At 64.6% G+C, this 53062-nt stretch carries 62 protein-coding genes, 2 tRNA genes and 1 pseudogene (1 of these 65 cut by a window edge); 44 read left to right on the plus strand and 21 right to left on the minus strand.

The genetic code is table 11. The annotated features are described in order from the left end of the window. The 6 genes from ACCC94_RS03710 to ACCC94_RS03735 all read left to right on the plus strand — a co-directional run. Nucleotides 1-804 (plus strand): threonine-phosphate decarboxylase (locus tag ACCC94_RS03710; protein ID WP_413348080.1); only part of this gene is annotated, 804 nt, incomplete at its 5' end. A gap of 29 nt (nt 805-833) precedes the next feature. Beyond that, nucleotides 834-2273: a cobyric acid synthase gene (locus tag ACCC94_RS03715; RefSeq protein ID WP_413348132.1), complete on the plus strand. Its 1440-nt coding sequence runs from the start codon at nt 834-836 to the stop codon at nt 2271-2273. 195 nt (nt 2274-2468) lie between these two features. After that, entirely contained in the window at nt 2469-2990 is a 522-nt protein-coding gene (gene cobU, locus ACCC94_RS03720) for a bifunctional adenosylcobinamide kinase/adenosylcobinamide-phosphate guanylyltransferase (protein WP_413348081.1), read from the plus strand. Continuing rightward, complete coding sequence (gene cobT / locus ACCC94_RS03725; protein ID WP_413348082.1) at nt 2987-4042, plus strand: nicotinate-nucleotide--dimethylbenzimidazole phosphoribosyltransferase; 1056 nt, start codon at nt 2987-2989, stop codon at nt 4040-4042. Before cobU ends, cobT begins: the two co-directional genes overlap by 4 nt. Next, nucleotides 4039-4626, plus strand: coding sequence for an alpha-ribazole phosphatase family protein (gene cobC, locus ACCC94_RS03730; protein WP_413348083.1), 588 nt, complete (start codon nt 4039-4041; stop codon nt 4624-4626). Before cobT ends, cobC begins: the two co-directional genes overlap by 4 nt. Nucleotides 4627-4712: 86 nt before the next feature. Next, a complete protein-coding gene (locus ACCC94_RS03735; RefSeq protein WP_413348133.1) occupies nt 4713-5435 on the plus strand; it encodes an adenosylcobinamide-GDP ribazoletransferase in 723 nt (240 codons plus the stop codon). 230 nt (nt 5436-5665) lie between these two features. Here the strand turns inward: ACCC94_RS03735 and ACCC94_RS03740 are convergent, their stop codons facing one another. Next, nucleotides 5666-7486, minus strand: a complete 1821-nt coding sequence (locus tag ACCC94_RS03740; RefSeq protein ID WP_413348084.1) for an acyl-CoA dehydrogenase C-terminal domain-containing protein — start codon at nt 7484-7486, stop codon at nt 5666-5668. Between the two features lie 174 nt (nt 7487-7660). Between ACCC94_RS03740 and ACCC94_RS03745 the strand changes: the two genes are divergently transcribed. The 5 genes from ACCC94_RS03745 (at nt 7661) to ACCC94_RS03765 (ending at nt 11242) form a co-directional block, all read left to right on the plus strand. Beyond that, nucleotides 7661-8077, plus strand: a complete 417-nt coding sequence (locus ACCC94_RS03745) for a MarR family winged helix-turn-helix transcriptional regulator (RefSeq protein WP_413348085.1) — start codon at nt 7661-7663, stop codon at nt 8075-8077. Nucleotides 8078-8151: 74 nt separating this feature from the next. Beyond that, on the plus strand, nt 8152-9345 hold the full coding sequence (locus ACCC94_RS03750; protein WP_413348134.1) for an MFS transporter: 1194 nt from the start codon (nt 8152-8154) through the stop codon (nt 9343-9345). After that, complete coding sequence (locus tag ACCC94_RS03755; RefSeq protein ID WP_413348138.1) at nt 9342-9464, plus strand: hypothetical protein; 123 nt, start codon at nt 9342-9344, stop codon at nt 9462-9464. Before ACCC94_RS03750 ends, ACCC94_RS03755 begins: the two co-directional genes overlap by 4 nt. A gap of 48 nt (nt 9465-9512) precedes the next feature. Beyond that, nucleotides 9513-10070 (plus strand): glutathione peroxidase, encoded by a 558-nt coding sequence (locus ACCC94_RS03760; RefSeq protein ID WP_413348086.1) that lies wholly within the window; start codon nt 9513-9515, stop codon nt 10068-10070. Nucleotides 10071-10315: 245 nt separating this feature from the next. After that, entirely contained in the window at nt 10316-11242 is a 927-nt protein-coding gene (locus ACCC94_RS03765; protein ID WP_413348087.1) for a DUF2167 domain-containing protein, read from the plus strand. A gap of 231 nt (nt 11243-11473) precedes the next feature. On the opposite strand, the gene ACCC94_RS03770 is transcribed toward ACCC94_RS03765, so the two are convergent. Genes ACCC94_RS03770 through purM form a run of 3 tightly spaced genes read right to left on the minus strand, consistent with a single transcriptional unit; the run spans nt 11474 to nt 13912 of the window. Further along, nucleotides 11474-12190 (minus strand): DUF3108 domain-containing protein, encoded by a 717-nt coding sequence (locus ACCC94_RS03770; RefSeq protein WP_413348088.1) that lies wholly within the window; start codon nt 12188-12190, stop codon nt 11474-11476. A gap of 10 nt (nt 12191-12200) precedes the next feature. Beyond that, nucleotides 12201-12851 (minus strand): phosphoribosylglycinamide formyltransferase, encoded by a 651-nt coding sequence (gene purN, locus ACCC94_RS03775; RefSeq protein ID WP_413348089.1) that lies wholly within the window; start codon nt 12849-12851, stop codon nt 12201-12203. After that, complete coding sequence (gene purM / locus ACCC94_RS03780) at nt 12851-13912, minus strand: phosphoribosylformylglycinamidine cyclo-ligase (RefSeq protein ID WP_413348090.1); 1062 nt, start codon at nt 13910-13912, stop codon at nt 12851-12853. Before purM ends, purN begins: the two co-directional genes overlap by 1 nt. Nucleotides 13913-14126: 214 nt before the next feature. Between purM and ACCC94_RS03785 the strand changes: the two genes are divergently transcribed. Next, nucleotides 14127-15167, plus strand: a complete 1041-nt coding sequence (locus ACCC94_RS03785; protein ID WP_413348091.1) for a DUF2066 domain-containing protein — start codon at nt 14127-14129, stop codon at nt 15165-15167. A 145-nt stretch (nt 15168-15312) separates the two neighbouring features. After that, nucleotides 15313-16017 (plus strand): DnaA regulatory inactivator Hda, encoded by a 705-nt coding sequence (hda, locus tag ACCC94_RS03790; RefSeq protein WP_026079383.1) that lies wholly within the window; start codon nt 15313-15315, stop codon nt 16015-16017. 31 nt (nt 16018-16048) lie between these two features. Here hda and ACCC94_RS03795 read toward each other — a convergent pair whose 3' ends face one another. Genes ACCC94_RS03795 through arsC form a run of 3 tightly spaced genes read right to left on the minus strand, consistent with a single transcriptional unit; the run spans nt 16049 to nt 17445 of the window. Further along, nucleotides 16049-16498 (minus strand): DUF2069 domain-containing protein, encoded by a 450-nt coding sequence (locus ACCC94_RS03795; RefSeq protein ID WP_413348092.1) that lies wholly within the window; start codon nt 16496-16498, stop codon nt 16049-16051. Then, entirely contained in the window at nt 16499-17095 is a 597-nt protein-coding gene (gene wrbA, locus ACCC94_RS03800; protein ID WP_081520141.1) for an NAD(P)H:quinone oxidoreductase, read from the minus strand. After that, entirely contained in the window at nt 17092-17445 is a 354-nt protein-coding gene (gene arsC, locus ACCC94_RS03805) for an arsenate reductase (glutaredoxin) (protein WP_413348093.1), read from the minus strand. The genes wrbA and arsC overlap by 4 nt, the downstream gene beginning before the upstream one ends. Before the next feature lie 125 nt (nt 17446-17570). Between arsC and ACCC94_RS03810 the strand changes: the two genes are divergently transcribed. Together ACCC94_RS03810 and ACCC94_RS03815 are read left to right on the plus strand one after the other, a co-directional pair. Then, entirely contained in the window at nt 17571-18800 is a 1230-nt protein-coding gene (locus tag ACCC94_RS03810; protein ID WP_413348094.1) for a YihY family inner membrane protein, read from the plus strand. Nucleotides 18801-18968: 168 nt separating this feature from the next. Then, a complete protein-coding gene (locus tag ACCC94_RS03815) occupies nt 18969-19163 on the plus strand; it encodes a hypothetical protein (RefSeq protein ID WP_413348095.1) in 195 nt (64 codons plus the stop codon). Between the two features lie 4 nt (nt 19164-19167). On the opposite strand, the gene ACCC94_RS03820 is transcribed toward ACCC94_RS03815, so the two are convergent. Then, nucleotides 19168-19563, minus strand: a complete 396-nt coding sequence (locus tag ACCC94_RS03820; RefSeq protein WP_413348096.1) for a hypothetical protein — start codon at nt 19561-19563, stop codon at nt 19168-19170. Nucleotides 19564-19748: 185 nt separating this feature from the next. After that, nucleotides 19749-21158 carry a PilZ domain-containing protein gene (locus ACCC94_RS03825; protein WP_413348097.1) on the minus strand — a complete coding sequence of 470 codons (1410 nt, stop codon included), beginning with the start codon at nt 21156-21158 and terminating at the stop codon, nt 19749-19751. 30 nt (nt 21159-21188) lie between these two features. On the opposite strand from ACCC94_RS03825, the gene ACCC94_RS03830 reads away from it, so the two are divergent. Then, a complete protein-coding gene (locus ACCC94_RS03830) occupies nt 21189-21659 on the plus strand; it encodes a TlpA disulfide reductase family protein (RefSeq protein WP_413348098.1) in 471 nt (156 codons plus the stop codon). Continuing rightward, nucleotides 21659-21934, plus strand: a complete 276-nt coding sequence (locus tag ACCC94_RS03835; protein ID WP_413348099.1) for an acylphosphatase — start codon at nt 21659-21661, stop codon at nt 21932-21934. The genes ACCC94_RS03830 and ACCC94_RS03835 overlap by 1 nt, the downstream gene beginning before the upstream one ends. A 3-nt stretch (nt 21935-21937) precedes the next feature. Here the strand turns inward: ACCC94_RS03835 and ACCC94_RS03840 are convergent, their stop codons facing one another. Then, nucleotides 21938-22894: a hypothetical protein gene (locus ACCC94_RS03840; protein WP_413348100.1), complete on the minus strand. Its 957-nt coding sequence runs from the start codon at nt 22892-22894 to the stop codon at nt 21938-21940. Nucleotides 22895-22902: 8 nt separating this feature from the next. Next, nucleotides 22903-24618, minus strand: a complete 1716-nt coding sequence (locus ACCC94_RS03845; protein WP_413348101.1) for a proline--tRNA ligase — start codon at nt 24616-24618, stop codon at nt 22903-22905. Nucleotides 24619-24729: 111 nt separating this feature from the next. Between ACCC94_RS03845 and ACCC94_RS03850 the strand changes: the two genes are divergently transcribed. Further along, entirely contained in the window at nt 24730-25137 is a 408-nt protein-coding gene (locus ACCC94_RS03850) for a PaaI family thioesterase (protein WP_413348135.1), read from the plus strand. 85 nt (nt 25138-25222) lie between these two features. Here ACCC94_RS03850 and ACCC94_RS03855 read toward each other — a convergent pair whose 3' ends face one another. Next, complete coding sequence (locus tag ACCC94_RS03855) at nt 25223-26545, minus strand: OprD family porin (protein ID WP_413348102.1); 1323 nt, start codon at nt 26543-26545, stop codon at nt 25223-25225. A gap of 367 nt (nt 26546-26912) precedes the next feature. Then, nucleotides 26913-27107, minus strand: a complete 195-nt coding sequence (locus tag ACCC94_RS03860) for a hypothetical protein (RefSeq protein WP_413348103.1) — start codon at nt 27105-27107, stop codon at nt 26913-26915. 152 nt (nt 27108-27259) lie between these two features. Between ACCC94_RS03860 and ACCC94_RS03865 the strand changes: the two genes are divergently transcribed. Together ACCC94_RS03865 and ACCC94_RS03870 are read left to right on the plus strand one after the other, a co-directional pair. Further along, a complete protein-coding gene (locus ACCC94_RS03865) occupies nt 27260-27685 on the plus strand; it encodes an HIT family protein (protein ID WP_413348104.1) in 426 nt (141 codons plus the stop codon). Nucleotides 27686-27688: 3 nt separating this feature from the next. Then, nucleotides 27689-27895 carry a SlyX family protein gene (locus ACCC94_RS03870; protein WP_413348105.1) on the plus strand — a complete coding sequence of 69 codons (207 nt, stop codon included), beginning with the start codon at nt 27689-27691 and terminating at the stop codon, nt 27893-27895. A gap of 70 nt (nt 27896-27965) precedes the next feature. On the opposite strand, the gene ACCC94_RS03875 is transcribed toward ACCC94_RS03870, so the two are convergent. Continuing rightward, nucleotides 27966-28568, minus strand: coding sequence for a cold shock domain-containing protein membrane protein (locus ACCC94_RS03875; RefSeq protein ID WP_413348106.1), 603 nt, complete (start codon nt 28566-28568; stop codon nt 27966-27968). Nucleotides 28569-28785: 217 nt separating this feature from the next. Next, nucleotides 28786-29256: a Dps family protein gene (locus tag ACCC94_RS03880; protein ID WP_413348107.1), complete on the minus strand. Its 471-nt coding sequence runs from the start codon at nt 29254-29256 to the stop codon at nt 28786-28788. A gap of 243 nt (nt 29257-29499) precedes the next feature. Between ACCC94_RS03880 and ACCC94_RS03885 the strand changes: the two genes are divergently transcribed. From ACCC94_RS03885 to ybgF, 13 genes are all read left to right on the plus strand, one after another. Then, entirely contained in the window at nt 29500-29769 is a 270-nt protein-coding gene (locus ACCC94_RS03885) for an FmdB family zinc ribbon protein (protein WP_015478285.1), read from the plus strand. Nucleotides 29770-29812: 43 nt separating this feature from the next. Then, nucleotides 29813-31591: an aspartate--tRNA ligase gene (gene aspS / locus ACCC94_RS03890; protein ID WP_413348108.1), complete on the plus strand. Its 1779-nt coding sequence runs from the start codon at nt 29813-29815 to the stop codon at nt 31589-31591. A 72-nt stretch (nt 31592-31663) separates the two neighbouring features. Continuing rightward, nucleotides 31664-32410: a YebC/PmpR family DNA-binding transcriptional regulator gene (locus ACCC94_RS03895; RefSeq protein WP_413348109.1), complete on the plus strand. Its 747-nt coding sequence runs from the start codon at nt 31664-31666 to the stop codon at nt 32408-32410. 112 nt (nt 32411-32522) lie between these two features. After that, the gene (ruvC, locus tag ACCC94_RS03900; RefSeq protein ID WP_371234036.1) at nt 32523-33047 is read left to right on the plus strand and encodes a crossover junction endodeoxyribonuclease RuvC; all 525 of its coding nucleotides are present in this window, start codon (nt 32523-32525) and stop codon (nt 33045-33047) included. Nucleotides 33048-33081: 34 nt separating this feature from the next. Further along, nucleotides 33082-33687, plus strand: coding sequence for a Holliday junction branch migration protein RuvA (ruvA, locus tag ACCC94_RS03905; protein ID WP_413348110.1), 606 nt, complete (start codon nt 33082-33084; stop codon nt 33685-33687). A 10-nt stretch (nt 33688-33697) separates the two neighbouring features. Then, nucleotides 33698-34756 carry a Holliday junction branch migration DNA helicase RuvB gene (gene ruvB, locus ACCC94_RS03910; protein ID WP_413348111.1) on the plus strand — a complete coding sequence of 353 codons (1059 nt, stop codon included), beginning with the start codon at nt 33698-33700 and terminating at the stop codon, nt 34754-34756. Nucleotides 34757-34808: 52 nt separating this feature from the next. Then, complete coding sequence (ybgC, locus tag ACCC94_RS03915; protein WP_015478279.1) at nt 34809-35255, plus strand: tol-pal system-associated acyl-CoA thioesterase; 447 nt, start codon at nt 34809-34811, stop codon at nt 35253-35255. 1 nt (nt 35256) lies between these two features. Then, on the plus strand, nt 35257-35952 hold the full coding sequence (gene tolQ, locus ACCC94_RS03920) for a protein TolQ (protein WP_045210353.1): 696 nt from the start codon (nt 35257-35259) through the stop codon (nt 35950-35952). A gap of 24 nt (nt 35953-35976) precedes the next feature. Further along, on the plus strand, nt 35977-36441 hold the full coding sequence (gene tolR / locus ACCC94_RS03925) for a protein TolR (RefSeq protein WP_413348112.1): 465 nt from the start codon (nt 35977-35979) through the stop codon (nt 36439-36441). Beyond that, entirely contained in the window at nt 36438-37493 is a 1056-nt protein-coding gene (gene tolA, locus ACCC94_RS03930; RefSeq protein WP_413348113.1) for a cell envelope integrity protein TolA, read from the plus strand. Before tolR ends, tolA begins: the two co-directional genes overlap by 4 nt. Continuing rightward, nucleotides 37490-38788: a Tol-Pal system beta propeller repeat protein TolB gene (gene tolB, locus ACCC94_RS03935; protein ID WP_413348114.1), complete on the plus strand. Its 1299-nt coding sequence runs from the start codon at nt 37490-37492 to the stop codon at nt 38786-38788. The genes tolA and tolB overlap by 4 nt, the downstream gene beginning before the upstream one ends. A 52-nt stretch (nt 38789-38840) precedes the next feature. Beyond that, on the plus strand, nt 38841-39347 hold the full coding sequence (pal, locus tag ACCC94_RS03940) for a peptidoglycan-associated lipoprotein Pal (protein WP_017522099.1): 507 nt from the start codon (nt 38841-38843) through the stop codon (nt 39345-39347). 3 nt (nt 39348-39350) lie between these two features. Then, nucleotides 39351-40193: a tol-pal system protein YbgF gene (gene ybgF / locus ACCC94_RS03945; RefSeq protein WP_413348115.1), complete on the plus strand. Its 843-nt coding sequence runs from the start codon at nt 39351-39353 to the stop codon at nt 40191-40193. A gap of 67 nt (nt 40194-40260) precedes the next feature. Here the strand turns inward: ybgF and ACCC94_RS03950 are convergent, their stop codons facing one another. Beyond that, nucleotides 40261-40464 (minus strand): YegP family protein, encoded by a 204-nt coding sequence (locus ACCC94_RS03950; protein WP_413348116.1) that lies wholly within the window; start codon nt 40462-40464, stop codon nt 40261-40263. Nucleotides 40465-40785: 321 nt separating this feature from the next. Here ACCC94_RS03950 and queE point away from each other — a divergent pair, with 321 nt between their 5' ends. From queE to nadA, 4 genes are all read left to right on the plus strand, one after another. Further along, entirely contained in the window at nt 40786-41433 is a 648-nt protein-coding gene (queE, locus tag ACCC94_RS03955) for a 7-carboxy-7-deazaguanine synthase QueE (RefSeq protein ID WP_413348117.1), read from the plus strand. 38 nt (nt 41434-41471) lie between these two features. Beyond that, nucleotides 41472-42146, plus strand: a complete 675-nt coding sequence (gene queC / locus ACCC94_RS03960) for a 7-cyano-7-deazaguanine synthase QueC (protein ID WP_413348136.1) — start codon at nt 41472-41474, stop codon at nt 42144-42146. Between the two features lie 59 nt (nt 42147-42205). Continuing rightward, nucleotides 42206-42281, plus strand: a tRNA-Lys gene (locus ACCC94_RS03965). A 157-nt stretch (nt 42282-42438) separates the two neighbouring features. Further along, a complete protein-coding gene (nadA, locus tag ACCC94_RS03970; RefSeq protein WP_413348118.1) occupies nt 42439-43497 on the plus strand; it encodes a quinolinate synthase NadA in 1059 nt (352 codons plus the stop codon). Nucleotides 43498-43637: 140 nt separating this feature from the next. On the opposite strand, the gene ACCC94_RS03975 is transcribed toward nadA, so the two are convergent. Beyond that, nucleotides 43638-45074 carry a M48 family metalloprotease gene (locus ACCC94_RS03975; RefSeq protein ID WP_413348119.1) on the minus strand — a complete coding sequence of 479 codons (1437 nt, stop codon included), beginning with the start codon at nt 45072-45074 and terminating at the stop codon, nt 43638-43640. Between the two features lie 227 nt (nt 45075-45301). Between ACCC94_RS03975 and ACCC94_RS03980 the strand changes: the two genes are divergently transcribed. Together ACCC94_RS03980 and ACCC94_RS03985 are read left to right on the plus strand one after the other, a co-directional pair. Next, nucleotides 45302-45553, plus strand: a complete 252-nt coding sequence (locus tag ACCC94_RS03980; RefSeq protein ID WP_017522093.1) for a sulfurtransferase TusA family protein — start codon at nt 45302-45304, stop codon at nt 45551-45553. A gap of 53 nt (nt 45554-45606) precedes the next feature. Continuing rightward, nucleotides 45607-46686, plus strand: a complete 1080-nt coding sequence (locus ACCC94_RS03985) for an AI-2E family transporter (protein ID WP_413348120.1) — start codon at nt 45607-45609, stop codon at nt 46684-46686. Between the two features lie 47 nt (nt 46687-46733). Here ACCC94_RS03985 and ACCC94_RS03990 read toward each other — a convergent pair whose 3' ends face one another. Next, nucleotides 46734-47207, minus strand: a complete 474-nt coding sequence (locus ACCC94_RS03990; protein WP_413348121.1) for a peroxiredoxin — start codon at nt 47205-47207, stop codon at nt 46734-46736. A gap of 25 nt (nt 47208-47232) precedes the next feature. Then, the gene (locus tag ACCC94_RS03995; protein WP_192291358.1) at nt 47233-47790 is read right to left on the minus strand and encodes a glycine cleavage system protein R; all 558 of its coding nucleotides are present in this window, start codon (nt 47788-47790) and stop codon (nt 47233-47235) included. A 171-nt stretch (nt 47791-47961) separates the two neighbouring features. Here ACCC94_RS03995 and dapA point away from each other — a divergent pair, with 171 nt between their 5' ends. The 5 genes from dapA to ACCC94_RS04020 all read left to right on the plus strand — a co-directional run bounded on the left by dapA (nt 47962) and on the right by ACCC94_RS04020 (nt 51666). Further along, nucleotides 47962-48840, plus strand: a complete 879-nt coding sequence (gene dapA / locus ACCC94_RS04000) for a 4-hydroxy-tetrahydrodipicolinate synthase (RefSeq protein WP_413348122.1) — start codon at nt 47962-47964, stop codon at nt 48838-48840. 13 nt (nt 48841-48853) lie between these two features. Continuing rightward, nucleotides 48854-50044 carry an outer membrane protein assembly factor BamC gene (gene bamC / locus ACCC94_RS04005; protein WP_413348123.1) on the plus strand — a complete coding sequence of 397 codons (1191 nt, stop codon included), beginning with the start codon at nt 48854-48856 and terminating at the stop codon, nt 50042-50044. Next, nucleotides 49983-50741 carry an MBL fold metallo-hydrolase gene (locus tag ACCC94_RS04010; protein ID WP_413348124.1) on the plus strand — a complete coding sequence of 253 codons (759 nt, stop codon included), beginning with the start codon at nt 49983-49985 and terminating at the stop codon, nt 50739-50741. The genes bamC and ACCC94_RS04010 overlap by 62 nt, the downstream gene beginning before the upstream one ends. A gap of 29 nt (nt 50742-50770) precedes the next feature. Continuing rightward, nucleotides 50771-51481 carry a phosphoribosylaminoimidazolesuccinocarboxamide synthase gene (purC, locus tag ACCC94_RS04015; RefSeq protein WP_413348125.1) on the plus strand — a complete coding sequence of 237 codons (711 nt, stop codon included), beginning with the start codon at nt 50771-50773 and terminating at the stop codon, nt 51479-51481. A gap of 95 nt (nt 51482-51576) precedes the next feature. After that, nucleotides 51577-51666: transfer RNA gene (locus tag ACCC94_RS04020), tRNA-Ser, on the plus strand. A 578-nt stretch (nt 51667-52244) separates the two neighbouring features. On the opposite strand, the pseudogene ACCC94_RS04025 reads toward ACCC94_RS04020, so the two are convergent. Together ACCC94_RS04025 and ACCC94_RS04030 are read right to left on the minus strand one after the other, a co-directional pair. After that, nucleotides 52245-52571 (minus strand): annotated as a pseudogene (locus tag ACCC94_RS04025) (carboxymuconolactone decarboxylase family protein); the annotation flags it as partial. 142 nt (nt 52572-52713) lie between these two features. Further along, on the minus strand, nt 52714-53062 hold the 3' portion of the coding sequence (locus ACCC94_RS04030; protein ID WP_413348126.1) for a transcription elongation factor GreAB. The gene runs 134 nt beyond the window's last position; only the last 349 of its 483 coding nucleotides appear in the window; its start codon lies beyond the right edge, outside the window; its stop codon occupies nt 52714-52716.

A 53062-nucleotide genomic window follows, 5' to 3' on the forward strand; every position in this document is an offset into this window, starting at 1 on the left:
CTGCTGCCGCTGCCCGGCAGCCAGGCGGCGATCCAGCTGCTGCCGCGTTTGCGCCGGCCCGGCAAGGTCGGCGTGGTCTCGCCCTGTTACGCCGAGCACGCCGAGTCCTGGCGCGCCGCCGGACATATCCTGCGCGAGGTCAGCGACCAGGAAGTCCCTCATCACCTGGAGCGCTTCGACGTGCTGGTGGTGGTCAACCCGAACAACCCCACCGGCCGGCGCATCGAGGCCGGCGTGCTGCTTGAATGGCATGCGCGCCTGCAGGAGCGCGGCGGCTGGCTGGTAGTGGACGAAGCCTTCATGGACTGCACGCCCGAGCACAGCCTGGCGCCGAGCTGCGCAAGCCGTCCGGGGCTGATCGTGTTGCGTTCCTTCGGCAAGTTCTTTGGCCTGGCCGGAGCCCGCCTGGGCTTTGCTTTTGCCGAACCGCGCCTGCTGGAAAGCCTGGCGAAACTGCTTGGGCCCTGGGCGGTGAACGGCCCCACGCGCTGGGTCGCGCAGGCGGTGCTGGGCGAGTTCCAGGAACAGATCCAGCGCCGCCGCGACCTGCATGAGGCCAGCCGGCGCCTGGCCGGGCTGCTCGGCGAGCAGGGTTTCGCCCCGCAGGGCGGCACGGCGCTGTTCCAGTGGGTGGTATCCATGCGCGCCCACGCCCTGCGCGATCACCTGGCGCGCCAGGGTATTCTCGTGCGTCTGTTCGAGACGCCCGGCAGCCTGCGCTTCGGCCTGCCGCCGGACGAGAAGGGCTGGGAGCGCCTGGAGCATGGCTTGCGCACCTTCAACCAGATGGAGAGCCTGCGGTGACATCGCCAAGCGCGCGCAGCGCGACTCTGATGGTGCAGGGCACCACCTCGGATGCCGGCAAGAGCACGCTGGTGACCGCGTTGTGTCGCTGGCTGCGCCGGCAGGGCGTGGCCGTGGCGCCGTTCAAGCCGCAGAACATGGCGCTCAACAGTGCGGTGACCGCGGACGGCGGCGAGATTGGCCGCGCCCAGGCGGTTCAGGCGCAGGCCTGCCACCTGGCGCCGCACACCGACATGAACCCGGTGCTGCTCAAGCCCAACAGCGACACCGGCGCCCAGGTGATCATCCATGGCCGCGCGGTGACCAGCATGAACGCCGTGGCCTACCACGACTACAAGCGCGTGGCGATGCAGGCGGTGCTCGAGTCGCACCAGCGCCTGAGTACGCAGTTCCCGGTGGTGATGGTGGAAGGCGCGGGGTCGCCGGCGGAGATCAACCTGCGCGCCAACGACATCGCCAACATGGGCTTCGCCGAGGCGGTGGACTGCCCGGTGATCCTCATCGCCGACATCGACCGCGGCGGCGTGTTCGCCCATCTGGTCGGGACCCTGGAATTGCTCAGCGAGAGCGAGCGGGCGCGGGTGAAGGGCTTCGTCATCAATCGCTTCCGCGGTGATATCGCGCTGCTGCAGAACGGCCTCGACTGGCTGGAAGAACGCACCGGCGTGCCGGTGATCGGCGTGCTGCCGTACCTGATGGACTTCCACCTGGAAGCCGAGGACGCCATCGACACCCGCCAGGCGACCAAGGCCGGCGAGCGCCTGCGGGTGGTGGTGCCGGTGCTGCCACGCATCAGCAATCACACCGACTTCGACCCGCTGCGCCTGCACCCACAGGTGGAGCTGACCTTCGTCGGCCCCGGCCAGCCGATCCCGCCGGCGGACCTGATCATTCTGCCCGGCTCCAAGAGCGTACGGCCGGACCTGGCCTTCCTCCGCGCCCAGGGCTGGGAAGAGGCGATCCGTCGTCACCTGCGCTATGGCGGCAAACTGCTGGGTATCTGCGGCGGCTTGCAGATGCTCGGCCGCACCCTCGCCGATCCGCACGGGCTGGAAGGTACGGCGGGGGAGAGCGACGGCCTCGGCCTGCTGGATCTGCGCACCGTGCTGGAGCCGCAGAAGCAACTGCGCAATGTCAGCGGCCAGTTGGCGCTGGAAGACGCCCCAGTGAGTGGCTACGAGATTCATGCCGGCGTCACCGAGGGCACGGCGCTGGCGACGCCTGCCGTGCGCCTGAGCGATGGCCGCAGCGACGGCGCTCTGAGCGCCGACGGCCAGGTGATGGGGACCTATCTGCACGGGCTGTTCGAGTCCAACGCCTCCAGCTCGGCGCTGCTGCGCTGGGCCGGGCTGCGCGAGGTGCAGAGCATCGATTACCAGGCCCTGCGCGAGCGCGACATCGAGCGCCTGGCCGAGCAGGTCGAGGCGCACCTGGACACGGCAAAACTGAGGCGGTTGTGCGGGCTGTAGGGCGGATAACGGCTTGCCGTTATCCGCCGTTTCGGCGCGATGTGATTTCGGCGGATAACGCTTGGGGCGTTATGCGCCCTACGCCTGCTTTTCGTAGGAGCGAGCTTGCTCGCGAACCGCACGACACCGACGTGGCCGGCAAAAATGTTCGCGAGCAAGCTCGCTCCTACAGGTCATGGTTTGCGCGGAGAACCCATGCTTGAACTGATCCTCGGCGGCGCCCGTTCGGGCAAGAGTCGCCTGGCCGAGCGCCTGGCGCTGGAAAGCGGCCTGCCGGTCACCTACGTCGCCACGGCCCAGGCCGGCGATGGCGAGATGTCCACGCGCATCCTCCAGCACCGCGAGCGCCGCCCCGGACACTGGGGCCTGGTGGAAGAGCCGCTGGCCCTGGCCGAGGCGCTGGAACGCCTGGCGGCGCCGCAGCAGTGCGTGCTGGTGGACTGCCTGACCCTGTGGGTCACCAACCTGTTGATCCATGAAGACGGCTGGCGCCTGCGCGGCGAGATCGATGCGCTGCTGGAAACGCTGCCGCAACTGCCCGGACGAATCATTCTGGTCAGCAACGAAACCGGACTGGGCGTGGTGCCGATGGGCGAGCTCAGCCGCCGCTATGTCGACGAGGCCGGCTGGCTGCACCAGTCCCTGGCCGAGGCCAGCGAGCGCGTGGTGTTCACCGTCGCCGGCCTGCCCATGGTGTTGAAGGGGGAAGCGTTATGAGTCTGCAATGGTGGTTGCAAGGTACCCAGCCGATCGACCGCGTGGCGCAGGACAAGGCCGCCGCGCGCCAGGACCAGTTGACCAAGCCGCGTGGCGCGCTGGGCCGGCTGGAAGAGGAAACCATCCGTCTCGCCGGTCTGCAGGGGCGCGAGCGGCCGGGCCTGGAGCACATCTGGATCGCCCTGTTCGCCGGTGACCACGGGGTGGTCGCCGAAGGCGTGTCGGCCTACCCGCAGTCGGTCACGGTCGAGATGCTGCGCAACTTCGTGCGCGGCGGTGCGGCGATCAGTGTGCTGGCCCGCGATCTCGACGCGCGCCTGGAAGTGATCGACCTCGGTACTGCCACGCCGCTGGAGCCCTTGCCGGGTGTGCTGCATGTGATGGTCGGCGCCGGCACCGCGAACTTTGCCAGGGAACCCGCGATGACCGCGGCCCAGTGCCTGATCGCACTGGAAGCCGGCCGTGAATCCGTGCGACGCGCCCAGCAGGCCGGCGCGGAGCTGTTCATCGGCGGCGAGATGGGCATCGGCAATACCAGCTCGGCGGCGGCGCTGGCCTGTGCGCTGCTGGATGAGCCGGCGCAGGCTCTGGTCGGCCCCGGCACAGGTCTGGACGCACAAGGCGTGGCGCGCAAGGTCGAGGTGATCGGCCGCGCGCTGGCGCTGCACCGCGCCCATTGCGACGAGCCTTTCGAGGCGCTGTGCCGTGTCGGCGGCTTCGAGATCGCCGCGCTGGTGGGCGCCTATCTCGCCTGCGCGCAGAAGGGTATCGCGGTTTTGGTGGACGGTTTCATCTGCACCACCGCCGCGCTGTGCGCGACGCACCTGAATCCCGGCTGCCGCGAGTGGCTGCTGTTCGCCCACGCTGGTGCCGAGCCGGGGCACAACCGCGTGCTCGCCGCGCTCGACGCGCAGCCGCTGCTTGATCTCGGCCTGCGCCTGGGTGAGGGCAGCGGCGCGGCGCTGGCCGTGCCGCTGCTGCGTCAGGCGTGCCGGTTGCATAGCGGCATGGCGACCTTCGCCGAGGCCGCGGTGTCGGATCGCCCGGCATGACGCTGCGCCTGGAGCTGCTGCGCCACGGCGAGACCGAACTGGGCGGTGGCTTTCGCGGGCGCCTGGACGATGCGCTGACCGAAACCGGCTGGACGCAGATGCGCGGCGCGCTGGGGGATGGGTGTCGCTGGTCGGCGCTGGTCAGCTCGCCATTGCAGCGTTGCGCGGCTTTCGCCAAGGAGTTGGCGGCGCGCCACGACTTGCCGCTGGGCTTCGAACCGGGCCTGCAGGAGCTGGACTTCGGCCAGTGGGAAGGCCTTTCGCCAGCTAAGCTGATGGAGACGGACGCCCTGGCGCTGGAGCGCTTCTGGAACGACCCTTATGCCTTCCCGCCACCCGGTGGCGAGGCCATGGGCGACTTCGAATTCCGTGTCTTCGCAGCGCTGGAGCGCCTCTACCAGACCCATGCCGGATCGTCCGTGCTGGTCGTTACCCACGGCGGAGTGATGCGCCTGCTCGGCGCGCTGGCCAGCGGCCTGCCGGCAAGGCGTCTGCTGGAAGTGGTGGTGGCCCATGGCGAATGCATGGCACTGGACGTGACCCGCGACGGCGACGGCTGGCGCATCCACAAGGCAGGCAACTGATGACGCACCCGGACCGCGAGCAAGAGGCAGCCGAGCCCGCCGAGCAGAGCGGGGCGGACGCGCACGCCGGCCATCTCAGCGACTGGCTGCTGCCGCTGGTGGCGCTGCAGTTCCTCACTCGACTGCCGGTGCGCCTGGGGCATATGCCGACGCCGGAACAGTTCGGTCGCGCCACGCTGTACTACCCGCTGGTGGGCCTGCTGATCGGTGCGGTGCTGTTCGCCATGGGCGAATTGCTCAGCGGCGTGCACCTGTTGCTGCAGGCGGCGCTGATCCTGCTGGTGTGGGTGGCCTTCAGCGGAGGCCTGCACCTCGACGGTCTCGCCGATACCGCGGACGCCTGGATCGGCGGGCTGGGAGATCGCGAGCGCACCCTGGCGATCATGAAGGACCCGCGCTGCGGCCCGGCGGCAGTGGTCGCGCTGGTGCTTTTGTTGCTGCTGAAGTTCGCGGCGATCACCGCCATCCTCGGCAATCACCAGCACTGGGGTTTGCTGTTGGCGCCGTGGCTGGGGCGCTGCGCGCTGCCGCTGCTGTTCTTCACCACCGACTATGCGCGCAAGGGCGGGCTGGGGCAGGCGCTGGCCGACCATCTGCCACGCAGCGCGCTGCCGTGGATGCTGGCGGCCAACGCGGCGCTGATGGTGCTGGCGGGCCTGACCGGCCTGCTGGCGCTGGTGGTTGCGCTGGTGGTGTTCGTCTGGCTGCGCAGCCGCTTCATCGCCCGCCTGGGCGGCACCACCGGGGACACCGCCGGGGCAATGCTCGAAGTGATCGAGTGCGTGGTGCTGGTGGCACTGGCGCTCTGATCCGACGCGGTTGCCACTGGCCCGGCCTGGACATCTTTGTAGGATGGTGTGGAGCGCAGCGATACCCATCAATGTTCATGTACCGGCAGCATGGGTATCGCAAGCTCCACCCATCCTACGTTCCCGGCATCCCACATCTGTAGGAGCGAGCTTGCTCGCGAACATTTTCCCCGGCGGCACTGGTGTCGTGCGGTTCGCGAGCAAGCTCGCTCCTACAAATAGCGCATGCATCAATCGAAGGCGAAATGCTCCGTCTTCAGCCCCATGATCGACCGCACCGGCTTCGCCATCGCTGCCGCGTGCCCCTTGGCGCGCGGCAGCATTCGGGCGAAGTAGAAGTCGCTGGTGGCGATCTTGGCCTTGTAGAAATCGCTGGATTCGCTGCCGCCCTGGCGCAGGCGCTTGCACGCGGCGGCTTCCTGCAGGGCCCAGGAATACGCCAGCGCGGCATAGCCGGAGAACATCAGATAGTCGTGGCTGGCGGTGCTCACCAGGTCGCGCTGCTTGCGGGCGGTCAGGGCAATGCGCATCGTCAGCAGGTTCCACTGCGCGCAGAGTTTCAGCAGCGTCAGCGCCCGGCCGCGCATGGCCGGCTCCTGCTTGAGCAGCTCCACGGCGAACTTCGCTACCTGCCGGGTGAAGTCGCGCACGGCCTTGCCCTGGGTCATCAGCAGCACCTTGCGGCCGAGCAGGTCCAGCGCTTGGATGCCGGTGGTGCCTTCATAGAGCGTGGCGATCCGCGCGTCGCGGACGATCTGCTCCATGCCGTGTTCCTTGATGTAGCCGTGGCCGCCGAACACCTGCATGCCCAGGTTGGCACTCTCCAGCCCCAACTCGGTCAGGCAGCCCTTGAGGATCGGGGTCAGGAAGCCGAGCTTGTCGTCCCAGCGGTCGTACTCGGCGTTGTCGTTGGTCAGCAGGCCCTGGATCATCTTGTCGGCGTACTGGGTGGCCAGGTAGATCAGCGCGCGGCCGCCCTCGGCCACGGCCTTCTGGGTCAGCAGCATGCGGCGCACGTCGCCGTGGTGCATCAGGCTGTCGGCGATCTCGCCCGGCTCCTTGGCGCCGGACAGGGCGCGCATCGAGCGGCGCTCGCGGGCATAGGCGAGCGCACCCTGATAGGCCAGTTCGGCGGTGGCGACGCCCTGGATGGCGGTACCGATGCGCGCGCTGTTCATGAAGGTGAACATGCATTCCAGGCCCTTGTTTGGCTCGCCGATCAGGTAGCCGGTGGCGCCGTCGAAGTTCATCACGCAGGTGGCCGACGCCTTGATGCCCATCTTCTTTTCCAGCGCGCCGCAGGTCACGCCGTTGCGCGGGCCGAGCGAGCCAGCCTCCCCGGGGAGGAATTTGGGGACGATGAACAGCGAGATGCCGCGCGTGCCCTTGGGCGCATTGGGCAGGCGCGCGAGGACGATATGCACGATGTTCTCGGTGAGATCGTGCTCGCCGGAGGAGATGAATATCTTGGTGCCGGTGATCGCATAGCTGCCGTCGGCGTTGCTTTCGGCGCGGGTCTTCACCTGGCCCAGGTCGGTGCCGCATTGCGGCTCGGTCAGGCACATGGTGCCGCCCCAGCGCCCTTCGGTGAGCGGGGTGAGGTAGGTGCGTTTCTGCTCCTCGGTGCCGTGCTGCATCACAGTGTTCATCGCACCCAGCGACAGGCCTGGGTACATCGAGAACGGCCAGTTGGCGGTGCCGAGCATTTCCTGCTTGAGCGCGCCCAGGCTCATCGGCAGGCCCTGGCCGCCATATTCCACCGGGTGCGACAGGCCCTGCCAGCCGCCAGCGACATAGGCGTCGTAGGCTTCCTTGAAGCCAGCAGGCGTGCGTACTTCGCCGTTCTCCAGGTGGCAGCCTTCCTCGTCGCCGCTGTGGTAGAGCGGGGCGATCACTTCCTCGCAGAGCTTCGCGCATTCGCCGAGGATGGCGTCGACCATGTCCGGCGTGGCTTCGCCGCCATTGACCAGGTTCTGGTAGTGGCCGGGGAAGTCGAAGACTTCGTTGAGCAGGAAGCGGGTGTCGCGCAGCGGAGCTTTGTAGACGGGCATCGGGGACCTCGGAGCGTGATGCGCCCCGTCGAAAGCGCGGGGCTGGATGGCCGCAGTTATACGGCTGGCTCCGCGCGATGCCCTTGGCTGCGCCAACGCCAGGCACTGGCAGATGGGACAATCGGTCGCGCCGGCCATTGACCGATCCCGATATGCGGGTATATACACGTATCCATGCTGACCACCCAATGCCTCTGCACCAAGCTGCGCCGCTCGGCCCGCGCCGTGACCCGCGTCTACGACGACGCCCTGAAGGGCGTCGGGCTCACCACTGCGCAGTTTTCCCTGCTGCGGCACCTGTCGCGGCTGGAGCAGCCGAGCATTTCCGACCTGGCTGAGGCCATGGGCCTGGACCGCAGCACGCTGGGGCGCAACCTCAAGCCGCTGGAGGCCGATGGCCTGGTGAAGCTGGAGGAGGGTGAGGACCTGCGCAACCGTATCGTGGTGCTGACGCCGACCGGGCTCGAGCGCATCGTGCGCGGACGCGATGCCTGGGACGCCGCGCAGCAGGATGTGGCGGCGCACCTGGGCGATGAAAAGCGCCGTCAGCTGGAAGCCTTGCTGGATGAACTGGCCGCGCTGGAGAGCTAGCGGCGGCCTGCGTGCTGGTTAGAAGAACGAACAAAAGCGGGTATATACCCGTGTAGGAGCAATCAATGTCGAAGCTGTCGCGTACGGGGTTCTGGATACTGGTATCCGGCGCCCTGATCCTCGCCCTGTCCCTGGGCATCCGCCATGGCTTCGGCCTGTTCCTCGCGCCGATGAGTGCCGAGTTCGGCTGGGGGCGCGAGACCTTCGCCTTCGCCATCGCTCTGCAGAACCTGATCTGGGGCATCGCCCAGCCGTTCACCGGCGCCATCGCCGACCGCTTCGGCGCCATGCGCACCGTGCTGGTGGGCGGCATCCTCTACGCCGTCGGCCTGGTACTGATGGGCTATTCCGACTCGGCCTTCAGCCTGTCGATGAGCGCCGGCCTGCTGATCGGCGTCGGCCTCTCGGGCACCTCATTCTCGGTGATCCTCGGTGCCGTGGGCCGCGCGGTGCCGCTGGAGCGCCGCAGCATGGCCATGGGCATCTCGGCGGCCGCCGGCTCCTTCGGCCAGTTCGCCATGCTGCCGGGCACCCTCGGGTTGATCGGCTGGCTGGGCTGGTCCGCCGCGCTGCTGGCGCTGGGATTGCTGGTGGCCTTCATCGTGCCGCTGGCGGCGCTGATGCGCGACAAGCCGCTCCCCATGCAAGGCCATGAACAGACCCTCGGCGAGGCGCTGCGCGAGGCCGCTGGGCATTCCGGCTTCTGGCTGCTGTCGCTGGGCTTCTTCGTCTGTGGCTTCCAGGTGGTGTTCATCGGCGTGCACCTGCCGGCCTACCTGGTGGACCGCCACCTGCCCGCCACCGTCGGCACCACGGTGTTGGCGCTGGTCGGCCTGTTCAACGTGTTCGGCACCTACATCGCCGGCTGGCTCGGCGGGCGGATGAGCAAGCCCAAGCTGCTCACCGGCCTGTACCTGCTGCGCGGCGTGGTCATCATCACCTTCCTCTGGGCGCCGCTGACCGTGTGGACTGCCTACCTGTTCGGCATCGCCATGGGGCTGCTCTGGCTGTCCACCGTGCCGCTCACCAACGGCACGGTCGCGACCCTGTTCGGTGTGCGCAACCTGTCGATGCTCGGCGGCATCACCTTCCTGTTCCACCAGATCGGCGCCTTCCTCGGTGGCTGGCTGGGAGGCTACGTGTACGACCACACCGGCAACTACGACCTGGTCTGGCAGATTTCCATCCTCCTCAGCCTGCTCGCCGGCCTGCTCAACTGGCCGGTGCGCGAGCGCCCGGTCGCGCGCCCGGCACTGGGGGCGGCGTGAAGCGCCCACTGATGACCGCGCTGGTGCTGGGCCTCGGCCTGGCGCTGGCCGGTCTCGCCTGGTGGGGCTGGCAGCGCGGCGGGCTGGCGCTGATGCAACTGGGCATGGGCAGTTGCTGATGCCCGGCGCGCGGGGTAGCGTGGCCTGATCACCGGAGGATTCCCACGATGCGCCCACGTCTTTCCCTGCTCGCCCTGACCTTGCTGCTGCCCCTTGCTGCGCAGGCCGCCGACTGCCCGGCGCTGCTCAAGACCCAGGGCGAGCTGCCCAAGCTGCGCTCCAAGGATGTGCTCGACCTGTGCGAGCTGTACGCCGGTAAACCGTTGGTGGTGGTGAACACCGCCAGCCACTGCGGCTTCACTCCGCAGTTCAAGGGCCTCGAGGCCGTCTACCAGAAGTACAAGGGGCAGGGCCTGGAAGTACTCGGCGTGCCCTCTGATGATTTCAAGCAGGAAGACGCCGACGCCGCCGAGACCGCGAAGGTCTGCTACGGCAACTACGGCGTCACCTTCAACATGACCTCGGTACAGCACGTCAGCGGCGACGAGGCGATCCCGCTGTTCAAGGACCTCGCGCAGCAGGCCGACCAGGTGCCGCGCTGGAACTTCTTCAAGTACGTGGTCGACCGCCAGGGCAAGGTGGTGGCGCAGTTTTCCAGCCTGACCAAACCGGACGATCCGCAACTGCAGGCCGCCATCGAGAAGGCCATCGCCAGCCAGCCCTGACGCGCCGTTTTTCTTTTTTTCGTAGGAGCGAGCTTGCCCGCGAACAGCTCCCCGTAAACATCTGCATCAAGCGGTTCGCGAGCAAGCTCGCTCCTACACCCGGTGCACGCCGGTTTTTTTGTGCGCGCGCGCCGGAGGTGTAGAAATTTCCTGTTACAGGTCCGGCTCGGAGTGCGACAATTCGGGCCCCACGGCATAGTAAGTGGCCGCGGATATCATGGATTCGATTCAGGAGATTCACTTCTATGGATGGCAAAGCCCTCTTCCTTGTCGCCCTGCTTGCCCAGGCCGTTGCTGGCCCGGCGTTCGCCGCACCTGCCACCTCCAGCCAGAGCGAAGCCCCCGCGGCTGCCGCTGCCGCCACCGAGTCGGACGAGGAGATGTCGCCCGAGACCTTCGTCGCCAGCCTGCACTTCCAGAAGGGCAAGGTGGTGGTCGGCGACAACCTCGCGACCTTCGACCTGCCAGACGACTTCGTCTTCCTCGATGGCAAGGATGCCGAGCGCGTCCTCGAGGCGTGGGGCAACCCGCCCTCCGATCCTCCGCTGGGCATGCTGATGCCGGCCGGTGTGTCGCCTTTCGATGCCGAGTCCTGGGCGGTGACCGTGCAGTACGAGGAGAGTGGCTACGTTTCCGACGAGGACGCGGCGAAGATCGACTACGCCGAGATGCTCAAGGACATGCAGGACGACCTCAAGGAAGCCAACCCGCAGCGCGAGCAGCAGGGCTTCGAGTCGATCCAGCTGATCGGCTGGGCGGCGCCGCCGCACTATGATGCCGCCGAGAAGAAGCTCTACTGGGCCAAGGAGCTGCAGTTCGGCGACGCCAAGGAACACACGCTGAACTACAACATCCGCGCGCTGGGCCGCAAAGGCGTGCTGGTGCTGAACTTCGTCGCCGGCATGGAGCAGTTGCCGGAAATCGAGAAGAACGTCGGCAAGGTGCTGGCGATGACCGAGTTCAACCCGGGCAGCCGCTATGTGGACTTCAACCCCAGCGTCGACAAGGTCGCCGCCTACGGGCTGGGTGCGCTGATCGCCGGCAAGGTCGCCGCCAAGGTCGGGCTGTTCGCGACCCTGCTGGTCCTGCTGAAGAAACTGTGGATCGTTCCGGCTCTGGCCATCGGCTGGATCGCCCGCCGCTTCAAGCGCAAGCCGTCGAGCGAAGGCTGATTCGCTGGCCTGATTCAGATGCACAAAAAAGGCCGGGCGATTGCCCGGCTTTTTAATGTCTGCTTCGCCCGATGCGCCGAACCTGTAGGAGCGAGCTTGCTCGCGAATCGCTTGACGCTGACGTGGCCGGGAGCGGTGTTCGCGAGCAAGCTCGCTCCTACAAAAAGCGCACCCTGGTGAGCAGCCAATAAAAAGCCGGGCAGATGCCCGGCTTTTTCGTTCGCTGAAGGATCAGCCTTTCTCGCCCTGGACGGTCCTGCCGCCCACGGTGCCTTCCTTGAGCATGATCTGGTATTCCTTGCCGTCGGACTCCTGCTGGTACAGGCGCACGAGGAGGAAGTCCCAATCCTTGGCGAACCAGAGGATGGTCTTGCGGTTGCTCTTGGTGGGGTCGCGCACGCGCTCCACCTTGATCGCGGTGATCAGGCCGGCCTGGGTGCGGACCTTTTCCTCGCCGAGCACGCGGAAGTCGTAGGTATCGGTATCGGTACCCTCGATCACCTGGTAGCTCATGGCCTTCTTGCCGACGGCCACGTCATGCTGCAGTGCGAGCTGGTAGGTGGACTTGTCCAGCTGGCCCTTGTTCAGCGGCTGGCGAACCTGATCGCCGCGGTCGCTGCCCAGCACCTGCTTCTCGGCCCAGTCGAAATCGAGCTCGGTCTGCTTGTTCTTGCCCAGGCCTTCGCGGGCCCAGCGATAGGTCAGCGGCAGGTAGGTGTCGTTCTCGACCTTGAACGTGCTGTTCTCGGTGAGGCTGGCCAGCAGCATGGACGCCTTGAAATCCAGTTCCCAGCGGCCGCCGTCGCCTTGCTTGAGGCTGCGGGAGGCGGTCCCGCTGATCGGCATCTGTTTCCAGTCGGCGGTGTAGCTGGCCTCGAACGGCTTCAGCTCGAAAGCCTGCGCCGGCAAGGTCAGTACAGCCATCAGGAACAGCAGGGCTCTACGCATCACGAATCTCCTAGGTTCGGTACGAATGGCCGGATGCGGGCAGAAGCTCCCCATCCAGCGTGGCGCCATGTTCACCCAGCCTTACTCGGCCGTCGGCGAACCAGCGCATGGCCAGCGGATAGATCACATGTTCCTGCACGTGAACGCGCTGCGCCAGCGTTTCCGGCGTGTCGTCAGACTCTACCGGGATTGCCGCCTGTACGACCAGAGGACCGCCGTCAAGTTCCTCGGTGACGAAGTGCACGCTGCAGCCGTGCTCGGCATCGCCAGCCTCCAGCGCGCGCTGGTGGGTGTGCAGGCCCTTGTACTTGGGCAGCAGGGACGGATGGATGTTCAGCAGGCGACCCTGGTAGTGACGCACGAAGTCCGCGCTCAGGATGCGCATGAAGCCGGCGAGCAGCACCAGGTCTGCGTCGAAGCCGTCGATGGCCTGGATCAGCGCGGCGTCGAAGCTTTCGCGGTCGGCGTAGGACTTGTGGTCGAGGAAGCGAGTCTCGATGCCGGCCTTGCGCGCGCGCTCCAGGCCGTAAGCGTCCGCGCGGTTGGAGATCACCGCGCGGATCACTGCCGGCGTGTCACCGCCGGCGAGACTGTCGATCAGGGCTTGCAGGTTGCTGCCGGAGCCGGAAATCAGCACCACGACATTGCAAGGTGCGGACATCAGTGGCCTTTCAGGTTGTTCAGGACCACGCGCTCGGCGTCGGCGGCGCAAGCGTCGATGCGGCCGATGACCCAGGGCTGTTCGCCGGCATCACGCAGGGCCTTCAGGGAAGCCTCGACCTGATCCTGCGCAACGCAGATGACCATGCCCACGCCGCAGTTCAGCACGCGGTGCATCTCGGTCTCGTCGACGTTGCCTTGTTCCTGCAGCCAGTCGAAGACAGCCGGACGCTGCCAGCTGGCCACGTCGACCACGGCCTGGGCGTTGTCCGGCAGGACGCGCGGGATGTTGTCCAGCAGGCCGCCGCCGGTGATGTGGGCCATGGCCTTGACCGCGCCGGTCTGTTTGATCAGTTGCAGCAGCGGCTTGACGTAGATGCGCGTCGGCGCCATCAGCAGGTCGGCCAGGGGCTTGCCGTCCAGCTGGGTGGACTCGATGTCGGCGCCGGAGACTTCGATGATCTTGCGGATCAGCGAGTAGCCGTTGGAGTGCGGGCCGGAGGAGGGCAGGGCGATCAGGGAGTCGCCGGCGACCACTTTCGAGCCGTCGATGATCTCGGACTTCTCCACCACGCCGACGCAGAAGCCGGCCAGGTCGTAGTCTTCGCCTTCGTACATGCCCGGCATCTCGGCGGTCTCGCCACCGACCAGGGAGCAACCGGCCAGCTCGCAGCCGGCGCCGATGCCGGTGACCACGGTGGCGGCGACGTCGACGTTGAGCTTGCCGGTGGCGTAGTAGTCGAGGAAGAACAGCGGCTCGGCGCCGCACACGACCAGGTCGTTCACGCACATGGCGACCAGGTCCTGGCCAATGCTGTCGTGCTTGTTCAGGTTCAGCGCCAGGCGCAGCTTGGTGCCGACGCCGTCGGTGCCGGAGACCAGCACGGGTTGCTTGTAGCCGGCCGGGATTTCGCACAGAGCGCCAAAGCCACCCAGGCCGCCCATGACTTCCGGACGCGCGGTGCGCTTGGCGACGCCTTTAATGCGTTCGACCAGGGCTTCGCCGGCGTCGATGTCCACACCGGCGTCCTTGTAGCTCAACGAGGGTTGCTTGTTGCTCATAAATCCAGGCCTATAGAAGGGATGATTCGTCTTGCCGCCGGGTGCGCGGTTCGCGCTCGCCGGCCTGCGCGGGAGGCGCGGGATTTTATCAGGCTTGCCCGGCAGCGGCCATCTTGTGCTGTTGCCGCTGGCCGGACGGCTGTTTAAGGTATAGGCCTTCCTTGCCGGCCAAGCAGCACGCCGGCAACTTCGATTTCCTCCGCGAGAGCCCGCCATGCGCCTGACCGCCCGCCTGTTGATCCTCTGCCTGTCGCTGTTCAGCCTGCCATCCTTCGCTGAAACGCTGGGCAACCTGTACCAGGTGCACGAACCGGTCGCTTCGCAGCAGCCGGACGAGCGCAACGCCGGCCTGACCCGCGCCCTGCAGACCCTGGTGCTGCGCCTGACCGGCAACGCCAGCGCCGCGCAGAACCCGGCCCTGGCCGGTTACTTCAAGGACCCGCAACAACTGATCAGCCAGTACGGCTTCGAGAACGGCCCGCCCATGGCTCTGGTCGTGGACTTCGATCCCACCGCCACCGACAACGCCCTGCGCCAGGCCGGCCTGCCGGTCTGGGGCGCCAGCCGCCCGAGCGTGCTGGCCTGGTGGCTGAACGAAAGCGCTAACGGCAGCAGCCTGGTGGGCGACAGCCAGGAAGCTTCCGCCCCGCTGAATCGCGCCGCCCAGCGCCGCGGCCTGCCGCTGCGCCTGCCGATGGCCGATCTCAGCGAACAGCAGGTCGGCACCGCCGAGAACCTCAACGCCGCCCAGCCCGATGCTCTGAAAGCTGCCTCCGAGCGCTACGGCGCCGACGCTCTGCTGGCAGTGGACGCCAAGGAGGCCGACGGCAAGTGGACCGCCACCTGGCGCGTCTGGATGGGCGACAGCCGTGAACAGGGCCAGGCCCAGGGCGACACCCCGGATGCGCTGGCCGATGCCGTGATGCTGGGCGTCTCCCAGCGCCTGTCGCAGCGTTTCGTCGGTTCGGCCGGCTCGGCTTCGGCCCAGGTCCTGCAGATCGAGGGCGCTGACCTGGCCCGCTACGCCGAGGTTTCGCGGCTGCTCGAACCCATGGGCGCCAAGCTGGTTGAAGTGCAGGGCAAGAGTCTCGTTTACCGCGTGACCGCCAGCCCCGAGCAACTGCGCGCGCAACTGGCCCTGGCGCGCCTGCAGGAAGCCCCGGCGGAACCCGCGCAACCGGCGGTCGACGCCAATGGCCAACCGGTGCCGAACGCCGCCGTGCCGAAGCAGAGCACCCTGCGCTTCCATTGGTGATAAGTGGCCTGGGTGCGGGCAAAGTCCCGCTTCCAGGCGCCGGCAGCTCTGAGTCGCACGTGGTAGCTGCGTTATCCTTCTGATTTGGATAAACTTTCAGTCATCAAGGCCCACCCCAAGCGATTGACGAAACGCCCGGCCCCGCATGACTCCTATGCAGCTTCCCCTAAGCGTACGCCTGCGTGATGACGCAACGTTCGCCAACTACTACCCCGGCGCCAACGCCGCGGCGCTCGGCTACGTCGAGCGTCTGTGCGAGCCCGAGGCCGGGTGGACGGAAAGCCTGATCTATCTCTGGGGCGCCGAGGGCGTGGGTCGCAGCCATCTGCTGCAAGCGGCGTGCATTCGTTCCGAGCAACTGGGCGAGCCGTCCGTATACCTGCCCATGGCGGACCTGGTGGCCTACGGTCCGGAAATCTTCGACAACCTCGAGCAGCGCGAACTGGTCTGCCTGGACGAGATCGATGCCCTGGCCGGCAAGCGCGAGTGGGAAGAGGCATTGTTCCACCTGTTCAACCGCCTGCGCGATTCCGGCCGCAAGCTGCTGCTGTCGGCCTCGGTGTCGCCGCGAGAACTTCCGGTGAAACTGCCGGACCTGAAATCCCGCCTGACCCTCTCGCTGATCTTCCAGCTGCACCCGCTGACCGACGACGAGAAGCTGCGCGCCCTGCAGCTGCGCGCTTCGCGCCGTGGCCTGCACCTGACCGACGAAGTGGGTCGCTTCATCCTCACCCGCGGCGCGCGCAGCATGCAGTTCCTCTTCGACCTGCTGGACGAACTCGACAAGGCTTCGCTGCAGGCCCAGCGCAAGCTGACCATTCCCTTCCTCAAGGAAACCATGGGCTGGTAAGCCCCGGTTTCCCTGATTCCCGGTTCTTCGATCAGACGCTTGCGGCTTCCTGCTGCGCGTCCTGGCCTTCGCCCGCCAGCTTGCGGTCGTACTGGAAGCGCCAGCGCGTATACATCAGCGCAGAGCAGAACAGCGACACGCTGAGGATGATCTCCGCCCAGCCGAAGATGGCGTGGTTGGGATCGAAGGCGTTGAGCACGCCGAGGATGAAGTACAGGTTGATCACGTAGCACGCCCAGGCATGGCCGCGGGCGCTGCCGATCAGGATACCCGGCGCCACCACCAGCAGCGGCAGCAGCTTGAAGCCCAGGAACGCCCAAGGCACCCAGCGCGCGCCGCCGTGGGCATCGGCGAAGAGCACGTCCCAGATGACGATGAGCAGGATCAGCCCGATGAAGCTGCCGAGGGCGACCGCGCGGCTGGCGGCCAGCCGGGGTTTGAGCCATTCCATGGACGGCAGCGGTTTGTTCTTGCGGGCCATTCAGCTCTCCAGTTTGCGGGCGACTTCGGCCAGGCGCTTGCCCAGCGCGCGGCACAGGGTGATTTCGTGTTCGTCCAGGCTGCGCTTGCCGTCGGCCGTGGCGAAGTGGCTGGCGCCATAGGGCGTGCCGCCGCCGCGGGTCTCCAGCAGCGCGGGCTCGCTGTAGGGGATGCCGGTGATGATCATGCCGTGGTGCAACAGCGGCAGCATCATCGACAGCTGGGTGGTCTCCTGGCCGCCGTGCAGGCTGGCGGTGGAGGTGAAGACCGCGGCTGGCTTGCCGACCAGTCCGCCGGTCAGCCACAGGCTGCTGGTGCCGTCGAGGAAATACTTGAGCGGCGCGGCCATGTTGCCGAAGCGGGTCGGGCTGCCGAGGACGAGGCCGGAGCAATCCTTCAGGTCATCCAGGGTGGCGTAGAGCGCGCCTTCGGCCGGGATATCCGGGGCAACGGCTTCGCACTCGGTGGAAACCGCCGGCACCGTGCGCACGCGCGCTTCCAGCCCGCCCTGCTCGACGCCGCGGGCGATCTGCCGCGCCATCTCGGCGGTAGCGCCATGGCGGCTGTAGTACAGGACCAGGATATAGGGCGCGCTCAAGGCAGGATCTCCAGCACCTTCTCCGGCGGACGACCGATCACCGCCTTGTCGCCGACGATGACGATGGGACGCTCGATCAGCTTGGGATGGCTGGCCATCGCCTCGATCAACTGGTCATCGCTCAGCGCCGGGTTTGCCAGGTCGAGCTCCTTGTATTCGTCTTCGCCGGTGCGCAGCAGTTGCCGCGCGCCGATCCCCAGCTTGCCGAGCAGCGCCTTGAGGTCGGCAGCGCTGGGCGGGGTTTCCAGGTAGCGGATGATCTCCGGCTGGATGCCGCGCTCTTCGAGCAGTTCGAGGGCGCCGCGGGATTTGGAACAGCGCGGATTGTGGAAAATTGAAATCTGGCTCATGTGCCGGGACTCGCAAGGCCGATGAAGTGGCGGCTATTCTAACCGCCTCCTCGGACTGGACTGAACCGCTGTCGTTCGCCGCGATCCATGGGGACGGTTTTTTCAGTGCAGCCAAAGGACATTTCATGCACGAACGCTTGCAGGGCCTGGCCGAATTCGGCCGCTATCTGGTCCAGCGCTTCCTTGCCGACAAGGCGCCCAACAGCGCCGCGGCCCTGACCTACACCACGCTGTTCGCGGTTGTCCCGATGATGACCGTGACCTTTGCCATGCTCTCGGCGGTACCGGCCTTCGAGGGCATGGGCGAGCGCATCCAGCTGTTCGTGTTCCGCAACTTCGTGCCTTCCACTGGCGAGGCGGTCGAGGCCTACCTGCGCAACTTCACCGTCCAGGCGCGGCATCTGACCTGGCTGGGCGTGGCTTTCCTGGCGGTCACCGCCTTCACCATGCTGGTCACCATCGAAAAGGCCTTCAACGCCATCTGGCGTGTTCGCCAGCCGCGCCGGGGCGTGACCCGCTTCCTGCTGTACTGGGCGATCCTCAGCCTCGGGCCGCTGCTGCTGGGCACCGGTTTCGCCGTGTCCACCTACATCACTTCGCTGTCCCTGCTTTCCGGCCCCCATGCGTTGCCAGGCGCCGCGACGTTGCTGAAGTTCATGCCGCTGCTGTTCAGTGTCGCCGCCTTCACGCTGATCTATGCGGCTGTCCCCAACGCGCGGGTGCCGTTCCTGCACGCGCTGGCGGGTGGTGTCTTCACTTCGATCCTGTTCGAAGCGGCCAAGTCGCTGTTCGGTTTCTACGTGAGCTTCTTCCCCGGCTACAAGCTGATCTACGGCGCCTTCGCCACGGTGCCGCTGTTCCTGCTGTGGATCTATCTGTCATGGTTGATCGTCCTGTTCGGCGCGGAACTGGTCTGCAACCTGTCCTCGACGCGCCTCTGGCGGCATCGCGCCATGCCGCGCCTGCTGGTGGTCCTGGGTGTGCTGCGGGTGTTCTTCGACCGCCAGCGCCACGGCCTGCCGACGCGCCTGGCGCACCTGCACCGCGCCGGCTGGCTGCTGCCGGAGGACGAATGGGAAGAGGTGCTGGATTTCCTCGAGGGCGAGCAACTGGTCTGCCGGGCCGGCTCGACGACTGCGGCCTGGGTGCTCTGCCGCGACCTCGGCAGCTACAGCCTGCACCACCTGCTCAATCGCAGCCCCTGGCCGCTGCCGTGCCTGGAGGCCTTGCCGGCGAAGCTGGACGAGCCCTGGTATCCGGAGCTGCGGGAAACGCTGGCGCGTTACCAGGCGGATCGCCAGGAGCTTTTCGGTGACAGCCTGGCGAAATGGTTGAGGCCGTCACATTCCGAGTGACGCAAAACGTCAGTTTGCGGCGATTCTGATTCTCCGGGCCCGGCAAACCGTTTCAGAAATGCGCCATTTCTCGCTGTATCTGAATTGGCACAGTTCTGGCTATGTTCTGGCTATGAAGCGGACGGGACACAGATGTCCTGCAGAAGTTCCTCCAAGGCCAGCGAATCCATGAAAAAAGACCAGAACAACGTAGTGCACCTGCATCAGCGCGATCTGACGAGCGCCCTGGAGCGGTTGAATAGAATTACTGGTCTGCATTTCAGCAGCTGGCCCGAGTCGCTTCTGCCGTCCGTTCCGCAGGCAACTGCCGAACCCGCCGCGGCAGAGTCCTCGGACGAAAACCGGGTGCGTCAGCTGGGCTGATGCCTCAGAGGCTGGTGGCCACCGGGCGCGCTGCGCCGGCCTGCTGCTCCACCGCCTGCATGAAGATCTCCTCGGCTATCACCCGCGACAGGGGAATGGCTGCGCGCAGCTTGATCTGCGCATCCTCGATCCGCTGGGAAAACGGCAGCCTGGCCACGGCCGACAGCAGGATGCGGCTCTGCTTGTTGACGATGCCATGGTCGATGATCACTTCCCGGCTGCGCTCGCCATCGCGGTAGCTGAGCAGCAGCGTCACCGGCAGATCCGCCACGCCGGGCAGGTGCAGCCAGACCGCGACATTGAAGTCCGCCAGCCGACCTCCGTTAGCCGCATTGGCCGGCCGAGCGCTGGCGACAATGTGGCTGGGAACCTTGCTGACGAGCTGGTCTGTTGGCTGCATGGGGCTGTCCTGTCGATGGTCGCCGGCGTACTTGGCGCCAGGCGCATTCTGAAGGCCGCTGAGTTATCGGCGTGCGGGAATCGTCCCGAAAATCAGAACGAACGTTCGAATTATAAAGAGGCGAGCGCCGGGCATTCCGGGCCTACTGCCGATCTTGCCTGTGACTTCTCTCCCAAAATCGACGATCAAGCCAGGCGTAGCGGATGGCGCGCTACCAGTGGTGTGCTGAGGTTGGCGGCGGGCAGCGGCAGGATGGTCTGGTTGTCGAAGCTGGCCAGTTGAAGCCAGAGGTTCTCGCCTTCGACGAAGTTGCCCTGGGGCACCCAAAGGCCGTGGTACCAGCCATTGCCCGGCTCCGGCGTGCTCTGCAGGACGCCGGGATGACGCTGCGCGTCAGGCGCGCGGCGTAGCCAGACGGGGCGGGGAAGTCCTTTGAGGTAGCGCAGGCCCAGGTGCAGCCCTTCGCTGTTGAGATGGCGCCAGCGCACCACGGCCAGCGTAGGCGTGCCGCCGTTGCCGGGGATCAGCAGCAGCTGGCCGACCGGAAGCTGCCCAGCGTGCTGGCCGGTGCAGAGGATCCGCGCGCCGCCGGCGCTGGCGTCCATCAGCGCGGCTTCCCGGCAGGGGCTGGCGGAGCTGTCCAGCAGGTGCTGCTGGATCGCCGCAAGCCCTACCACTACCCGGCAGGTACCGTTCTGTTCTGCGCGTTCGTGGCGACGCGCCTGGTGCCCAAGCCAGTGGTGGCGCACGCGCTCCAGCAGCGCGCCTAGCTCCAGGCGGCGTAGCGGTGCGGGATCATGCAGGGCTATCAGCAGGGCGCCCAGCTCCAACCGACGCAGTTGCTCGGCGGGCGCATCGGTAGCCTGCTCGGCCGCGAGGCAAGGCTGGTCGGAGCCCAGGTCGACCACGAAGCCTTCCTGCTCTTCATCGTCCCACGGCAGCAGCCGCCCCAGCGCGGCCAGTGGCGCCAGGGCGCTGAACAGCTGCGGAGCCTCACCTTCGGTGAGGTGGAACGGGTTGCTCAGGGCCAGCAGCAGGATCTGCTGGTACAGCCCGCGCAGGGTGCCGGCGGGAACCGGGTCGAACGCGGCGGCTACCGGTTCGTCCAGGCACTCCTGGTGCTCGCCGATCCAGTACAGCAGGTGGCTGTCGCGCCAGAGGCTGCCGGGCGGCTGCTGGTACTGCTGGTAATGGCGCAGCAGCGCCTGGGCGAGGAAATGCTGGGCCATGTACAGGCACCAGGCCATGTGCGGCCGTGACGGCTTGCGCCCATGCAGGATCTGCAGCAACAGGCGCTTGAAGCCGGCGGCCATTTCGCTGCAGTAGTGCACGAAAAGTGCAGGCGGCGCCTTTTCCTGGCGGATCAGTCGTTCGTAATGCCGATATTCTTCGCTGAGGCTTTGCAGCGCGCGTTGTCTTTCCAGTAAGGTCAGCGCGCATCGGTTGAGGCGGAACAGCGCGCCCAGCGCCTTCTGCAAACCTTCCTGCAGGGGCTGCTGCCGCGATTCCTGGAGCCTGACCGCCAGATTGCTCATGGCCTCGGCATCTTCTTCGAGGATGTCCGGCACCTCCAGGCGCAGGGCATCGAGCATCATGACCACCCCGCATACACGAGGATTGAAGGCATGAGAGTGCGGCTCCGTATTGTGATGGGCTTGCTGGCCGGCCTGATCCTGGCCGGCTGCTCGGCGGACTATGGCACCGATCAGCAAGGACAGAAAGTACCCGCTGCGACGGTGGATGGCCAGTGGCTAGTCATTAATTACTGGGCGGAGTGGTGCGCGCCGTGTCGCAAGGAAATTCCCGAGCTGAACCATCTGGCGCAGGAGGGCAAGGCGAACGGCTTCCGGGTGCTGGGCGTCAACTTCGACGGACTGCGTGACGCGGACCTGGCGAAGGCCTCGCAGGCTCTGGGCGTGCAGTACACCGTGCTGGCCGACGACCCGGCGGCGCGTTTCAATCTGCCGCGCAGCGAGGCGTTGCCTGTCACCTACATCGTCGACCCTGAGGGCAAGATGCGCGAACAGTTGCTCGGCGAGCAGACCGCCGCCGGCCTGCAGGCGCGCCTGAGCGCATTGCGCGAGGAGAAGCAGTGATGGCCAGGATCTGTCTGCATGGCTATATCAGCGGCAAGGTACAGGGCGTCTATTTCCGCCAGAGCACGCAGGAACAGGCCGAGCGCCTGGATATCGACGGTTGGGTGCGCAATCTCGATGACGGGCGCGTGGAGTTGTTGATCGAGGGGGAAGAGGATGCGCTGCGCGAGCTGGAAAAATGGCTGGCGCGCGGCCCGGTGAAGGCGAAGGTGGCAGCGGTGGAGCTGCAGCCGATGACACCCCAGGGCATCACCGGCTTCATCGTCCGCCGCTAGGCGTCAGTTGCTGGCGCCGGGGTCTGCTGCGAGGCGACCGGCGTCGGTCCTCAGGCTGCGGAGAAATTCCTTCTGCAGTTCCGGATCGTTGCGGGTCAGCTCGATCAGGCTCTGCTCCAGCTCGCTGGCTTCTTCTTCCAGGCCGAGGTCGGAGAGGCGCTTGACGCGGTGTACCCAGTGGTGCACGTCGTCACCTTCCAGGTCGTCATAGATCAGCGCGTGGGCTTCCTGCAACTTGCCGCGAAGCGTGCGGCTCACCAGCAGGCTGGCGTCGGCGCGGGTATCGTCTGCCGGGTCCTGGACGCTGAACTGCAGGCGGCCGATGCGGCTGACCTCGTCGTCGCTGAAGGGGCCTTCCAGCAGGTTCAGGCGCAACACGCCGTGGCGGTCGGTGAGCAGTTCCTGGGAGTTCTTGCCGGCGGTGACGGTCACCGGGCGCTCTGACCAGGGCAGGCTGGTGTATTCGGTGCGCTTGTCGCGCTGCTTTTCCTCGATTGCCGCGAGGTTCTGCTCCGCGCGCCCGTTGGACTGGACGTTCATGAAGGGGTTCATGCCGTCGATGCCATAGCGGATCCAGCCGCGGGTGACGCTTTCGGGCAGGTTGCCCAGGGCGAAGACGTTGACCACGTTGGCGCCGATACCGCCGACGAAGGCGACGACGCCCAGCGGCATCTCGTACACCTTGCGCCAGCCCTGGTACGGCGTGTAGCGGTCGTAGCGGCGGGTGACCTCGAACTCGGTGACTTCGAAGGTCTTCTGTTCCTGCACGCGGATACGGCGCTGCGGCAGTTCCAGGGTGCCCGGCGTGCCCACGTCGATCTGCAGGCTGTGGTCGAGCAGTTTGCGCTCGACTCGCTCTTCATGCTCGCTGCGTTGCGGCAGCTGGTTGGCGCAGCCGCTCAGCAGAAGGCTGCCGCACAGGGCGGCAGCCACGAGGCTGGAGGTACTTCGGGTGGACATCGCTCTGCTCAGTTGCGGATCTTGGCCGTGATGAAGGCTTGCAGGTCGGACAGGGCAACCGGTTGCGACTCGGCGTCACGGCGGCCCTTGTACTCCAGGGTGCCTTCGTCCAGGCCGCGTTCGCTGACCACGATGCGGTGCGGAATGCCGATCAGCTCCATGTCGGCGAATTTCACGCCGGGGCTGGTCTTCTTGTCGCGGTCGTCCAGCAGCACCTCGAAGCCGGCAGCGGTGAGATCCGCGTACAGCTTGTCGGCGGCGGCACGCACGGCTTCGTTCTCGTACTTCATCGGCACGATGGCGATCTGGAACGGCGCCAGGGCAGCCGGCCAGAGGATGCCGCGGTCGTCGTAGTTCTGCTCGATCGCGGCGGCGACCACGCGGGACACGCCGATGCCGTAGCAGCCCATGATCAGGGTGACCGGCTTGCCGCTCTCGCCCAGTACGGACAGCTTCATGGCTTCGCTGTACTTGGTGCCGAGCTGGAAGATGTGGCCGACCTCGATGCCGCGGCGGATGACCAGGGTGCCTTTGCCATCAGGGCTCGGGTCGCCTTCGACGACGTTACGCAGGTCGGCGATTTCCGGCACCGGCAGGTCGCGTTCCCAGTTCACGCCGAAGTAGTGCTTGTCGTCGAGGTTGGCGCCGGCGGCGAAGTCGCTCATCAGCGCGACGGAGCGGTCGATGATGCAGGGCAGCGGCAGGTTCAGCGGGCCGAGGGAGCCGGGAGCAGCGCCAATGGCGGCCTTGATGTCCGCTTCGCTGGCCATCTGCAGGGGGCTTGCCACCAGCGGGTGGTTGCCGGCCTTGATCTCGTTGAGTTCATGGTCGCCACGGACGATCAGGGCGATCAGCTTGCCTTCCTCGGCGGCGTGCACCACCAGGGTCTTGATGGTCTTCTCGATCGGCAGGCCGAACTTTTCCACCAGGGCGGCGATGGTCTTGGTCTCGGGGGTGTCGACCAGGCGCAGTTCTTCGCTGGCGGCGCCGCGAGCGGATTCGCGGGGCAGGGCCTCGGCCTTCTCGATGTTGGCGGCGTAGTCGGTGGATTCGCCGAAGACGATGTCGTCCTCTCCGGAACCCGCCAGCACGTGGAATTCATGGGAACCGCTGCCGCCGATGGAGCCGTTGTCGGCCTGCACGGCGCGGAAATCCAGGCCCAGGCGGGTGAAGATCTTGCTGTAGGCCTGGTACATGATGTCGTAGGTGGCCTGCAGCGAGTCCTGGCTGGTGTGGAAGGAGTAGGCGTCCTTCATGATGAACTCGCGGCCGCGCATCAGGCCGAAGCGCGGACGGATCTCGTCACGGAACTTGGTCTGGATCTGGTACATGTTGATCGGCAGCTGCTTGTAGCTGTTCAGCTCGTTGCGCGCGAGATCAGTGATCACTTCCTCGTGGGTCGGGCCGACGCAGAAGTCGCGGTCATGGCGATCCTTCAGGCGCAGCAACTCGGGGCCGTACTGCTGCCAGCGGCCGGACTCCTGCCACAGTTCGGCGGGCTGGATGGCGGGCATCAGCACTTCCAGGGCGCCGGCGGCGTTCATCTCTTCGCGAACGATGGTCTCCACCTTGCGCAGCACCCGCAGACCCATCGGCAGCCAGGTGTACAGACCGGACGCCAGCTTGCGGATCATGCCGGCGCGCAGCATCAGCTGATGGCTGATGACGACCGCATCGGAAGGGGTTTCTTTCAGGGTGGACAGCAGGTACTGACTGGTACGCATCTTTGGCCGTTTTGTCGGTTGCGAAGGGGAATATAGGCTGGGCATTGTACGGTGCAGGTCTGGCTGCGTACAGGGCGCGGCAGACGGAGAGGGAGGAGTGGCGTGAGTCGTTTGAATGCAGCCCAGGTACAGGCGTTCATCCGCGCAGGATTGCCCATGGCGGACGAAATGGATTTCCGTGTCGATGCACTGGAAGGGCGCAGCGCCTTTGCGCGGATTCCCTTCCATGGAAAGTTGGTGCGGCCGGGCGGCACGGTGTCGGGGCCGACCATCATGGCGCTGGCGGACGCGGCAATGTACGCGGTGATCCTGGCGCAGCTGGAAAATGTCGAGATGGCGGTTACCTCCAATCTCAATATCAACTTCCTGAGCAAACCCAAGCCGGAAGACTTGTTGGCCGAAGCAAAGATATTGAAGCTGGGTCGTCGTCAGGTCGTTTGCGAAGTAGCTGTCTACTCGGTCAGTAATCCGCAGGAGTTGGTGGCCCACGTCACCGGCACTTATGTATTGCCGATGTAACGGATACGTTCGAAGTTGTAGGTAAGTTGCAATAAAAAAGCCCGGCAGAAGCCGGGCTTTTTAGTTACCTGCGGTTCGCTCTGGATTACAGAACGGACAGCGGGTAGTCGATGATCAGGCGGAATTCATCGATATTGCCTTCAGCCTGATCGGCGTTGGCGCGGTGCCAGGCCTGACGAGCACGGAAGGACAGGTCTTTTGCCGGGCCGCTCTGGATAACGTATTTGGCTTCCAGGTTGGTCTCGCGGTGCTTGCCGTCCGGGCCATAGCCGTAGTTGGCGTAGGGGCTGGTCGGATCGATCTTGTCGCCGTCGATGTCCTTACCGTAGATGTAGCGGCCCATGAAGGTCAGGCCCGGTACGCCGTACTCTTTCATGTTCAGGTCGTAACGGCCTTGGATGGATTTTTCACCCGGGCCGTTGAAGTCGGAGTACTGAACGGAGTTGGCGAGGAAGATCGAGTCGCCGCCAGCGTTGTTGTCGCCGATCCCGATGTAGTCGAACGGAGTGTTGCCGTTCACTTTCTGGAAGGCCAGGGTCAGGGTGTGCGCGCTGATGGTGTAAGCGGCGGCCAGCGAGAAGGTGTTGTTGCTGATATCGCCAAGCTTGGCGGAACCTTCGTCACGGGTGTTGTAGTAGTTGAAGTCCAGGCCGAGGGACTGATTGTCAGCGATCGGCAGGGTGTAGTTCAGGTTCACGTAGTACTGGTTCCACAGGTCTTCGACCTTGGCGCCGTACAGCGAAGCGGAGAACTGGTCGTTGATGGCGTATTTGCCACCCAGGAAGTCAGCGCTGTTGGCGGTGACGCCACCGTACTGGGACCAGATCTCACCGTCACGGTTGGTGGTGTCCTGGCCGGTACCGGAGTAGAAGTGACCGCCTTCCAGATCCAGGCCGTCGATTTCGCTGCTCATCAGGCTGAAGCCGCTGGCGGTTTGCGGCAGCAGGCGGGTGCCGCCTACAGCGAACACCGGAGCGGTGGGCTGCATGTCACCGAATTTCAGCTCGGTCTTGGAGATGCGGATCTTGACAGCTGCGCCGGCCTTGCCGAAGTCGTCAGCCTTGTTGCCGTCATCGTGAACCGGCAGGTTGCCGGTGCCGCCGTAGCCGCTGCCACCGTCGAGTTTCAGACCCAGGTAGCCGAAGGCGTCAACGCCGAAACCAACGGTGCCTTGGGTGAAGCCGGAGTTGTAATTGGCCCAGAAACCTTGGGTCCAGTCACGGGCATCGGTGGCGCCGTCTTTCTTGTTGCGATTGAAGTAGTAGTTGCGAACCAGGAAGTTCAGGCTGCTGTCTTCGACAAAGCCTTTTGCATCAGCCTGATTGCCTACGAAGGGCTCGGCCATTGCCAGTTGCGTGGTGCCTGCAGATACCGCCAGGGCGATGGCGCTCCACTTCATCACTTTCATTGTGATTGCTCCTTTGGTTTTGAAATTATTCGCCATCACTAATGCCGCGGTGACGGCTCTTTCTTTTTTTGTCGGCGCTAACTTATAGCACGCGTGTTCAGTTGGCGATAGTTGCCCAAATGAACACACAGAATCTTTACGGGGCTGTCGCAAAGCTGCATGACGAATGTCGCATTCAAGCAGTTCTCATGTTGCAAAAAGAGATTGCGCTCTGATTGCTTCATTGATGCTTCAGTCCCTGTGGTTCTCTATTCCATTGACCACTTCATAAGTTTCCCGCTCCGCGTCCACTTCTTCATCCGGGGTGGCCGTCGGTGCGCTGTCCTTGCCTCTAGCAACAACCGTGCACAAATGCTCGGAGCTGCCTTCACAGCGTCCGTCTTGCGACGCGATGACGCATTTCACGGTTTCTGTTGGCAATTTGCAACATCAACGAGCACGGATGTCGTTTTCCAGCATCCCGTATTTCGGGCTGTTTAATCGATTTTTCGCCGCTGATGCCGTGGGTTGCCGTGCGGATTCCTGCACGCACCTGTTGTCGGGATATGCCAATCCGCGTCATGCGCGATCCTGGTGCGGCACTCGGAGTGGCGTGCTCCGGGAAGAGGCGTCGGCCGGGCATGTTCGACTGCGGGTCTCTCTAGTATTCTTCGCGCCCTTCGGCCTGGTGTGGGGCTAGGCTTAAACAAGGCTCGTCGAACAGGAGAGGTCTTTATGTTCGCCCTGGATTCCCGCCTCCGGCAGGACACCGTCGCGCTGGGTGATTTCCCGCTCAGCAGCCTGCTGCTGATGAACGATTCACAGTATCCGTGGTTCATTCTGGTCCCGCGTCGCGAGGACGTCAGTGAAATCTTCCAGCTGGACTCCGCCGATCAGCAGCAGTTGTGGCGCGAAGCGACTCAACTGGCGGAGGTGCTCAAGGATACTTTCGATGCAGACAAGATGAACGTGGCCAATCTCGGCAACGTCGTGAGTCAGTTGCATGTGCACGTGATCGTGCGCAAGCAGGATGATGTCGCGTGGCCGGGCCCGGTCTGGGGCAAGCATCCTGCCGTTCCTTATAAAGAGGAGGAGCTGGCGTGGGTGCGCGAGAAGCTGAGAATGGCGCTGGGCGACGGCTTTCGCTTCAGCCAGGAGTGAGTGATGGATCTGGAAAACCGGGTGACCGACCTGGAAAGCCGCCTGGCCTTCCAGGACGATGCGCTGCAGACCCTGAGCGATGTGGTCTATGAGCAGGAGCGTGTGATCGAGCGCCTGCGCCTGCAGATGCAGGCGCTGCTCAAGCGTCTGGAAGACCTGCAGGGTCAGGTTGGTATTGCGGATGACGAGGCACCGCCTCCGCACTATTGAGCGTGTGCATGAAAGTGATGCGCCCATGAAAAAGCCCGCCAATCGGCGGGCTTTTTCATGGGCGTAACGCTCAGCGCCGATTGGGCAGCGCAGCGATCACATCCTCTGCCTGCAACCCCTTGTCACGCTGGACGACCGAAAACTCCACGCGCTGGCCTTCGATCAGGATGCGGTGGCCCTCGCCGCGGATGGCGCGGAAGTGGACGAAGATGTCCTCGCCGGAGTCGCGGGAGATGAAGCCGAAACCCTTGGAGGTGTTGAACCACTTCACGGTGCCGGTCTCGCGGTTCTCGCCGAGGAAGGTCTCGGTGGAGAGCGGGTGGGCGGGGCTTGCCTTGCCGACGCTGGCGATCCATTGCAGCACCACTGCGCCGGTCAGGCTCAGCAGCGGCAGCACGATGGCCGGCTGCTCGCCGATGAAGGGCAGTGGGGCCAGCAGGATAAGCACCTGCAGGACCACGGCCAGCACCACCAGGGCGGTGGCCAGGCCTTGCAGGGCTGAAGGCTGTTTCAGGTTACTGCTCGGGGCCAGCAGGAGGCTGGTCAGGCCCAGCAGGGCTAGGTAGATGGCATCGCTTTGTTGCAGGTAGGGCAGGGCATCGCTGCGCAGGCTCGGGATAAGGGACAACACGAGTGCGGCGACGCCCGTCACGAGGTGGACGATCTTGAGCATGGCTATGGATTCACCTTGGGCGGGTAACGAAACAAAGAAGCAGCCGTCGCCAGGTTCCACGCCGGATAAGAAAATGAAAGCGTGTCGGACGGCCTATGCGCGGAGCGCACGGCGGTTATTTAACAGCAAACCACTTGCCTTCTCAAATCAACCGCTTAGGCCATTCGTAGGGGGAAGGAAACCCGCCGGGCGGCGGGCTTCCTTATAGAAGGAGGGATCACTCGGCTAGCAGGCTGCGCAGCATCCACGCGGTCTTCTCGTGCACCTGCATGCGCTGGGTCAGCAGGTCGGCGGTCGGCTCGTCGGCAACCTTGTCAGCCAGCGGGAAGATGCTTCGCGCGGTTCGTACCACGGCTTCCTGGCCTTGCGCCAGCAGGCGGATAATCTCCTGGGCGTCCGGTACGCCTTCCTCTTCCTTGATCGAGGACAGGCGCGCGTACGCGGCATAGGTGCCCGGCGCCGGAAAGCCCAGGGCGCGAATGCGCTCGGCGATGCTGTCCACCGCCAGGGCCAGTTCGTTGTACTGCCCCTCGAACATCAGGTGCAGGGTGTTGAACATCGGCCCGGTGACGTTCCAGTGGAAATTGTGGGTCTTCAGGTACAGCGTGTAGGTGTCGGCCAATAGTCGGGACAGGCCTTCGGCGATGGCGGCGCGATCCTGCTCGGCGATTCCGATGTTGATTTCCATGGCGATCTCCTCATCGTTGGCATGGTGATTCAAAAGCGTTGGAGTCGAGGCTAGCACCGGGGTGGGGGCGAAGCTCTTGGTCTATATCAAGGCAATTGATTAGGTTTTTCTATTGAAAGGTTGCGCGCCTGGCCGGCTTCGCGTCGCCTGAGCCTGGCTGCAACCTGCGGATTTTTCAGGCTATAATCCGCGTCTTTGCCGCGGGATGCGGGCCCGTGGCAGTGTGATCAGTCAAGGTGTCCCATGCCGATTTACGAGTACCAGTGCCAGTCCTGCGCGCATCAGCTGGAATCGCTGCAGAAGATCAGCGATGCGCCGTTGGTCGATTGTCCGGCCTGCAAGGCTCCCGAATTGAAGAAGATGTTGTCGGCTCCGGGTTTCCGCCTGGGCGGCAGCGGTTGGTACGAGACCGACTTCAAGACCGGAGCGAAGAAGAATCTCGCCTCCGGCGATGCTCCTGCGGCCTGTCCGGCCACCGGTTGCGGTGGTGGCGGCTGCTCCGCCAGCGAATGAGCGGTTCCCTAGAATTCAAGACTTTCGAGAAGCGAAACACACCATGATGCGCAGCCACTATTGCGGCCAGTTGAACGAGAGCCTGGACGGCCAGGTAGTCACTCTTTGCGGTTGGGTACACCGTCGCCGCGACCACGGCGGGGTGATTTTCCTCGACGTGCGCGATCGCGAGGGCCTTGCCCAGGTGGTGTTCGACCCGGATCGCGTCGAGACCTTCGCCAAGGCCGACCGCGTGCGCAGCGAGTACGTGGTGAAGATCACCGGCAAGGTGCGCCTGCGCCCTGAGGGCGCGCGCAACGCCAACATGGCTTCCGGCGCTATCGAAGTCCTGGGCCACGAGCTGGAAGTGCTGAACCAGGCCGAGACCCCGCCGTTCCCGCTGGACGAATACTCCGACGTGGGCGAGGAAACCCGCCTGCGCTACCGCTTCATCGACCTGCGTCGCCCGGAGATGGCCGCCAAGCTGAAGCTGCGCGCGCGCATCACCAGCAGCATCCGCCGCTACCTCGACGACAACGGCTTCCTCGACGTGGAAACCCCGATCCTCGGTCGCCCGACTCCGGAAGGCGCGCGCGACTACCTGGTCCCGAGCCGTACCTACCCGGGTCACTTCTTCGCCCTGCCGCAGTCGCCCCAGCTGTTCAAGCAGCTGCTGATGGTGGCCGGCTTCGACCGTTACTACCAGATCGCCAAGTGCTTCCGCGACGAAGACCTGCGTGCCGACCGCCAGCCGGAATTCACCCAGATCGACATCGAGACCAGCTTCCTCGAAGAAAGCGACATCATCGAGATCACCGAGAAGATGGTTCGCCAGCTGTTCAAGGAAGTGCTGAACGTCGAGTTCGACGAATTCCCGCACATGCCGTTCGAAGAGGCCATGCGCCGCTACGGTTCCGACAAGCCTGACCTGCGCATCCCGCTGGAACTGGTTGACGTGGCCGATCAGCTCAAGGACGTCGAATTCAAGGTCTTCTCCGGTCCGGCCAACGATCCCAAGGGCCGCGTTGCCGCCCTGCGCGTTCCCGGCGGTGCGAGCATGCCGCGCAAGCAGATCGACGACTACACCAAGTTCGTCGGCATCTACGGCGCAAAGGGCCTGGCCTACATCAAGGTCAACGAGCGCGCCAAGGGCGTGGAAGGCCTGCAATCGCCGATCGTGAAGAACATCGCCGAGCCGAACCTGAACGTGATCCTCGATCGCGTCGGTGCGGTCGATGGCGACATCGTGTTCTTCGGCGCCGACAAGGCCAAGATCGTCTGCGACGCGCTGGGCGCTCTGCGCATCAAGGTCGGCCATGACCTCAACCTGCTCACCAAGGAGTGGGCACCGATGTGGGTCGTGGACTTCCCGATGTTCGAAGAGAACGACGACGGCAGCCTGACTTCCCTGCACCACCCGTTCACCGCGCCCAAGTGCACCCCGGAAGAGCTGGAAGCCAACCCGGCCGGCAAGCTCTCCCGTGCCTACGACATGGTGCTCAACGGCACCGAGCTGGGCGGCGGTTCCATCCGTATCCACGACAAGGCCATGCAGCAGGCGGTGTTCCGCGTGCTGGGCATCGACGATGCGGAGCAGGAAGAGAAGTTCGGCTTCCTCCTCGACGCCCTCAAGTACGGCGCGCCGCCGCACGGTGGCCTGGCCTTCGGCCTGGATCGTCTGGTGATGCTGATGACCGGCGCGGCCTCGATCCGCGAAGTCATCGCCTTCCCGAAAACCCAGAGTGCCGGCGACGTCATGACCCAGGCTCCGGGCACTGTGGATGCCAAGGCCCTGCGCGAGCTGAATATCCGTTTGCGCGAGCAGCAGAAGGCCGCCGAGTAAGTCGATCCAGATTGCTGTGGCGCTCGGATGCGGGCGCCACACGCGAAGCAAACAAGCGATACGGAGTGAGTTATGGCTGGTCATTCCAAATGGGCCAACATCAAGCACCGCAAGGAACGTCAGGACGCCAAGAAGGGCAAGATATTCACCAAGCTCATTCGTGAGCTGACCGTCGCCGCCAAGCAGGGCGGCGGGGTGCCGGCGGATAACCCGCGTCTGCGCCTGGCCGTGGACAAGGCGCTGACCGCCAACATGACCCGTGACACCATCGATCGCGCCATCCAGCGCGGCGTCGGGTCCAGCGAAGCCGACAACATGGCCGAGCTGACCTACGAAGGTTACGCGCCCAGCGGCGTGGCGATCATCGTCGAGGCCATGACCGACAACCGCAACCGCACCGCGGCCGAAGTGCGTCACGCCTTCAGCAAGTGCGGTGGCAACCTGGGTACCGACGGTTCGGTTGCTTACATGTTCGAGCGCAAGGGCCAGATCAGCTACGCGCCGGGCGTGAACGAGGAAGCGTTGATGGACGCCGCGCTGGAAGCCGGCGCGGACGACGTGGTGGTCAATGACGACGGCTCCATCGATGTCTTCACCACCTTCGCCGACTTCATCTCTGTCAACGAAGCGCTGACCGAAGCCGGGTTCAAGGGCGAGGAAGCCGAGATCACCATGATCCCGTCGACCACCGCGACTCTGGATCTGGATACCGCGCAGAAGGTCCTCAAGCTGATCGACATGCTCGAAGACCTGGACGACGTGCAGAACGTCTACTCCAATGCGGAAATCCCGGACGAGGTGATGGCCCAGCTGGGCTGATCCTCCGCCGGCGATCTGCGAAGCCGGAAGCGGGAGTGGTCGTCAGCGGCGCCTCCCGCTTCCGGTTTTTGTTATCTGAAATGCGCGTTGCAGAAGGTTCGATCGGACGGACATGACCCTGATTCTCGGCATCGACCCAGGCTCACGGATTACCGGCTTCGGCGTGGTGCGCGACACCGGCCGCGGCTGCGAATACGTGGCGTCGGGCTGCATCCGTACCGGCAACGGCGAGCTGTTCGAGCGCCTGCAGATCGTCTTTCGCGGCGTGCGCGAGGTCATCCAGACCTACCGGCCGACCATGATGGGCATCGAGCAGGTGTTCATGGCGCGCAACGCCGACTCGGCGCTGAAGCTGGGCCAGGCGCGCGGCGCGGCCATAGTCGCGGCGGCGGAAGAGGGGTTGCAGATCGCCGAGTACACCGCCAGCCAGGTCAAGCAGGCCATTGCCGGGACTGGCGGTGCCGACAAGCAGCAGGTGCAGATGATGGTCATGCACCTGCTGAAGCTTACGCAGAAACCGCAGATCGACGCTTCCGACGCCCTGGCTATCGCCCTGTGCCACGCGCACACCCGGCAGAGCCTGGTGCCGCACGGCCTGGTCGGCGCGCGCCGTCGTGGCGGTCGCCTGCGCCTGTGATATCCGGAAAAACTTTGAGCAAGGACAAACACCCGTGATTGGACGCCTGCGTGGCACCCTGGCGGAAAAACAGCCGCCGCACCTGATCGTCGACGTGAATGGCGTGGGCTACGAGCTGGAAGTGCCGATGACCACCCTGTACCGCCTGCCGAGCCTGGGTGAGCCGGTGACCCTGCACACCCATCTGGTGGTGCGCGAGGATGCCCACCTGCTCTACGGCTTTGCCGAGAAGCGCGAGCGCGAGCTGTTCCGCGAGCTGATCCGCCTCAATGGCGTGGGGCCGAAGCTGGCGCTGGCGTTGATGTCGGGTCTGGAAGTCGATGAACTGGTGCGTTGCGTGCAGGCGCAGGATACTTCCACCCTGGTGAAGATTCCCGGCGTCGGCAAGAAAACCGCCGAGCGCCTGCTGGTGGAGCTCAAGGATCGCTTCAAGGCGTGGGAGAATATTCCCTCCATCGCACCGCTGGTGGTGGAACCCAGGCTGGTTGCCACAGTCTCAAGCGCCGAGTCCGATGCAGTCAGCGCACTGATCGCGCTGGGCTTCAAACCCCAGGAGGCGAGCCGCGCCGTGGCCGCCGTGCAGGAGGAAGGCTTGTCCAGCGAAGAACTCATCCGCCGTTCCCTCAAGGGCATGGTCTAGGTAAAGATTGATGATCGAAGCCGATCGCCTGATTTCCTCCGCCACCAGTCGCGACCGCGAAGAGCAGTTCGACCGTGCCATCCGCCCGCTCAAGCTGGCGGACTACGTCGGCCAGCCCGTGGTGCGCGAGCAGATGGAGCTGTTCATCCAGGCGGCCCGAGGGCGCCAGGAGGCCCTCGACCACACGCTGATCTTCGGCCCGCCCGGCCTGGGCAAGACCACCCTGGCGAACATCATCGCCCAGGAGATGGGCGTCTCGATCAAGAGCACTTCCGGGCCGGTACTGGAGCGCCCCGGCGACCTGGCGGCGATCCTCACCAATCTCGAACCCAACGACGTGCTGTTCGTGGACGAGATCCATCGCCTGTCGCCCATCGTCGAAGAAGTCCTGTATCCGGCCATGGAAGACTTCCAGCTGGATATCATGATCGGCGAGGGCCCGGCTGCGCGCTCGATCAAGCTCGACCTGCCGCCCTTCACCCTGGTTGGCGCGACTACCCGCGCCGGCATGCTGACCAACCCGCTGCGTGACCGCTTCGGTATCGTGCAGCGTCTGGAGTTCTACGGTGTGGACGACCTGTCCAGCATCGTCGCCCGTTCGGCGGGCATCCTGGGTCTGGAGATCGAGCCGGCGGGGGCCTACGAGATTGCCCGGCGCGCCCGCGGAACGCCGCGCATCGCCAACCGGCTGCTGCGCCGCGTGCGGGATTTCGCCGAGGTGCGTGGCACCGGGCACATCAGCAGCGACATCGCCGACAAGGCACTGAACCTGCTGGACGTGGATGAAAGAGGCTTCGATCACCAGGACCGCCGCCTGCTGCTGACCATGATCGACAAGTTCGACGGTGGCCCGGTGGGGATCGACAACCTGGCGGCGGCCATCAGCGAAGAAAGGCACACGATTGAAGACGTGCTGGAGCCCTATCTGATCCAGCAAGGCTATATCATGCGCACACCGCGGGGCCGTGTCGTGACCCGGCATGCGTACCTGCATTTCGGCCTGAATGTGCCGAAGCGGATGGGGGAGGGGGCAACGCCGGATCTGTTTGCCCCTGAAGATGGTAATTAATTGCATTTGTAGACGATTGCCGATTGGCAAAGTCTCTACTTGGTTCTAGAGTATGCGCGCGCAACACGGGGGTCAGCCGTTCCAGCAGCGGTATCGGGTCTATTACGAGGACACCGATGCCGGCGGCATCGTCTACTACGTCAACTACCTCAAGTTCATGGAGCGGGCTCGTACCGAGCGGCTGCGTGACCTGGGCTTTGCCCAGTCGCAGCTGGCGGGGGAGAACCTGCTTTTCGTCGTTCACTCGGCCGAGGCGCGCTATCACGCGCCGGCCCGCCTGGACGACGAACTGCTCGTCAGCGCCGAGGTGGAGGAGTTGAACCGTGCGAGCCTGAAGTTTCGTCAACAGGTTCGACGGGCGTCGGATTCGACCTTGCTCTGCGAGGGGCGATTCCTAGTGGCGTGCGTGCGGGCGGACACCTTGAAACCCCGCGCTATCCCAGATGTGTTGCGTGCGGCATTTGCCGGCAGTCCGGACACCCTTTCAGCAGGAGATTAACGTGGAACCGAACGTCGTCGACCATACTTCCATGTGGAGCTTGATCAGTAACGCCAGCGTCGTGGTACAGCTGGTGATGCTGACCCTGGTGGCCGCATCGGTCACTTCCTGGATCATGATTTTCCAGCGCAGCAACATGATGCGCTCGGCGAAGAAGGCCCTGGAAACCTTCGAAGAGCGCTTCTGGTCGGGCATCGACCTGTCCAAGCTCTATCGCCAGGCGGGCAGCAACCCCGATCCGGATTCGGGGGTCGAGCAGATCTTCCGTGCCGGCTTCAAGGAATTCTCGCGTCTGCGCCAGCAGGCCGGCGTCGACCCGGATGCGGTGATGGAAGGCGTTTCCCGCGCCATGCGCGTCGCCATTTCCCGTGAGGAAGAGAAGCTGGAAACCAGCCTGCCATTCCTCGCCACCGTCGGTTCCACCAGCCCGTACATCGGCCTGTTCGGCACCGTCTGGGGCATCATGAACTCCTTCCGTGGCCTGGCCACCGTGCAGCAGGCCACCCTCGCCACCGTGGCGCCGGGCATCGCCGAAGCACTGATCGCCACCGCCATCGGCCTGTTCGCGGCCATCCCCGCGGTCATCGCCTACAACCGTTTCGCCGCCCGCTCGGAAATGCTCATCGGCCGCTACTACACCTTCGCCGACGAGTTCCAGGCGATCCTGCACCGCAAAGTGCACACCAGCGACGATTGATCGACGACCAAGAGGTAAGCCGTCATGGCAAGAGTTCGTCACAAGCGCAAGCCGGTCGCGGAAATGAACGTGGTGCCCTACATCGACGTGATGTTGGTACTGCTGGTCATTTTCATGGTGACCGCGCCCATGCTCAACCAGGGCGTCAAGGTCGACCTGCCCAAGGTTTCCAGCGAAGCGCTGCCGCAGGATAACGATTCCCGCGTGCTCACCATCTCCATCAAGGCCGACAAGACCTACTACTGGAACATGGGCTCGGAAGTGGACCCGGACCAGGGCAAGGCCAGCCAGACCGCCGTGTCGCTGGACCAGCTGGTCAGCGCCGCTTCCGGCATCATGGCCGAGAACAGCCGCCAGGGTAAGAAAGTCCAGGTCTTCGTCCGGGGCGACAAGGCAGTCGACTATGGCTCGGTCATGGCCGTCATGGGCGGCCTGCAGAAAGCCGGAGTCGGTAACGTCGGTCTGATTACCGAGGCACCAGGTAGTTGATGCACCAGCTCGAGCGCTCTCAATCGGAAGGCTACTTCTGGCCCACTGTCCTGGCCGTGGCGCTGCATGTGCTGATCTTCGCCATGCTGTTCGTCAGCTGGGCCAGCACGCCTGAACTGCCGCCGTCGCGGCCGATCGTCCAGGCCACCCTGTACCAGCTCAAATCCAAGAGCCAGGCGACCCAGCAGACCAACCAGAAGATAGCCGGCGAGTCGAAGAAGACCGCGGCCAAGCAATACGAGCAGGAGCAGCTCGAGCAGAAGAAGGCCGAGCAGCAGGCATTGGCTGCTGCGAAGGCCGAGGAACAAAAGAAGGCCGACGCCGCTCAAAAGGCTGCTGATGCCGCCGAGAAGGCCGCAGAAGCCAAGAAGGCCGACGACGCCAAGAAGGCGGCGGACGCCGCTGCAGCCGCCAAGAAAGCGGCCGAGGCCAAGGCCGCCGAGCAGAAACAGCAGGCGGACATCGCCAAGAAGAAAGCCGAGGAAGAGGCCAAGAAAGAGGCCGCTGAAGAGGCTAAGAAGAAGGCTGCCGAGGAGGCCAAGAAGAAGGCCGCCGAGGACGCGAAGAAAAAAGCTGCCGCGGACGAAGCCAAGAAGAAGGCTGCCGCGGTCGAGGCTGCGAAGAAGAAGGCTGCCGCTTCGGCCGCTGCCGCAGCCCGCAAGGCGCAGGAAGACAAGAAGGCCCAGGCCCTCGCTGAACTGCTGTCGGACACCCCGCAGCGCCAGCAGGCCCTGGCCGATGAGCAAGGTAATGAGGTGGCGGGCAACTTCGACGATCTGATCGTCAGCCTGGTGAGCCAGCAGTGGAACCGTCCTCCTTCAGCTCGTAACGGAATGAGCGTAGAAGTGCTGATTCAGATGCTGCCGAGCGGCGCCATCACCAATGTGAGCGTGACCCGCTCCAGCGGTGACAAACCGTTCGACGATTCGGCGGTGGCCGCGGTCAAAAACGTGGGCCGTATTCCCGAACTGCAAAATCTGGATCGCGCCACTTTCGATAGCCTGTATCGTCAGCGCCGAATGGTCTTCAAACCGGAGGATTTAGATCTGTGAGTACCCTGATTCGCTTCGCGCTCTTCGCACTGGCCCTGGTGGCCGGCGCTGCGCAGGCCGCCGACCCGCTGGTGATCTCCAGCGGTCGTGACTCGGCCGTCCCGATCGCCGTGGTTCCGTTCGGCTGGCAGGGCGGCAATGTCCTGCCCGAAGACATGTCGAACATCATCGGCAACGACCTGCGCAACTCCGGTTACTTCGAGCCGATCCCACGGCAGAACATGATCAGCCAGCCGGCCCAGGCCAGCGAAGTGATCTACCGCGACTGGCAGGCCCTCGGCGCGCAGTACGTGCTGGTCGGCAGCATCGTGCCCAGCGGCGGTCGCCTGCAGATCCAGTACGCCCTGCTCAACGTGGCGACCCAGCAGCAGGTCCTGACCGGCAGCGTGGGCGGCACCACCGACCAGCTGCGTGACATGTCGCACTACATCGCCGACCAGTCGTTCGAGAAGCTCACCGGTGTGAAGGGCGCGTTCTCCACCAAGCTGCTCTACGTGACCGCGGAGCGCTTCTCGGTGGACAACACCCGTTACACCCTGCAGCGCTCGGACTATGACGGTGCGCGCCCGGTGACCCTGCTGCAATCGCGCGAGCCGATCCTCTCGCCGCGTTTCTCCCCCGATGGCCGTCGCATCGCCTATGTGTCGTTCGAGCAGAAGCGTCCGCGCATCTTCATGCAGTACGTCGACACCGGTCGCCGCGAGCAGATCTCCAACTTCGAAGGCCTCAACGGCGCCCCGGCCTTCTCGCCGGACGGCAACCGCCTGGCCTTCGTGCTGTCGCGCGACGGCAACCCGGAGATCTACGTGATGGACCTGGGCAGCCGCCAGCTGCGTCGCCTGACCAACAACTCGGCGATCGACACCGAACCCTTCTGGGGCGCGGACGGCTCGACGCTGTACTTCACCTCGGACCGTGGCGGCAAACCGCAGATTTACAAGATGAACGTGAACTCGGGCGCCACCGACCGCGTGACCTTCATCGGCAACTACAACGCCAACCCGAAACTTTCGGCGGATGAAAAGACCCTGGTCATGGTTCACCGCCAGGACGGTTTCACCAACTTCCAGATCGCGGCGCAGGACCTTCAGCGCGGTAATCTCCGGGTACTTTCCAACACCAACCTGGATGACTCGCCCACTGTTGCGCCAAATGGCACGATGCTAATATACGCCACCCGCCAGCAGGACCGGGGCGTGTTGATGCTCGTGAGCATCAACGGACGTGTTCGGTTACCGCTACCCACCGCTCAAGGCGACGTGCGAGAGCCTTCCTGGTCCCCTTACCTGAACTGACGGTTGCCAACTGTTTCAAACTTATACACTGGGGTTCATTAGGAGTTACATGATGGAAATGCTGAAATTCGGCAAGTTTGCCGTTATCGCCCTCGCCATGGCTGTTGCCGTCGGCTGTTCGTCCAAGAAAGGCGATGCTACTGGCGAAGGCGCCAATGGCGGCGTTGATCCGAACGCTGGCTACGGCGCCAACAGCGGTGCCGTTGACGGCTCGCTGAGCGACGAAGCCGCCCTGCGCGCTATCACCACCTTCTACTTCGAGTACGACAGCTCCGACCTGAAGCCGGAAGCAATGCGTGCCCTGGACGTACACGCCAAGGACCTGAAAGGTTCCGGCCAGCGCGTAGTCCTGGAAGGTCACACCGACGAGCGCGGCACCCGCGAGTACAACATGGCTCTGGGCGAGCGTCGTGCCAAGGCCGTTCAGCGCTACCTGGTGCTGCAGGGCGTTTCCCCGGCTCAGCTGGAACTGGTTTCCTACGGCAAAGAGCGTCCGGTTGCCACTGGCCACGACGAGCAGTCCTGGGCCCAGAACCGTCGCGTTGAGCTGAAGAAGTAAGAGATGCCGATGCGCCTGCGTTTTCTGACCTTGATCGCGTGCGGACTGCCGCTCATGGCGGCAGCCGCGGTTCCGGTACAGGACGGCAATGGTGGCTATGCCAGCACGCCGCCCTCGGGTTATGGCACCGCAGGCGCTGATGGCGCCTACGCCGGAGGCGGGATGACTACTCCCGTCTCCGGTCAGGCTCAGCTGTTCATGCAGCTGCAGCAGATGCAGGACGAGATGTCCCGTCTGCGCGGCATGCTCGAAGAGCAGCAGAACCAGATCCAACAGATGAAGCAGGAAAACCAGGAGCGCTTCCAGGACATCGACAGCCGCCTTTCCAGCGGTGCAGGTGCAGGAGCGGCCGGTGCTGCAGTTCAACCCAATTCCCCCGCTGCCGGTGCCAATGCCGGAGCTGCCGCCGGTGCAGGCGTAGCCGCCGCCCAGCAACAGCAGCCCGCTGCCAGCAGCGAGCCGGGCGACCCGGCGAAAGAGAAGCTCTACTACGACGCTGCCTTCGACCTGATCAAGGCCAAGGACTTCGACAAGGCCAGCCAGGCATTCGGCGCCTTCCTGCGCAAGTACCCGAGCAGCCAGTACGCGGGCAACGCGCAGTACTGGCTCGGCGAAGTGAACCTTGCCAAGGGCGACCTGCAAGGTGCTGGCCAGGCCTTTGCGCGGGTCAGCCAGGCTTACCCGAGCAGCGCCAAGGTTCCGGACTCGCTGTACAAGCTCGCCGACGTCGAGCGTCGCCTTGGTAATAACGACAAGGCTCGCGGCATCCTGCAGCAGGTCGTGGCCCAATACCCGGGCACTTCTGCCGCCCAGTTGTCCCAGCGTGACCTGAAGAATCTCAAGTAAGGTTTCGCCAATAAAAAGCCCGCGCCAGTCGCGGGCTTTTTATTGGGCGCGAAATAGCCGTCTTCCGTTACTTGCGCAGTTGCGCGTAGTGCTCATCCCCGCGGATTGGCGCTTCGGAGCCGTGTTGCACCAGGGCAATGGAGTGTTCGCAATCAGTGAGGTTGTGGTAGCTCTCCGAGCTGACGGCAATGATCCGCGAGTTCTTCGCGATGAATCGCCAGCGCCATTCATGGCGGGTGTCCTTGTAAACGTGGAAGTGTGCAATCGACATGCTCGTCTCCTTCAGCCATTGAACCGTCCGCTGGGGCCGGCCTGGCAAAGCTAACAGCGCCGGGCGCACGCGCGGAGCGCACTCCGCGAGTCCGACGGCATTACCCGAAAGTGACGACTCGCTGTTGCTCGTTTCCCATTCCTCGATCCTTCGGACTGGGTGTCAGGACTTCTGGTAGAATCGCCGCCGCTCTCGGATGCGCTAGTGGTTTCAGCTCGGCTGACGTCTGCTTTGCTCCGAGGTTTGCCGGGTGCACCCGCACCCATGACTCCAACGCAACGGAGGCGGATGGCCTGTGCAGCCGTCACGCCCGTGGCTGATATGCAACAGACCCTGCGCATTACCGAGATCTTCTACTCGTTGCAGGGGGAAACGCGCACCGCCGGCTTGCCGACCGTGTTCGTACGCCTGACGGGCTGTCCCCTGCGCTGCAACTACTGCGATACCGCCTATGCCTTCAGCGGCGGCGAGATCCAGACCCTCGACGCCATCCTCGATCAGGTCGCTCAGTACCGTCCTCGCTACGTCTGCGTGACCGGTGGCGAGCCGCTGGCCCAGCCCAACTGCATTGCGTTGCTCGAGCAACTGTGCGACGCAGGTTATGAGGTGTCGCTGGAAACCAGCGGTGCGCTGGACATCTCCAGTACTGACCGCCGCGTCAGCCGCATCCTCGACCTGAAGACCCCTGGCTCCGGCGAAGTCGCGCGCAACCGCTACGAGAATATTGGCGAGCTGACTCCCAATGACCAGGTGAAGTTCGTCATCTGCTCCCGCGAGGACTACGACTGGGCTGTCTCCAAGCTGATCGAGTACCGCCTCGAAGAGCGTGCCGGTGAGGTGTTGTTCTCGCCGAGCCACCGCCAGGTGGATGCGCGCGCGCTGGCCGACTGGATCGTCAGCGACAACCTGCCGGTGCGCCTGCAACTGCAGCTGCACAAGATTCTCTGGAACGACGAGCCGGGCCACTGAGCGCCGAGGAGACCCTGTATATGTCTGACAAGAAAACCATGAGCGACAAGAAAGCCGTGATCCTGCTCTCCGGCGGCCTGGACTCCGCGACCGTGGTCGCCCTGGCCAAGGCGGAAGGCTACGCCTGCTACACCATGAGCTTCGACTACGGCCAGCGTCACCGCGCCGAGCTGCATGCGGCCGAGCGCGTCGCCCGGCAGCAGGGCGTGGTGGAGCACAAGGTGATCGGCCTCAATCTGAATGGAATCGGCGGCTCGGCCCTGACCGACAGCAGCATCGAGGTTCCCGAGGCTCCCAGCGAAGGCATTCCGGTGACCTACGTGCCGGCGCGCAATACGGTGTTCCTGTCGCTTGCCCTGGGGTGGGCTGAAGTGCTGGGTGCACGCGACATCTTCATCGGTGTGAACGCCGTGGACTACTCCGGCTACCCGGATTGCCGCCCCGAGTTCGTCGAGGCGTTCGAGCGCATGGCGAACCTCGCGACCAAGGCGGGGGTGGAGGGTGACGGCTTCCGGATCCAGGCTCCGCTGCAGTTCCTCTCCAAGGCGCAGATCATCGAGGCGGGCGTCGCGCAAGGCGTCGATTACAGCCTTACCGTGTCCTGCTATCAGGCCGACGATGACGGACGCGCGTGCGGTAAATGCGACAGCTGCCGCCTGCGTTCCGAGGGCTTTGTCGCGGCCGGAATTTCCGACCCGACGCGCTATTTCTGAAAAAAGTTTTTGTGGGGTGTTGTTTTTACGTTAGAAATCAGTATTATACGCACCACGTCGGGTCGTTAGCTCAGTCGGTAGAGCAGTTGGCTTTTAACCAATTGGTCGTAGGTTCGAATCCTACACGACCCACCATAAAATCCTGTGAAAGCCCCGTGATCGAAAGGTCACGGGGCTTTTGCCATGTGCCGGAAAAAGTCCGCCGTACGGGCGTCAACGTCGCATCGCGAAAGGGAAGGCGGTGATAAAATCGCCAGCATAATCAGACCGTGCCTGTTGAGGTTTCCACACGATGTCCCAGATTTCCGAACGCCTGCTGGTCCAGGCCCATCTGGCGGCGAAGCAGCCGCGGGTGCTGAGCGAGCAGGAAGAGGCCGACTACCGTGCGGCCATCGCCGCCGAGCTGAAGGCACAGAACGCCGTGCTGGTCGCGCACTATTACTGCGATCCGGTCATCCAGGCGCTGGCCGAAGAGACCGGCGGCTGCGTTTCCGACTCGCTGGAAATGGCCCGCTTCGGCAACCAGCATTCGGCGCAGACCGTAGTAGTTGCCGGCGTTCGCTTCATGGGTGAGACCGCGAAGATCCTCAACCCGGAAAAACGCGTGCTGATGCCCACCCTGGAAGCGACCTGCTCGCTGGACCTGGGTTGCCCGGTGGATGAGTTCTCCGCTTTCTGCGACCAGCATCCCGAACGCACCGTGGTGGTCTATGCGAACACATCGGCCGCCGTGAAGGCGCGCGCCGACTGGGTGGTGACGTCCAGCTGCGCAGTCGAGATCGTCGAGCACCTGATGGACAACGGCGAGCCGATCCTCTGGGCGCCGGACCAGCACCTGGGCCGCTACATCCAGCGCGAGACCGGTGCCGACATGCTGCTCTGGGACGGTGCCTGCATCGTCCACGAGGAGTTCAAGGCCAAGCAGCTGGAAGACCTCAAGGCGGTCTACCCGGACGCCGCGATCCTGGTGCACCCGGAGTCGCCGGAGGCCGTGGTGGAACTGGCCGATGCCGTGGGCTCCACCAGCCAACTGATCAAGGCCGCGCAGACGCTGCCGAACAAGCGCTTCATCGTCGCCACGGATCGCGGCATCTTCTACAAGATGCAGCAGCTGTGCCCGGACAAGGAGTTCATCGAGGCGCCCACCGCCGGCAACGGCGCAGCCTGCCGCAGCTGTGCGCACTGCCCGTGGATGGCCATGAACACCCTGGAGCGCACCCTGGCGTGCCTGCAGGAAGGTTCGGGAGAGATCTTCGTCGACCCGGCACTGATTCCCAAGGCGATCAAGCCGCTCAAGCGCATGCTCGACTTCACCCAGGCGGCGAAGCTGAAACTGGCGGGCAATGCCTGATCAGTTTGCTGAATGAAAAAGCCCGGCATCTGCCGGGCTTTTTCGTGGCTTTTTGTAGGAGCGAGCTCGCTCGCGAACAGACTACCCACTGAGTTCAGTGTTATGCGGTTCGCGAGCAAGCTCCCTCCTACAGGTTCTGCTCAGCGGCCCATCATTTCCTTGAGGATGCGCTCCTGTTCCCGGAACTCCTGCTGGCGGGCATCCAGGCGCGCGGCCAGGGTGAAGTTGCCGCCGGCGCGACGCTTGGCGAAGTCCAGTTGCTCGATCGCCTGCTTGTAGTCGCCGGTGAGCGCGTAGTACTCCGCACGTGCCTGGTATACGCCGATGGCGTTGCCGCTCAGGGTGCAGGCGTCGGCCAGGCGGTTCCATACGTCCGGGTCCAGCGGGCGGCGCTGGGATAGCTTGAACAGCGTCTTCTCCGCATCCGCGGCGCGGTTGGTCTTCATCATGAGGTCGGCGTTGGCCTGGATCAGGGGGTAGCTGTCCGGATACTGGCCGAGCATCTTCTGCACTCGCGCCTGGGCGTCGGGCAGCTTGTTGGCGGTGATATCCACGTCGGCCATCGCCAGGTTGTAGCTGATGTCGTTGGGCGCCTTGGCGAGCAATTGCTGGAGGTTGCTGCGAGCTTCGTTGAGCTGGCCGATCTTGGTCTGCGACAGGGCCAGGCCATAGCGGGCAGCGTCATTCTTCGGGTCTTCGTCGAGCTGCGCGCGGAACTGCTTGCTGGCCATGCCCGGCGTGTCCTCGAACATCTGCTGCACGCGGGCGCGCATCAGCTCGTAGCGCAGCGAATCTTCCTTGCCGCCCTTGGGGTACTGCTCGGCGCGGTTGCGGGTGTCGGCGATACGCGATTCGGTCACCGGGTGGGTCAGCAGGAATTCCGGCGGCTTGCCTTCGTAGCGGTACTGGCGGGCCAGACGCTCGAACATGTTGGGCATGGAGCGCGGGTCGTAGCCGGCACGAACCATGGTGGCAACGCCGACGCGGTCGGCTTCCTGCTCGTTCTGCCGGGAGAAGCGCAGCTGGTTCTGGATGGCCGCGGCCTGCGTGCCGGCGATGGCGGCGATACCGGCGTCACCGGCGCCCGCCGCGGCGGCGACGATACCGGCGAGCATGGCGGCCATCACCGGAATCTGCATGCGCTGCTGCGCTTCGATGCCACGGGCGAAGTGGCGCTGGCTCAGGTGGCCGAGTTCGTGCGCCAGTACCGCGATGTACTCGCCTTCGGTCTGGGCATAGATGAACAGGCCGCCGTTGACGCCGACCACGCCGCCGGGAGCGGCGAAGGCGTTGATCTGCTTGTCGCGGATCAGGATGAAGGCGAGGCGGTGGTCCTGCAGTTCGCTGGACTCGGCCAGGCGGTAGACGCTGGATTCGACGTAGTCCTTGAGTTGCGGATCGTTGAGCGTGTCGACCTGGTTGCGCAGCATGCTCAGCCAGGCGCGGCCGAGCTGGAATTCCTGTTCCGGGGAGACGATGGACGAGCTGGCGTCACCCAGGGAGGGAAGGTCGTCCGCCAGGGCCGGCATGGCCAGGGCGATAGCGAGCGACAGCAGGGCAGGGCGGAGTACTTTCATGTACACGAGGCTCGTTCCGAGAAATGCTCTACTTTAGCCGCACGCTGGCGCCTATGCCTAGTTTGCAGGGCGGAAGTGCGGCGCAATTCGAAATCGGTATTTTCGCCGTCGAGGCTCCTCCAGACCCTGATGCTGACGGCTCGATTGATGAACGCCGTCGCGGCAGGGCCTGGTTACTTTTCCAACGCTTTCGGTATTCTTGGGCGCCCTGACTGGAGTTCGTTTCGATGTCCGATTCCACGCCGTCCGTCCCCGCCTGTGACGCGGAGCTGGACGCCAGCGGTCTCAATTGTCCCTTGCCGCTGCTCAAGGCCAAGCTCGAGCTGAACCGCCTTCCCAGCGGAGCGGTGCTCAAGGTGATCGCCACCGATGCTGGCTCCCAGCGCGACTTCCGCGTTTTCGCCGACCTTGCCGGGCACTCGCTGCTGCATGAAGAGGTCGAAGCCGGCGTCTATCGCTACTGGTTGCGCAAGAAGTAGCTCCTGATCGCGGGTAACCGCGACGTTACCCCATTCGTTTCGCAGGTTCGTTGATGCTCAAGGTTTTGCAGGACTGGATGCAGCGCTATTTCTCCGACGAGGAGGCGATAGTGCTGGCGGTCATTCTCGGGCTGGGATTCACCGTCATCCTGGCTTTCGGCGGGATGCTCGCGCCGGTGCTGGCGGCGATGGTCATCGCCTTCCTCATCCAGGGCATGGTCGGAGTGCTGGAGCGCCTGCGCGTGCCGCATCTGTTCGCGGTCTGGCTGGTTTATTCGCTGTTCCTCGGGCTGCTCGCGGTATTCCTGCTGGTGCTGGTGCCGCTGCTGTGGAAGCAGCTGTTCACCCTGTTCAACGAGCTGCCCGGCATGCTCGGCGAGTGGCAGGCGACGCTGCTGATGTTGCCCGAGCGCTACCCGGACATGGTCACCGAAGAGCAGGTGCTGCACACCGTCGAGGCCGCGCGCAACGAATTGGGCCAGCTTGGCCAGTGGGCGCTGACCTTCTCCCTGTCGGGCCTGCCGGTAGTCGTCAACATCATGATCTACCTGGTGCTGGTGCCGATCCTGGTGTTCTTCTTCCTCAAGGATCGCCGCCGCTTCTACCACTGGTTCCGCCGCTACCTGCCGCGCGAACGTGGGCTGATGAAGCAGGTGTGGAACGAGATGAACCAGCAGATCGCCAACTACATCCGCGGCAAGGTCATCGAGATCTTCATTACCGGCGTGACGACCTACATCGCTTTCGCGGTGCTGGGGCTTAATTACGCGGCGCTGCTCGCGCTGCTGGTCGGCCTCTCGGTGGTGGTGCCTTATATCGGCGCGGTGGTGGTTACCGTGCCGGTGGCGATGATCGCGCTGTTCCAGTGGGGCTGGAGCGACCAGTTCATCTACCTGATGGCGGCCCACGCGATCATCCAGGCGCTGGATGGCAACGTGCTGGTGCCGCTGCTGTTCTCCGAGGCGGTGAACCTGCACCCGGTGGCGATCATCTGCGCAGTACTGCTGTTCGGCGGACTGTGGGGGTTCTGGGGGGTGTTCTTCGCCATCCCGCTGGCGACCCTGGTGAAGGCCGTGCTGGACGCCTGGCCGCGCCAGCCCGCGCCGGAGCGCCAGGTCAGCCCGATGATGTAAACGAAAAAGGCCGCTGATCAGCGGCCTTTTCCTGCGTGCGGTATCACTCAGCCCTTGTTCAGTTCCTCAGCGGCGGCGAGCACGGCGTCCACATGGCCGGGCACTTTCACGCCACGCCATTCCTGGCGCAGCACGCCCTTGGCATCGATCAGGAAGGTACTGCGGTCTACGCCCAGGTATTCCTTGCCGTAGAGCTTCTTCAGCTTGATCACGTCGAACAGCTGGCAGACGGCCTCGTCCTTGTCGCTGATCAGCTCGAAGGGGAAGCACTGCTTGGCCTTGAAGTTCTCGTGGGACTTGATGCCATCGCGGGAGACGCCGAACACCAGGGTGTTGGCCTGGGCGAAGTCCTCGATCCTGTCGCGGAAGCCCTGGCCTTCGGTGGTGCAGCCGGGGGTGCTGTCCTTGGGATAGAAGTACAGGACGACCTGTTTGCCCTTGAGCTCGGACAGGCGGAATTCGACGCCGCTGGTGGCCGGGGCGTGGAAATCGGCGACGGGTTTGTTCAGTTCGACTGCCATTGGAATTTTCTCCTTGAGAACACCCTTACGGATGCTGCGGACGCCAGGGCTCAATCAGCGCGTCCAGGTTCAGCGCATCGGCGAAGTCGAGGAACTGGTCGCGCAGCCAACTGATCTGGGTGCCGGCCGGCAGGGTCACGGTGATGGTGGCGTTGAGCATGCTGGTGTTGGTGTGCGGCGCTTGATAAGTGTCGCAGGTGAGGTTCTCCAACTCGATGTTGTGATCGATGAAGAACTGGCACAGCTCGTTGAGAATGTCCGGCCGATAGACGGCGCTGACGTAGGCCACGTAGGGCAGGGCCTGGGCGCGGGTGACGTGGACATTGCTGCGGGTGACGCTGAGGGTGAAGCCATGGCGCTTGGCCAGGGGCGGCAGGCCGCCTTCCAGGCGAGCCAGGGCATCCCAGCTGCCGGAGATCTGCAGGATCAGCGCGCTGAACTCGCCGTGACGGGTCAGGCGGCTGCTGACGACCGAGCAACGGTTGTCGACGCAGGTGCGGCACAGCACGCTGGTCAACTCCATCGGGTTCGGGCCCAGAGCACTGATCAGGAGGAATTGTTCACGAGGGTGAGAGGCGGACATGCAGCTTTCCTGGGAGTGGCGGCCAAGCGGGCCGCATCGACAAAGGAGAAAGGGTAGCGAAAAGCGCCGATGAGGGGAATGTCTGGCCGCTCGCGGGTCGCTGCGTCACCTTGTGCGTGGCCGGTGGCGACAGTACCATTACGGCTTTCTTTTTCCGGCAGGAGCGGTTGCATGATTGCGGGCAGTATGGTGGCGCTGGTCACCCCCTTCGATGCTCAGGGTCGACTGGATTGGGACAGCCTCGCGAAGCTGGTGGACTTCCACCTGCAGGAAGGTACCAACGCCATCGTAGCGGTCGGCACCACGGGTGAATCGGCCACTCTGGACGTGAAAGAACACCTGGAAGTGATCCGTCGCGTGGTCGACCAGGTCAACGGCCGCATCCCGGTCATCGCCGGCACCGGCGCCAATTCCACCCGCGAAGCCGTCGAGCTGACCGAGGCTGCCAAGTCCGGCGGCGCCGATGCCTGCCTGCTGGTGACCCCGTACTACAACAAGCCGACCCAGGAAGGCCTGTACCAGCACTTCCGCCATATCGCCGAAGCCGTCGCCATTCCGCAGATCCTCTACAACGTGCCGGGCCGCACCGCCTGCGACATGCTGCCGGAGACCGTCGAGCGCCTGTCCAAGGTGCCGAACATCGTCGGCATCAAGGAAGCCACTGGCGACCTGCAGCGCGGCAAGGAAGTGCTGGACCGCGTCGGCAAGGATTTCCTCGTCTACTCCGGCGATGACGCCACCGCCGTCGAGCTGATGCTGATGGGCGGCAAGGGCAACATCTCGGTGACCGCCAACGTCGCTCCGCGCGCCATGAGCGACCTCTGCGCCGCCGCCATGCGTGGCGATGCCGCCGCTGCCCGCGCCATCAACGATCGCCTGATGCCGCTGCACAAGTCGCTGTTCATCGAATCCAACCCCATCCCGGTCAAGTTTGCCCTGCACGAAATGGGGCTGATTCCAGAGGGCATCCGCCTGCCTCTGACCTGGCTCAGCCCGCGTTGCCACGAACCGCTGCGTCAGGCCATGCGCCAGACCGGCGTCCTGGCTTAAGGAGCTCCCTCGCATGAAGCGACTGGCAGGACTGACTGCGCTCGCCCTGGTTATCGGCAACACCTCCGGCTGCGGCTGGCTGTGGGGTCCGGAAGGCTACTTCCGCGACCGTGGCGACGATTACCTGAACGCCCGTGAAACCGCGCCGATGAAGGTGCCCGAGGGCTTGCAGAGCAAGCCGCTCGACCCGCTGCTGCCGATCCCGATGAACGTCGCCACCAGCACCGAGAAGGAAGGCGAGTTCGAGGTGCCGCGCCCGCAGCCGCTGGCCGGCTCCGGCGAAGTCAGCGACTTCAGCCTGCAGAAGAGCGGCGACTCGCGCTGGCTGGTTGCCCAGCGTCCGCCGGCCGAAGTCTGGCCGGTCGCTCACCAGTTCTTCCAGGACAACGGCTTCTCCATCGCCAACGAGCGTCCGCAGACTGGCGAATTCAGCACCAACTGGCAGCCGCTGTCGCAGCTCTCCGCGCCGCTCGCGCGTCGCCTGAGCAGCCGAGTGTCGGGCGTCGAGCCTGACAGCGAAGCGCGCGTTCGCGTGCGCATCGAGCCGGGCGTGCAGACCAACACCAGCGAAGTCTATGTGCTGAGCGAAACCCGCCCGGCCGGCAGCACCGCCAGCGGTGACTGGCCGACCAAGCCGGCCGTGCCGAGCCTGGATGCCGCGCTGCTCGACGAAATGATCGCCAGCATGGCCACCAGCGCCGAGAAGGGCGGCTCCGTCTCCCTGCTCGCGGCGCACTCGGACTACGACACCCCCGGCGCCGTTCAACTGAACAAGGACGGCAGCGGCAACCCGGTGCTGACCGTCGACTCCGACTTCGACCGCGCCTGGGTCAGCGTGGGCCGTGCGCTGGATCGCGCCGACATCCGTGTCGACGACCTCAACCGCAGCCTGGGCGTGTACTACGTCAACATCGCCGAAGGCGCGAAGAAGAAGGACGAAGACAAGCCTGGCTTCTTCAGCCGCATGTTCGGTGGCGGCGAGAAGACCAAGGAAGAAGAGGACGCCAAGGCACAGCGCTACCAGGTCCGCCTGACCAGCGTGAGCAACACCGTCCAGATCACCGTCGACAAAGACATCAACACCTCCGCACCGGCTGACGTGGCGCAGGGCGTACTTGAGAAACTCCAGGAGAGTATGCGCAATGCACTTCGCGGTCCTGGGGAGCGGAAGCCGGGGCAATTCGGCCTTGGTGAGCAGTTCTGACACCCGGATACTGATCGATTGCGGCTTCCCGCTGCGTGAAACCATCCGCCGTCTGGCACGCCTGGGCGTAGAGCCCGGGCAACTGGACGCGATACTGGTCACGCACGAGCACTCCGATCACATCAACGGCGTCGAACTGCTGGCCCGGCACCATCGGATACCCGTGTACCTCAGCGCCGGCACCCTGCAGGGAATGCGCAAGCCGGTGACACCGGCGGGGCTGCTCAAATGCGGCGACCGCCTGGTACTGAAAGACCTGGAAGTCACTGCGGTGAGCGTCTCCCACGATGCGCGGGAGCCCCTGCAGTACGTGTTTTCCGATGGCCGGAAGCGCTTTGGCCAGCTCACCGATCTGGGAGCTGCCACGGCGCAGGTGCTGGAATGCTATCGTGGCCTCGACGCATTGATCGTCGAAGCGAATCACGATACCGACATGCTGGCCCGCGGTCCGTATCCCTACCCCCTCAAGGTCCGCGTAGGCGGCCAGTGGGGACATTTGAACAACCGGCAGGCCGCCGAACTCGTGGCCCTGCTGGGCTGGGAAAGCCTGCAGCACCTGGTGCTGGCGCATCTCAGCGAAAAGAACAACTCGCCGCAGCTGGCCCGGCAAAGCTTCGTCGACACCTTAGGGTGCGACCCGGACTGGCTGCAGGTAGCCGATCAGCATTCTGGACTCGACTGGCGCACCATCGCCTGAGCCCACCCCCTAAGCAAGCGGAGCCCATCATGGAAAAACGCGAAGAACTCTATCGCGGCAAGGCCAAGTCGGTTTACACCACCGATGACGCCGACCGCCTCGTCCTGCTGTTCCGCAACGACACCTCGGCGTTCGACGGCAAGCGTATCGAGCAGCTCGATCGCAAGGGCATGGTGAACAACAAGTTCAACGCTTTCATCATGCAGAAGCTCGAAGCCGCCGGCATCCCCACCCAGTTCGACGCCCTGCTGTCGGACAACGAGGTGCTGGTCAAGAAGCTCGCCATGATTCCGGTCGAGTGCGTCGTGCGCAACTATGCCGCCGGCAGCCTGGTGCGCCGCCTGGGCGTGGAAGAGGGCCTGCAACTCACCCCGCCGACCTTCGAACTGTTCCTGAAGAACGATGCCCTGGGTGATCCGTTCATCAACGAATCCCACGTCCAGGCCTTCGGCTGGGCGACCCTGGAGCAACTGGCCGAAATGAAGGCCTATTCCTTCAAGGTCAACGAAGTGCTCAGCAAGCTGTTCGACGAAGCCGGCCTGCTGCTGGTGGACTTCAAGCTCGAGTTCGGCCTGTTCCACGGCAAGATCGTCCTGGGCGACGAATTCAGCCCGGACGGCTGCCGCCTGTGGGACAAGGAAACCCGCAAGAAGATGGACAAGGACCGCTTCCGTCAGGGCCTGGGTGATGTGATCGAGGCCTACGAAGAAGTCGCCCAGCGCCTCGGCGTGCCGCTCTGATCCGACGAGCGCACGCAAGCGCCTGATACCACGCAAAAAAATCCGAAAACAAAGCTTCGCGTTCGGACTTCAAGCTGGTATCATGCGCGCCGCACGGAGAGATGCCGGAGTGGTCGAACGGGACGGATTCGAAATCCGTTGAACCAGCAATGGTTCCTAGGGTTCAAATCCCTATCTCTCCGCCATTATTGCAATGGCTGAAGCCCCTGAAATTCCTGGAATTTCAGGGGCTTTGTCTTTTCCGGGTCTGCCAATAGGGCAAATTCAGGACAGATTCCCGCACCTCAGGCCTTAGCACTACCCGGCCTGCGTCCCCTTATCCGCAATACCCATCCATCTTCTCCCGATTCCCCTGCGTGGGATTCGCTTGGTACTGCTGCAGCCAGAACTGGCACGGCGCGCTGCTGAAGCGTTTTGTCTGCTCCGCTTTTTCGATCTGCCGATTCTGCTGCTCCTGTGTGGCCTGCTGGCGTTGCAGATATTGCTGGAACATTTCTTCGTTGCTGCGGGGGGGGGGCGGAGCGGTCGGCGGTTTCGCGGCTGGCGGAGCCAGGCGGCTGATGATGGTGGGGGGGAGGTAGGGCCAGACCAGCGAGGCGGTGATGGCGACGGCCAGGCAGCCGAGCCAGATGCCGGCGGCGATGGCGAGGGTAAGTTTCCAGAAACCGGGAGCGGGCTGTGACATGGGCGGAGGCTTTGGTTGGCAAAGTTCCACTGATAACCCATCCGAGCCCCGGAGGGAAAGAGGCAGGCCCGCGGCGGACTCGTAGGCTTCGAGCGCACGCAGGGAGTAGATATAGGCAGCCCCGGCGTTGAGTGAGATGGCGGTGGCCAGGGTCTGGGCGATCTCGGCTTCGGTGGCGCCGGCCTTGCGCGCGGCTTCGGCGTGGACGCCGATGCAGCCGTCGCAGCGGGTAGTGATGGCCACGGCGATGGCGATCAGTTCGCGAGTCTTGGCGTCCAGGGCGTCGCCGTCAGCGGCGGCGGCTTCCAGCGCCTGGTAGGCGGCGATCATCTTCGGGTGTTTCTTGCCCAGCGCGCCGAAGGCTTTCTTCACGGCAGGGACGTACTCGGACCAGTTGAACAGCATGATGCTTCTCCTTGAGGCCGGGAGGATGAGGGGTGGCCTTGAAGCTTAGTCTGCGCCGGGCGGCGTGCCGCGTATTGTCCGTTCCGCTCAGATTTTTCATCGATGCGCTCGGCGCTCGCTGTTCAGTCCGACGCGCGCTCCATCAATAGGCGTCGAGGATTTCGTAGCGCTGGCGAGCGCTGCCGCTGCCCACCTCCACTTCGTCGCCAGGGTGGCGATGAAGCAGGGCGTTGCCCAGCGGGGCGCGGGTAGTGATGACCAGGATCTCGCGACCTTCAGACTGCACCTTGAGGCCCGCGCCGTCCGGGCCGAGGAAGACCCAGCGCTGCTGCTCCTGCTCATTGACCAGGTGGACCATGGCGCTGGTCAGGATGCCCTGTTCCTCGTCGAAGTCGCGCAGTTGCAGGTTCTCGAACAACGACAGCGCCTGACGGATCTCCTCCACGCGGCGCGATTGGCCAGCGGCGAGGTAGGCCGCCTCCAGGCCGAGC

This window comes from Pseudomonas sp. Pseusp97 (genome assembly GCF_047304025.1).
Taxonomy (GTDB): Bacteria; Pseudomonadota; Gammaproteobacteria; order Pseudomonadales; family Pseudomonadaceae; genus Pseudomonas.

Coding starts and splice junctions, on each gene's coding strand:
- pal (WP_017522099.1), top strand. CDS start 38,841: ATGGAAATGCTGAAATTCGGCAAGTTTGCCGTTATCGCCCTCGCCATG.
- ACCC94_RS03950 (WP_413348116.1), bottom strand. CDS start 40,464: ATGTCGATTGCACACTTCCACGTTTACAAGGACACCCGCCATGAATGG.
- ACCC94_RS03845 (WP_413348101.1), bottom strand. CDS start 24,618: ATGCGTACCAGTCAGTACCTGCTGTCCACCCTGAAAGAAACCCCTTCC.
- ACCC94_RS03865 (WP_413348104.1), top strand. CDS start 27,260: ATGTTCGCCCTGGATTCCCGCCTCCGGCAGGACACCGTCGCGCTGGGT.
- ACCC94_RS03785 (WP_413348091.1), top strand. CDS start 14,127: ATGCGCCTGACCGCCCGCCTGTTGATCCTCTGCCTGTCGCTGTTCAGC.
- purC (WP_413348125.1), top strand. CDS start 50,771: ATGGAAAAACGCGAAGAACTCTATCGCGGCAAGGCCAAGTCGGTTTAC.
- ACCC94_RS03765 (WP_413348087.1), top strand. CDS start 10,316: ATGGATGGCAAAGCCCTCTTCCTTGTCGCCCTGCTTGCCCAGGCCGTT.
- ACCC94_RS03860 (WP_413348103.1), bottom strand. CDS start 27,107: ATGACGCGGATTGGCATATCCCGACAACAGGTGCGTGCAGGAATCCGC.
- ACCC94_RS03760 (WP_413348086.1), top strand. CDS start 9,513: ATGCGCCCACGTCTTTCCCTGCTCGCCCTGACCTTGCTGCTGCCCCTT.
- ACCC94_RS04010 (WP_413348124.1), top strand. CDS start 49,983: ATGCACTTCGCGGTCCTGGGGAGCGGAAGCCGGGGCAATTCGGCCTTG.
- ACCC94_RS03835 (WP_413348099.1), top strand. CDS start 21,659: ATGGCCAGGATCTGTCTGCATGGCTATATCAGCGGCAAGGTACAGGGC.
- ACCC94_RS03740 (WP_413348084.1), bottom strand. CDS start 7,486: ATGCCCGTCTACAAAGCTCCGCTGCGCGACACCCGCTTCCTGCTCAAC.
- arsC (WP_413348093.1), bottom strand. CDS start 17,445: ATGAGCCAGATTTCAATTTTCCACAATCCGCGCTGTTCCAAATCCCGC.
- ACCC94_RS03795 (WP_413348092.1), bottom strand. CDS start 16,498: ATGGCCCGCAAGAACAAACCGCTGCCGTCCATGGAATGGCTCAAACCC.
- ACCC94_RS03770 (WP_413348088.1), bottom strand. CDS start 12,190: ATGCGTAGAGCCCTGCTGTTCCTGATGGCTGTACTGACCTTGCCGGCG.
- ACCC94_RS03825 (WP_413348097.1), bottom strand. CDS start 21,158: ATGATGCTCGATGCCCTGCGCCTGGAGGTGCCGGACATCCTCGAAGAA.
- ruvC (WP_371234036.1), top strand. CDS start 32,523: ATGACCCTGATTCTCGGCATCGACCCAGGCTCACGGATTACCGGCTTC.
- ACCC94_RS03830 (WP_413348098.1), top strand. CDS start 21,189: ATGAGAGTGCGGCTCCGTATTGTGATGGGCTTGCTGGCCGGCCTGATC.
- queC (WP_413348136.1), top strand. CDS start 41,472: ATGAGCGACAAGAAAGCCGTGATCCTGCTCTCCGGCGGCCTGGACTCC.
- ybgF (WP_413348115.1), top strand. CDS start 39,351: ATGCCGATGCGCCTGCGTTTTCTGACCTTGATCGCGTGCGGACTGCCG.
- tolR (WP_413348112.1), top strand. CDS start 35,977: ATGGCAAGAGTTCGTCACAAGCGCAAGCCGGTCGCGGAAATGAACGTG.
- ACCC94_RS03810 (WP_413348094.1), top strand. CDS start 17,571: ATGCACGAACGCTTGCAGGGCCTGGCCGAATTCGGCCGCTATCTGGTC.
- aspS (WP_413348108.1), top strand. CDS start 29,813: ATGATGCGCAGCCACTATTGCGGCCAGTTGAACGAGAGCCTGGACGGC.
- ACCC94_RS03855 (WP_413348102.1), bottom strand. CDS start 26,545: ATGAAAGTGATGAAGTGGAGCGCCATCGCCCTGGCGGTATCTGCAGGC.
- queE (WP_413348117.1), top strand. CDS start 40,786: ATGCAACAGACCCTGCGCATTACCGAGATCTTCTACTCGTTGCAGGGG.
- ACCC94_RS03995 (WP_192291358.1), bottom strand. CDS start 47,790: ATGTCCGCCTCTCACCCTCGTGAACAATTCCTCCTGATCAGTGCTCTG.
- cobU (WP_413348081.1), top strand. CDS start 2,469: ATGCTTGAACTGATCCTCGGCGGCGCCCGTTCGGGCAAGAGTCGCCTG.
- purN (WP_413348089.1), bottom strand. CDS start 12,851: ATGTCCGCACCTTGCAATGTCGTGGTGCTGATTTCCGGCTCCGGCAGC.
- ACCC94_RS03875 (WP_413348106.1), bottom strand. CDS start 28,568: ATGCTCAAGATCGTCCACCTCGTGACGGGCGTCGCCGCACTCGTGTTG.
- cobT (WP_413348082.1), top strand. CDS start 2,987: ATGAGTCTGCAATGGTGGTTGCAAGGTACCCAGCCGATCGACCGCGTG.
- ACCC94_RS03990 (WP_413348121.1), bottom strand. CDS start 47,207: ATGGCAGTCGAACTGAACAAACCCGTCGCCGATTTCCACGCCCCGGCC.
- ACCC94_RS03885 (WP_015478285.1), top strand. CDS start 29,500: ATGCCGATTTACGAGTACCAGTGCCAGTCCTGCGCGCATCAGCTGGAA.
- ACCC94_RS03820 (WP_413348096.1), bottom strand. CDS start 19,563: ATGCAGCCAACAGACCAGCTCGTCAGCAAGGTTCCCAGCCACATTGTC.
- ACCC94_RS03745 (WP_413348085.1), top strand. CDS start 7,661: ATGCTGACCACCCAATGCCTCTGCACCAAGCTGCGCCGCTCGGCCCGC.
- cobC (WP_413348083.1), top strand. CDS start 4,039: ATGACGCTGCGCCTGGAGCTGCTGCGCCACGGCGAGACCGAACTGGGC.
- ybgC (WP_015478279.1), top strand. CDS start 34,809: ATGCGCGCGCAACACGGGGGTCAGCCGTTCCAGCAGCGGTATCGGGTC.
- ACCC94_RS03880 (WP_413348107.1), bottom strand. CDS start 29,256: ATGGAAATCAACATCGGAATCGCCGAGCAGGATCGCGCCGCCATCGCC.
- ruvB (WP_413348111.1), top strand. CDS start 33,698: ATGATCGAAGCCGATCGCCTGATTTCCTCCGCCACCAGTCGCGACCGC.
- nadA (WP_413348118.1), top strand. CDS start 42,439: ATGTCCCAGATTTCCGAACGCCTGCTGGTCCAGGCCCATCTGGCGGCG.
- ACCC94_RS03870 (WP_413348105.1), top strand. CDS start 27,689: ATGGATCTGGAAAACCGGGTGACCGACCTGGAAAGCCGCCTGGCCTTC.
- ACCC94_RS03980 (WP_017522093.1), top strand. CDS start 45,302: ATGTCCGATTCCACGCCGTCCGTCCCCGCCTGTGACGCGGAGCTGGAC.
- purM (WP_413348090.1), bottom strand. CDS start 13,912: ATGAGCAACAAGCAACCCTCGTTGAGCTACAAGGACGCCGGTGTGGAC.
- ACCC94_RS03815 (WP_413348095.1), top strand. CDS start 18,969: ATGAAAAAAGACCAGAACAACGTAGTGCACCTGCATCAGCGCGATCTG.
- ACCC94_RS03975 (WP_413348119.1), bottom strand. CDS start 45,074: ATGAAAGTACTCCGCCCTGCCCTGCTGTCGCTCGCTATCGCCCTGGCC.
- ACCC94_RS03895 (WP_413348109.1), top strand. CDS start 31,664: ATGGCTGGTCATTCCAAATGGGCCAACATCAAGCACCGCAAGGAACGT.
- hda (WP_026079383.1), top strand. CDS start 15,313: ATGACTCCTATGCAGCTTCCCCTAAGCGTACGCCTGCGTGATGACGCA.
- bamC (WP_413348123.1), top strand. CDS start 48,854: ATGAAGCGACTGGCAGGACTGACTGCGCTCGCCCTGGTTATCGGCAAC.
- ACCC94_RS03840 (WP_413348100.1), bottom strand. CDS start 22,894: ATGTCCACCCGAAGTACCTCCAGCCTCGTGGCTGCCGCCCTGTGCGGC.
- ACCC94_RS03715 (WP_413348132.1), top strand. CDS start 834: ATGGTGCAGGGCACCACCTCGGATGCCGGCAAGAGCACGCTGGTGACC.
- dapA (WP_413348122.1), top strand. CDS start 47,962: ATGATTGCGGGCAGTATGGTGGCGCTGGTCACCCCCTTCGATGCTCAG.
- ACCC94_RS03985 (WP_413348120.1), top strand. CDS start 45,607: ATGCTCAAGGTTTTGCAGGACTGGATGCAGCGCTATTTCTCCGACGAG.